Source organism: Ruminococcus sp. (assembly GCF_016283395.1).
Genome location: NZ_JAEEMU010000038.1, coordinates 1 through 57,671, shown reverse-complemented (window position 1 = coordinate 57,671; position 57,671 = coordinate 1). Strand labels below are relative to the sequence as shown.

At 37.9% G+C, this 57,671-nt stretch carries 53 protein-coding genes, 1 tRNA gene and 2 pseudogenes (1 of these 56 running past the window's edge); 25 read left to right on the top strand and 31 right to left on the bottom strand.

Going from position 1 to position 57,671, the window contains the following annotated elements; translation table 11 throughout:
• The 9 genes and pseudogenes from QZZ41_RS06855 to QZZ41_RS06815 form a co-directional block, all read right to left on the bottom strand.
• Positions 1-1,091 carry the 5' portion of a S41 family peptidase gene (locus tag QZZ41_RS06855; protein ID WP_295069769.1) on the bottom strand. 79 nt of this gene lie to the left of the window's left edge, so 1,091 of the gene's 1,170 nt are visible here — the first part of the coding sequence; it begins with the start codon at positions 1,089-1,091; its stop codon lies beyond the left edge, outside the window.
• Positions 1,092-1,160: 69 nt separating this feature from the next.
• Complete coding sequence (locus tag QZZ41_RS06850; RefSeq protein WP_295069768.1) at positions 1,161-2,552, bottom strand: murein hydrolase activator EnvC; 1,392 nt, start codon at positions 2,550-2,552, stop codon at positions 1,161-1,163.
• Positions 2,553-2,635: 83 nt separating this feature from the next.
• Positions 2,636-3,547, bottom strand: a complete 912-nt coding sequence (gene ftsX, locus QZZ41_RS06845; protein WP_295069767.1) for a permease-like cell division protein FtsX — start codon at positions 3,545-3,547, stop codon at positions 2,636-2,638.
• A gap of 338 nt (positions 3,548-3,885) precedes the next feature.
• Positions 3,886-4,566: pseudogene (gene ftsE, locus QZZ41_RS06840) on the bottom strand (cell division ATP-binding protein FtsE); the annotation flags it as partial.
• Positions 4,567-4,634: 68 nt separating this feature from the next.
• Positions 4,635-5,720 carry a helix-turn-helix domain-containing protein gene (locus QZZ41_RS06835; RefSeq protein WP_074714743.1) on the bottom strand — a complete coding sequence of 362 codons (1,086 nt, stop codon included), beginning with the start codon at positions 5,718-5,720 and terminating at the stop codon, positions 4,635-4,637.
• Between the two features lie 250 nt (positions 5,721-5,970).
• On the bottom strand, positions 5,971-7,740 hold the full coding sequence (gene argS, locus QZZ41_RS06830) for an arginine--tRNA ligase (RefSeq protein ID WP_295069764.1): 1,770 nt from the start codon (positions 7,738-7,740) through the stop codon (positions 5,971-5,973).
• Between the two features lie 24 nt (positions 7,741-7,764).
• Positions 7,765-8,187: a DUF1934 domain-containing protein gene (locus QZZ41_RS06825; RefSeq protein ID WP_028516983.1), complete on the bottom strand. Its 423-nt coding sequence runs from the start codon at positions 8,185-8,187 to the stop codon at positions 7,765-7,767.
• A 37-nt stretch (positions 8,188-8,224) separates the two neighbouring features.
• On the bottom strand, positions 8,225-9,298 hold the full coding sequence (locus QZZ41_RS06820; protein WP_295069761.1) for a D-alanine--D-alanine ligase family protein: 1,074 nt from the start codon (positions 9,296-9,298) through the stop codon (positions 8,225-8,227).
• A 321-nt stretch (positions 9,299-9,619) separates the two neighbouring features.
• Positions 9,620-10,639 (bottom strand): glycoside hydrolase family 130 protein, encoded by a 1,020-nt coding sequence (locus QZZ41_RS06815; protein ID WP_295069760.1) that lies wholly within the window; start codon positions 10,637-10,639, stop codon positions 9,620-9,622.
• 206 nt (positions 10,640-10,845) lie between these two features.
• On the opposite strand from QZZ41_RS06815, the gene QZZ41_RS06810 reads away from it, so the two are divergent.
• The 8 genes from QZZ41_RS06810 to QZZ41_RS06775 all read left to right on the top strand — a co-directional run bounded on the left by QZZ41_RS06810 (position 10,846) and on the right by QZZ41_RS06775 (position 16,685).
• Positions 10,846-11,580, top strand: a complete 735-nt coding sequence (locus tag QZZ41_RS06810; RefSeq protein ID WP_295069758.1) for an MBL fold metallo-hydrolase — start codon at positions 10,846-10,848, stop codon at positions 11,578-11,580.
• Between the two features lie 21 nt (positions 11,581-11,601).
• Positions 11,602-12,906: a galactokinase family protein gene (locus tag QZZ41_RS06805; protein ID WP_295069756.1), complete on the top strand. Its 1,305-nt coding sequence runs from the start codon at positions 11,602-11,604 to the stop codon at positions 12,904-12,906.
• On the top strand, positions 12,872-13,357 hold the full coding sequence (locus QZZ41_RS06800; protein ID WP_295069754.1) for a GNAT family N-acetyltransferase: 486 nt from the start codon (positions 12,872-12,874) through the stop codon (positions 13,355-13,357). The genes QZZ41_RS06805 and QZZ41_RS06800 overlap by 35 nt, the downstream gene beginning before the upstream one ends.
• Positions 13,358-13,564: 207 nt before the next feature.
• Complete coding sequence (locus QZZ41_RS06795; protein WP_295069752.1) at positions 13,565-14,293, top strand: dockerin type I repeat-containing protein; 729 nt, start codon at positions 13,565-13,567, stop codon at positions 14,291-14,293.
• A 306-nt stretch (positions 14,294-14,599) separates the two neighbouring features.
• A complete protein-coding gene (locus QZZ41_RS06790; protein WP_295069750.1) occupies positions 14,600-15,412 on the top strand; it encodes a hypothetical protein in 813 nt (270 codons plus the stop codon).
• A gap of 127 nt (positions 15,413-15,539) precedes the next feature.
• Entirely contained in the window at positions 15,540-15,974 is a 435-nt protein-coding gene (locus tag QZZ41_RS06785; protein ID WP_295069748.1) for a GNAT family N-acetyltransferase, read from the top strand.
• Between the two features lie 11 nt (positions 15,975-15,985).
• Positions 15,986-16,483 (top strand): GNAT family protein, encoded by a 498-nt coding sequence (locus QZZ41_RS06780; RefSeq protein WP_295069747.1) that lies wholly within the window; start codon positions 15,986-15,988, stop codon positions 16,481-16,483.
• A gap of 125 nt (positions 16,484-16,608) precedes the next feature.
• Positions 16,609-16,685 (top strand) — tRNA-Met (locus tag QZZ41_RS06775).
• Between the two features lie 899 nt (positions 16,686-17,584).
• Here QZZ41_RS06775 and QZZ41_RS06770 read toward each other — a convergent pair.
• The 11 genes from QZZ41_RS06770 to QZZ41_RS06720 all read right to left on the bottom strand — a co-directional run bounded on the left by QZZ41_RS06770 (position 17,585) and on the right by QZZ41_RS06720 (position 33,671).
• Positions 17,585-18,211, bottom strand: a complete 627-nt coding sequence (locus tag QZZ41_RS06770; protein ID WP_295069745.1) for a hypothetical protein — start codon at positions 18,209-18,211, stop codon at positions 17,585-17,587.
• A gap of 62 nt (positions 18,212-18,273) precedes the next feature.
• A complete protein-coding gene (locus QZZ41_RS06765) occupies positions 18,274-18,495 on the bottom strand; it encodes a hypothetical protein (RefSeq protein ID WP_295069743.1) in 222 nt (73 codons plus the stop codon).
• Between the two features lie 81 nt (positions 18,496-18,576).
• The gene (locus QZZ41_RS06760; protein WP_295069741.1) at positions 18,577-18,768 is read right to left on the bottom strand and encodes a hypothetical protein; all 192 of its coding nucleotides are present in this window, start codon (positions 18,766-18,768) and stop codon (positions 18,577-18,579) included.
• Between the two features lie 58 nt (positions 18,769-18,826).
• Positions 18,827-19,429 carry a hypothetical protein gene (locus QZZ41_RS06755; RefSeq protein WP_295069739.1) on the bottom strand — a complete coding sequence of 201 codons (603 nt, stop codon included), beginning with the start codon at positions 19,427-19,429 and terminating at the stop codon, positions 18,827-18,829.
• Between the two features lie 34 nt (positions 19,430-19,463).
• Positions 19,464-20,546: a hypothetical protein gene (locus QZZ41_RS06750; RefSeq protein ID WP_295069737.1), complete on the bottom strand. Its 1,083-nt coding sequence runs from the start codon at positions 20,544-20,546 to the stop codon at positions 19,464-19,466.
• A gap of 253 nt (positions 20,547-20,799) precedes the next feature.
• Entirely contained in the window at positions 20,800-21,633 is an 834-nt protein-coding gene (locus QZZ41_RS06745) for a hypothetical protein (protein ID WP_295069735.1), read from the bottom strand.
• A 5-nt stretch (positions 21,634-21,638) separates the two neighbouring features.
• Positions 21,639-23,567 carry a hypothetical protein gene (locus QZZ41_RS06740; protein WP_295069733.1) on the bottom strand — a complete coding sequence of 643 codons (1,929 nt, stop codon included), beginning with the start codon at positions 23,565-23,567 and terminating at the stop codon, positions 21,639-21,641.
• A 472-nt stretch (positions 23,568-24,039) separates the two neighbouring features.
• Positions 24,040-24,414 (bottom strand): hypothetical protein, encoded by a 375-nt coding sequence (locus QZZ41_RS06735; protein WP_295069731.1) that lies wholly within the window; start codon positions 24,412-24,414, stop codon positions 24,040-24,042.
• A 35-nt stretch (positions 24,415-24,449) separates the two neighbouring features.
• Positions 24,450-27,230, bottom strand: a complete 2,781-nt coding sequence (locus QZZ41_RS06730; RefSeq protein ID WP_295069729.1) for a DNA methyltransferase — start codon at positions 27,228-27,230, stop codon at positions 24,450-24,452.
• A 2-nt stretch (positions 27,231-27,232) separates the two neighbouring features.
• Positions 27,233-30,253 carry a DEAD/DEAH box helicase family protein gene (locus QZZ41_RS06725; RefSeq protein ID WP_295069728.1) on the bottom strand — a complete coding sequence of 1,007 codons (3,021 nt, stop codon included), beginning with the start codon at positions 30,251-30,253 and terminating at the stop codon, positions 27,233-27,235.
• A 121-nt stretch (positions 30,254-30,374) separates the two neighbouring features.
• Complete coding sequence (locus QZZ41_RS06720; RefSeq protein WP_295069726.1) at positions 30,375-33,671, bottom strand: leucine-rich repeat protein; 3,297 nt, start codon at positions 33,669-33,671, stop codon at positions 30,375-30,377.
• Between the two features lie 369 nt (positions 33,672-34,040).
• On the opposite strand from QZZ41_RS06720, the gene QZZ41_RS06715 reads away from it, so the two are divergent.
• A complete protein-coding gene (locus tag QZZ41_RS06715; RefSeq protein ID WP_295069724.1) occupies positions 34,041-35,090 on the top strand; it encodes a DNA/RNA non-specific endonuclease in 1,050 nt (349 codons plus the stop codon).
• Between the two features lie 59 nt (positions 35,091-35,149).
• Here QZZ41_RS06715 and QZZ41_RS06710 read toward each other — a convergent pair whose 3' ends face one another.
• From QZZ41_RS06710 to QZZ41_RS06695, 4 genes are all read right to left on the bottom strand, one after another.
• Positions 35,150-36,532 carry a leucine-rich repeat protein gene (locus tag QZZ41_RS06710; protein ID WP_295069722.1) on the bottom strand — a complete coding sequence of 461 codons (1,383 nt, stop codon included), beginning with the start codon at positions 36,530-36,532 and terminating at the stop codon, positions 35,150-35,152.
• Positions 36,533-36,647: 115 nt separating this feature from the next.
• Positions 36,648-37,517: an NERD domain-containing protein gene (locus tag QZZ41_RS06705; RefSeq protein WP_295069721.1), complete on the bottom strand. Its 870-nt coding sequence runs from the start codon at positions 37,515-37,517 to the stop codon at positions 36,648-36,650.
• A gap of 75 nt (positions 37,518-37,592) precedes the next feature.
• On the bottom strand, positions 37,593-38,357 hold the full coding sequence (locus tag QZZ41_RS06700) for a hypothetical protein (RefSeq protein WP_295069719.1): 765 nt from the start codon (positions 38,355-38,357) through the stop codon (positions 37,593-37,595).
• A gap of 29 nt (positions 38,358-38,386) precedes the next feature.
• A complete protein-coding gene (locus tag QZZ41_RS06695; RefSeq protein ID WP_295069717.1) occupies positions 38,387-38,962 on the bottom strand; it encodes a recombinase family protein in 576 nt (191 codons plus the stop codon).
• A gap of 143 nt (positions 38,963-39,105) precedes the next feature.
• On the opposite strand from QZZ41_RS06695, the gene QZZ41_RS06690 reads away from it, so the two are divergent.
• Positions 39,106-39,747 (top strand): hypothetical protein, encoded by a 642-nt coding sequence (locus tag QZZ41_RS06690; protein WP_295069715.1) that lies wholly within the window; start codon positions 39,106-39,108, stop codon positions 39,745-39,747.
• Between the two features lie 181 nt (positions 39,748-39,928).
• Here QZZ41_RS06690 and QZZ41_RS06685 read toward each other — a convergent pair whose 3' ends face one another.
• The 6 genes from QZZ41_RS06685 to QZZ41_RS06660 form a co-directional block, all read right to left on the bottom strand.
• Positions 39,929-40,216, bottom strand: coding sequence for a hypothetical protein (locus QZZ41_RS06685; RefSeq protein ID WP_367267453.1), 288 nt, complete (start codon positions 40,214-40,216; stop codon positions 39,929-39,931).
• 178 nt (positions 40,217-40,394) lie between these two features.
• Positions 40,395-40,637, bottom strand: coding sequence for a PF20097 family protein (locus tag QZZ41_RS06680; RefSeq protein WP_295069711.1), 243 nt, complete (start codon positions 40,635-40,637; stop codon positions 40,395-40,397).
• A 140-nt stretch (positions 40,638-40,777) separates the two neighbouring features.
• Entirely contained in the window at positions 40,778-41,026 is a 249-nt protein-coding gene (locus tag QZZ41_RS06675) for a hypothetical protein (protein ID WP_164174077.1), read from the bottom strand.
• Between the two features lie 24 nt (positions 41,027-41,050).
• On the bottom strand, positions 41,051-41,410 hold the full coding sequence (locus QZZ41_RS06670) for a hypothetical protein (RefSeq protein ID WP_295069709.1): 360 nt from the start codon (positions 41,408-41,410) through the stop codon (positions 41,051-41,053).
• 10 nt (positions 41,411-41,420) lie between these two features.
• Entirely contained in the window at positions 41,421-41,651 is a 231-nt protein-coding gene (locus tag QZZ41_RS06665; RefSeq protein ID WP_295069707.1) for a hypothetical protein, read from the bottom strand.
• Positions 41,652-41,655: 4 nt separating this feature from the next.
• Positions 41,656-41,850, bottom strand: coding sequence for an antitoxin (locus QZZ41_RS06660; RefSeq protein ID WP_164174074.1), 195 nt, complete (start codon positions 41,848-41,850; stop codon positions 41,656-41,658).
• A 301-nt stretch (positions 41,851-42,151) separates the two neighbouring features.
• On the opposite strand from QZZ41_RS06660, the gene QZZ41_RS06655 reads away from it, so the two are divergent.
• The 15 genes and pseudogenes from QZZ41_RS06655 to QZZ41_RS06585 all read left to right on the top strand — a co-directional run bounded on the left by QZZ41_RS06655 (position 42,152) and on the right by QZZ41_RS06585 (position 56,837).
• Positions 42,152-42,502 carry a hypothetical protein gene (locus QZZ41_RS06655; RefSeq protein ID WP_295069704.1) on the top strand — a complete coding sequence of 117 codons (351 nt, stop codon included), beginning with the start codon at positions 42,152-42,154 and terminating at the stop codon, positions 42,500-42,502.
• Between the two features lie 177 nt (positions 42,503-42,679).
• Positions 42,680-43,783: a WYL domain-containing protein gene (locus QZZ41_RS06650; RefSeq protein ID WP_295069702.1), complete on the top strand. Its 1,104-nt coding sequence runs from the start codon at positions 42,680-42,682 to the stop codon at positions 43,781-43,783.
• A gap of 165 nt (positions 43,784-43,948) precedes the next feature.
• Positions 43,949-44,551, top strand: a complete 603-nt coding sequence (locus QZZ41_RS06645) for a hypothetical protein (RefSeq protein ID WP_295069701.1) — start codon at positions 43,949-43,951, stop codon at positions 44,549-44,551.
• Positions 44,552-44,632: 81 nt separating this feature from the next.
• Positions 44,633-45,586 carry a hypothetical protein gene (locus QZZ41_RS06640; RefSeq protein ID WP_295069699.1) on the top strand — a complete coding sequence of 318 codons (954 nt, stop codon included), beginning with the start codon at positions 44,633-44,635 and terminating at the stop codon, positions 45,584-45,586.
• Between the two features lie 89 nt (positions 45,587-45,675).
• On the top strand, positions 45,676-46,623 hold the full coding sequence (locus QZZ41_RS06635; protein ID WP_295069697.1) for a hypothetical protein: 948 nt from the start codon (positions 45,676-45,678) through the stop codon (positions 46,621-46,623).
• A 78-nt stretch (positions 46,624-46,701) separates the two neighbouring features.
• The gene (locus QZZ41_RS06630) at positions 46,702-46,914 is read left to right on the top strand and encodes a hypothetical protein (protein ID WP_295069695.1); all 213 of its coding nucleotides are present in this window, start codon (positions 46,702-46,704) and stop codon (positions 46,912-46,914) included.
• A 110-nt stretch (positions 46,915-47,024) separates the two neighbouring features.
• Positions 47,025-47,534, top strand: a complete 510-nt coding sequence (locus QZZ41_RS06625) for a hypothetical protein (RefSeq protein ID WP_295069693.1) — start codon at positions 47,025-47,027, stop codon at positions 47,532-47,534.
• Positions 47,535-47,769: 235 nt separating this feature from the next.
• Entirely contained in the window at positions 47,770-49,080 is a 1,311-nt protein-coding gene (locus QZZ41_RS06620; RefSeq protein WP_295069692.1) for a hypothetical protein, read from the top strand.
• Positions 49,081-49,113: 33 nt separating this feature from the next.
• Complete coding sequence (locus QZZ41_RS06615) at positions 49,114-50,130, top strand: ADP-ribosylglycohydrolase family protein (RefSeq protein ID WP_295069690.1); 1,017 nt, start codon at positions 49,114-49,116, stop codon at positions 50,128-50,130.
• A 340-nt stretch (positions 50,131-50,470) separates the two neighbouring features.
• Positions 50,471-51,502, top strand: a complete 1,032-nt coding sequence (locus tag QZZ41_RS06610; RefSeq protein ID WP_295069688.1) for a DnaA/Hda family protein — start codon at positions 50,471-50,473, stop codon at positions 51,500-51,502.
• A gap of 12 nt (positions 51,503-51,514) precedes the next feature.
• Complete coding sequence (locus QZZ41_RS06605) at positions 51,515-52,210, top strand: hypothetical protein (protein WP_295069686.1); 696 nt, start codon at positions 51,515-51,517, stop codon at positions 52,208-52,210.
• Positions 52,211-52,597: 387 nt separating this feature from the next.
• Complete coding sequence (locus QZZ41_RS06600; RefSeq protein WP_295069685.1) at positions 52,598-53,002, top strand: hypothetical protein; 405 nt, start codon at positions 52,598-52,600, stop codon at positions 53,000-53,002.
• A 457-nt stretch (positions 53,003-53,459) separates the two neighbouring features.
• Positions 53,460-54,917, top strand: a complete 1,458-nt coding sequence (locus QZZ41_RS06595) for an MAC/perforin domain-containing protein (RefSeq protein WP_295069683.1) — start codon at positions 53,460-53,462, stop codon at positions 54,915-54,917.
• Between the two features lie 28 nt (positions 54,918-54,945).
• Positions 54,946-55,206, top strand: a pseudogene (locus QZZ41_RS06590) (IS1380 family transposase); the annotation flags it as partial.
• A 41-nt stretch (positions 55,207-55,247) separates the two neighbouring features.
• Positions 55,248-56,837 carry an MAC/perforin domain-containing protein gene (locus tag QZZ41_RS06585; protein ID WP_295069681.1) on the top strand — a complete coding sequence of 530 codons (1,590 nt, stop codon included), beginning with the start codon at positions 55,248-55,250 and terminating at the stop codon, positions 56,835-56,837.
• Between the two features lie 54 nt (positions 56,838-56,891).
• Here QZZ41_RS06585 and QZZ41_RS06580 read toward each other — a convergent pair whose 3' ends face one another.
• Positions 56,892-57,614, bottom strand: a complete 723-nt coding sequence (locus QZZ41_RS06580; RefSeq protein ID WP_295069679.1) for a TraX family protein — start codon at positions 57,612-57,614, stop codon at positions 56,892-56,894.
• Between the last annotated feature and the right edge of the window lie 57 nt (positions 57,615-57,671).

The window sequence follows — 57,671 nt, the reverse complement described above, 5'->3', positions numbered from 1 at the left end:
GTATAATCGGGTGTAAGACCGATGCCGTCATAGCACTCGGATACAGTAGTTTTATATTTTGCAACTGTAAGGACTACCGCGCCCTTTTTGTCGAATTCGGTAGTCTGCTGCATAACGCCCTTGCCGTATGTCCTCTCGCCGACCAGTACAGCACCGCCGAAATCACGGAGCGAAGCTGCAAAAAGTTCAGCCGCACTTGCAGTATTATTATTCACAAGGACTACCATAGGGATATCAAGCTCGTTAGCATCTGAGTAAACGAGAGTCTCACTGTGACCGTCCTTGTACTCGGCTGTAGCTATAACGCCCTCGGGAAGAAGGGGATCAACGCAGTCCGAAAGTGAGTCTACGATACCGCCGCCGTTATCACGGACATCAAAGACTATAGCCTTTGCACCGTTTGAAGTAAGGCGTTCGAGAGTATCAATGAACTGCTGAGGAGTATTCTTCTTGAAGCTTTTTATTTTGATATAGCCTACGGTCTCGTTTAGCATTTCGCCTGATACGGTTATCATTTCGATAGAGCGTCTTGTGAAGGTATAATCCTTATCAATACCGTCTCTGCGGATAGTGAGCTTTATCTCTGAACCCTCAGTACCGCGCATGGACTCAACAGACTCCTCAAAGCCTGCCGAACGAACGTCAACACCGTCAATAAGAGTAATGATATCGCCCACTTGCAGACCAGCATCTACGACAGGGGAGTCCTGCATTATTTCTTCGATACGGATATAGCCGTTATCGTCCTCGCTCAGAGAAAGACCAAGACCAACGAGCTGACCTTCGTCCTCGTTCTGTTCGCTGAGGTATTCTTCTTCGGTAAGATATTTTGAATACTTATCGTCAAGACCTGATATATAGCCTTTGAGGATACCGTCGCTCAGTTCGTTTTCGTTGATATCTCCGAGATAGTTCTCGCGGACGTATGAATCCAGCACTTGCAGCGAATTGTATTTTTTACTTTTTTCGTTTACATCGACGACCTTTTTATTGAAGCTTTGGAGTGAGAAGAAGGAAGTCAGTATGAACGTTACCGCAGAAGCTATAGCGATAAGGCTCAGTGCGAGACCGAGACTGATTTTCTTATTCATATTATCATCGCTTTCTGACAAAAATTCGGGCAGTTGAGTAAACTGCCCTTGTTTTTGATATTAACTTTTTTACGGACTAACGTAGCCCATAGGATCCTGAGCAACACCGTTCACACGTACTTCAAAGTGGAGGTGAGCACCTGTTGACCAGCCTGTAGAGCCGATATATCCGATGACCTGTCCCTGTGATACGTACTGACCTACAGATACACAAGCAGAAGCAAGGTGACCGTAGAGAGTTGAGTAAGTACCGTCGTGGGATATTACAACATAGTTGCCGTAACCGCCGCCGCATCCGCAGCTGCTGTTTTTAGCATAGTCATGAGTACATGAATTGCATACTGATATAACAGTACCGTCCTTTGCAGCACAAGCAGCACCGCCGTGGATACCTGCGTCACCAACATCTATACCTCTGTGGGTAGTGCCCCATCTGTAGCCGTAGCCGCTTGAGATGTAGCAGAAGCCCGGTGCAGGCCATGAGAAGCCTGATGCGGAAGGAGCGGGGATATAAGCAGGTTCGCTGTATGTAGGAGTATAAGACTCGCCGTTCTGTGCAGCCTGCTGAGCTGCGGCAGCCTGAGCCTGTCGAGCAGCTTCCTGTTCAGCAGCTACTCTTGCCTCGTAAGCTCTCTGAGCTTCCTCAGCCTGTCTCTGTATCTCAGCCTCTATCATAGCATCGAATTCAGCGTTCATAGCGGCAAGGTCAGCCTTATCGCTTTCGAGAGTCTGCTGTTCGAGAGTGATACGGTCAATTTCAGCCTGAGACTGTCTTGTCTTTTCATAGTAGACTTCCATCTCGGCATCTTTTTCTTCCTTACGCTTTTTCTGATCGTCCTGTTTCATAACAAGAGTAAGCCTTTCAGACTCAAGGTCCTGCTTATCCTGTTCCATTTGGTTGATCTCGTTAAGGATATCGTTGATAAGCTCTTCATCGTATGAAGCGATACGGTTTACCATTTCAACACGCGAGAGCATGTCATAAAAGCTTGATGTACCTACTACAACAGTAGCCAGGTTATCGTTGCCTGTAACGTACATAGCGCACAGACGCTCCTTGAAAACTTCGACCTTCTTGTCGATAGCTTCCTGCTGGTTTACGATAGACTTATCAAGTGCATCAATGTTATTCTGAGTAGTTTCGATATCTGCCTCGATGCTTGCGAGTTCTTTTGTGAGGAGCTCGATATTATTCTTGATGATCTCTATCTGGTCTTTAAGAGTGTTCTGATACTGCTGTTCAGCGTTTTTGTTTCCTTCGAGTGAGTCGATCTGGGTCTGAAGATCTGCGATCTTTGCTTCGTTTGCTTTTCTTTCTTCCTGAAGTTCAGCGACTGTCTTGGCAGAAGCCTTTGTGTTGCTGCTGCCTGATATCATAGGATATGCAGCGATAATGCCGACTGATAATGCTGAACAAGTAACAAAAGAAAGTGTTTTTTTGACAATATTTAGCTTTTTCATAATCAAGCTGCGTATCGGACTGAGAATATGCTGTCCGAATGCACACTCCTTTCATAAAAAATTTTCATATTACTTCTTACAGATCAAACGTCAATATGCTTTCTTGTACTTATAACACTTCCGAGAGCACCGATAAGTGCGCCTGCAATAAGGTAAGCAAGTACGACTATTAGTCTGATTTTGTCGAACGGGATAATGCTGTTTACACCGACGGTGTTCATTATCATACCCTGTTCTGTTATCATATCATAGACTGAGTTATATACAGCCCATGTAATGAAGTACGCGCCTGCGCCTGCGAAGAAGCCTGTTACCATACCTTCAACGAAGAAAGGCATACGTATGAAAGCGTTCGTAGCACCAACGTATTTCATTATCTGTATCTCCTCACGGCGGGCAAAAACGCTTGCCTTTGTGGTATTGGAGATAATGATCATAGAGATTATCGAAAGAGCGATGATGATAGCACCTGCGATAAGTGATACCATTTTTCTGAGCTCTCTCAGGAATTCAGCCACCTGCGGTGAAGCAGACGCGCTCTGAACATTTGCAACAGCTGATATCTGAGCGGTAGTATCAGCGATAAGGTCTGTATTTTTTACAGTAACGCTGAAACCGTCAGGCATAAAGCTTGCATCAGTGCCGATATAATCATCGAATATTTTCTGAGCATTTGGGAGATTGGCTTTCTGTCTTGAAAGTCCGTCCTCCTTTGAGATAAATGTTACTTTATCAATATTGGGGATAGCCTTGATAGCTTCTTCGGCAGCTGTATTTTCTTCATCGGTAGTACCTACCTTCATGAATACAGCGACCTCATTCTGGCTTCCCAGACCTTTTATCATTGAATTGAGGTTCACATAGAAGAGACCTGCTATACCAACGAGAAGAAGGGAAATGAGGAGCACACAGAATGTAGCGAAAGCCATCATCTTGTTTTTCCAGATATTTTCTACGCCCTGATCGGCGAGATATCTGATACCGCTTAGTTTCATTCTGCACCTCCCTTAGTTTTTTCGGTCAGTGCAGCAAGCAGAGCCTCAGGTGAGTCGGGATCATCTTTCTTGATGCTCTTGCTGAGGTCAACGTCGATATTGTCCGCAAGCTTCTGCATATCTTCTTTTTTCTCGGCGGAAGAACCGTCGGGTACACCGCCTATAGCGGATATGATATCATCTGCGGTCATATTCTCGATAGGAAGGTCGATAGCCTCCTCGGTGTTGACCAGTTCTGCTTCATCAGCTTCCTGCGGTATATCGTTTATTCTTTCTGCCTCGCTTACGGCAGCAGCCATAGCATCGGCAGGCATCTCTGAGCCGATATCGGCGAGGAGCTCGTCGTTGGCACCCGAGATGACTTCATCGAATACGATCTCACCCTCAGTAATGTTGATGATACGTCCGCCGAAGTGACGGACAAGATCGTGCTCATGAGTTACCATGAGTATTGTAGTACCCTGATCGTTGATACCTTTAAGCAGTTCAACGATCTCGTATGAAAGCTCAGGGTCGATGTTACCTGTAGGCTCGTCTGCGATTATGAGCTGTGGGTCATTTACCAGAGCTCTTGCAATAGCCACACGCTGTTTTTCACCGCCCGAGAGTTCATCGGGGTAAGAGTTTGTTTTTGCATGGAGTCCTACAAGACTTATAACGTAAGGGACTCTTTTTCGTATGTATTTGATCGGAGCGTCGATAACTCTGAGAACGAAAGCGATGTTCTCATATACTGTCATTGACGGGATCAGTCGGAAATCCTGGAATACAAAGCCGAGAGTACGGCGAAATTCAGGAATTTTTCTTTTCTTCAGCTTGTTAAGGTTATAGCCGTTTACGGTAACTACACCGCTTGTAGCGTCTATCTCCTTCAGAAGCAGTTTTATCATAGTACTTTTGCCCGCACCTGATGAACCTACAACGAAAGCAAAGTCGCCGTCGTTGATTTTGAGGCTGACGTTATTGAGAGCGTCAACGCCGCTTGAGTAGGTCACGGATACGTTTTTAAGTTCTACCAATGGGTTACACCTACCTTAATCTTTGGGACGGGGGAACGTCCGTAGTTCAGACAACGGATATACCGTTATCAGAACTTGACAGGATTAGCAGACAGGTACTTCTTTACCATGAGGGCGATCTTGAATATGATAGCGTGATCGAACTCACGAAGATCGAGACCTGTGAGCTTCTTGATCTTTTCGAGTCTGTAAACGAGAGTATTTCTGTGAACGAATAATTTTCTTGAAGTTTCTGAAACGTTGAGGTTATTCTCAAAGAACTTCTGGATAGTAAAGAGAGTTTCGTGATCGAGTGACTCGATGCTTCCTACCTTGAATACTTCGTGGAGGAAAGTCTCACACAGAGTTGTAGGAAGATGATAGATAAGACGAGCGATACCGAGGTTGTCGTAGCTTACGATGACCTTGTCTGTATCGAATACTTTGCCGACTTCAAGAGCCATCTGAGCTTCCTTGAATGAACGAGCAAGATCCTTAACGCCTACAACAGCAGTACCGATACCAACGTTTACTCTTGTATAGAACTCACTGCTGAGAGTATCAGCGATAGAACGAGCAAGCTTTTCGAGATCCTTTGAATCAACAGCACTCTTGAGCTCCTTGACGAGAACGATATCAGTTTCAGTGATATTGAAAACAAAGTCCTTGTTCTTATCAGGGAAGAGGTTCTGGATAACATCATAAGCTGAGATATCGTTAGCTGAGATTATTCTGATAAGGAATACAGCACGGCTGATCTCTGCATTGAAGTGGAGCTCTCTTGCCTTGATAACGATATCGCCTGGGAGTACATTATCGAGGATAACGTTCTTGATGAAGTTGTTTCTGTCATACTTCTCATCGTAGTACTGCTTGATATTTGAAAGTGCGATAGCGAGAATGCTTGCATACTTAGCAGCAGCATCGTCAACACCTTCAACGAAAACCGCATAGTCAGGCTTTACTCTTGAGCCGAAAGGCTTGTATGTGAAGCCGTCGCGGATAAAGATATCGTGTGAATCGCTGAGGTCGAGTGAAACGAACTCGTTTGTAGTGCCTACACGGGACAGGTCACTGCAAGCGATGATTGTTGCGGTCTCATCAACTACACCGATAGTAGCGTCGATAGAGTCGCGCATCTGATGAACTAAACCCTGAAATAATCTGTTGGACATGATTTACATCCTTTCTCTTAATAAGATCTTTATTTTGAGCGGACCTTCAAGGAAAGTCGGGGAGGTATCAGTTCCTCAACATATTACAAATTGTAACACATTTTTGACCCGAATTTGTTAACAAAGTGTTAACATTCGTCTGAAGGCTCACAAACATGACTTACATATATGTTGGATTTTGTTAAACTTGCACAAGAGAATTAAATTCTTTGTAACCAAGCTGTAATTTTTACGGTTTAAAATGTAATTTTTACATTTTCTCAGGTCTGTCGATGTTGAGTATCTCCAGAGCATTTCTGAGTGTCTGACGAACAGCAACGCTGAGAAGTATACGTGCGTCTCTGAGCTGTTCATTTTCCGCATTCTTTACGCTGCAGGCATCGTAGAAGCGGTGGAAGAGAGTAGCAAGATCAATTGCATACTTTGTGATCTTTGCGGGATCGTAGCTCTTTGCTGCAAGGTCGATCTCCTTAGGAAGTGAAGCAAGATGACGGATAAGCTCTATCTCTCTTGGGTCTGTAAGGAGGTCAAGGTCTGCGGACTCGGGCACGTTTATGCCTTCCTCGGCGAGAGCCCTGAGCATACTGCAAATTCTTGCATGAGCGTACTGAACGTAGTATACAGGATTCTGTGAAGTTTTTTCGATAGCAAGACCAAGGTCAAACTCAAACTGTGAATTGGCTTCACGGAGATTGAAGAAGAAACGGGCTGCATCTATCGGTATCTCATCGAGGAGAGTTACCAGTGTGATAGCCTTGCCGCTTCTCTTTGAAAGCTTTACGGTCTCACCGTTGCGTACAAGTCTTACCATCTGCATGAGAACTACATCGAGCTTTGTCTCGTCAACGCCGAGAGCATTGAGAGCAGCTTTAAGTCTCGGAACGTAGCCGTGGTGGTCAGCACCGAGAACATTTATAGCCTTGTCGAAGTTACGTGTTACCAGCTTGTCATAGTGGTAAGCGATATCTGGAACGATATATGTGTAAAGACCGTTGCTTCTCTTTAATACGAAGTCCTTGTCAAGACCGTATTCCGTAGCCTTGAACCAGATTGCACCGTCCTGCTCGTAAGCCTTTCCTGCTTCCATGAGCTTGTCAACAACAAGTTTTGTCTCGTTCTTTGCGTGGATAGTGCTTTCTCTGAACCAGTTATCGTAAACGATGCGGTACTTTTTGAGGTCACGCTCCAGACCTGCTATATTAATAGGAAGAGCGTAGTCAACGAGAGCCTTGCGGCGTTCCTGTTCCGAAACAGTCTCCATAGCCTTTCCGTTGATATCGTAGAAGTTCTTTGCGTGTTCGATGATATCAGTACCGAGATAAACGTCCTCAGGCATCTCGAACTCTCCGCCTTCACCGCTTCCTTCGTAAATTACAGAGCAGAGCTTATCGGTATCGTCCTTGTACTGAGCGATGAGCTGCTGACCCTTATCAGAGCAGAGCTGTAAATATCTGAGTTCAAGTGACTTTCCGAACTTTTCGATCTGGTTGCCTGCGTCATTTACGTAGAACTCGCGCTCTGCGTGATAGCCTGCCCACTGGAGAACACTTGCGAGACAGTCTCCGATAGCACCGCCTCTTGCGTTACCGATATGCATAGGACCCGTGGGGTTTGCGGAAACGAACTCAACGAGAACTTTCTTTCCCTTGCCAAGCTCGGTCTTACCGTAGTTTTCGCCCTCTTCGAGAACGTTGCGTACAACGTCCGAAAACCAGCTTCTTCCGAGGAAGAAATTGAGAAATCCGGGACCTGCAACTTCGGCTTTCTCGAAGATAGTGCCTTCGAGATCAAGGTTTTCGCATATCATCTCAGCGATCTTTCTCGGCGGCATTCTCAGAGCCTTTGCACAGACCATAGCGGTATTTGCAGCAAAATCGCCATGTGACTTGTCGGCTGGTATCTCGATATTGAATGACGGAAGCGGAACTGCGGGAACTGCTTCCTCGGCAACGAGTCGTCCGAGAGCATCCATGATTATCTCACGGAGTCGGAGCGATGCAGAGTTAATAAGGTCTGACATTATATCTATCCTTTCTTGTCAGGTTCAGTTCTGAGCCTGCATTGTCATGATTATCTCGTTATCTGAAAGATACGAGGAATTTAAGTCGAGGGTATACTTTAAATAAAGCCTTCCGTTTTCGGCGAGAGTGTTTTCGATAGCGTGAGTGTAAACACCGATCTGAAGGTTTCCGTAGGGAGTACCGTACTGACAGAAGTGCTTGCGTCCGATCTCAAGTGAAAGGACTGAATTTGCAGAGCCTTCGCGGGTTATGGATGCGTTTTTGCAGTCATCTACTTTAATAGTAGTGACCGAACCTTCAAAGCCTGTTGCTGAGGTATCTTCATAGGAAATGATGTCCCAGCCGTTTTCTCTTTTGAAATTGGCTTTTGTGAGAAGCTCTGTCTCGTTTTTTTCATCTTCCTGCCACTGGATACTCGTAAGGGAAATCAATACATTATTTTTCAAAACAATCTCCTTATAGCATCATAATTATTTTATGATATCAATATGTCCTGTCTGCGTTATCGACAGCCTGTTCGATAAGGACGTCGATAAGCTCGTCGTGTGAAAATCCCAGATCTTCCATAAGCTTCGGGAAAACGCTGTTTTTTCTGAGCCCCGGCATAGTGCCTATTTTATTGAGGAGCAGCTCGCCGTCCTCTGTGAGGAAGAGGTCGACTCTTGCCATTCCCTTACAGCCGAGTGCTTTAAATGCCTTTATTGCTGTATCCTGCGCCATTTTTTCGGTATCTCTTGAGAGGTCGGCAGGAACAGTAAGGTCATCACCTGTACTAACATTAAAATTCGTAGGATCATAGGGCTTGTCTGAATTCTTTATTTCGCCGATAGCCGAACAGACAGGTGAATCATAGCCATATACGGCAGCTTCAAGCTTACGCGCCTTTACGTATTTTTCCACAACGACTTTATTGTCACTTGAAAAAGCGAGCTTTACTGCACTTATGAGCTGTTCTGCGTTTTCAGCGAAGCTTGTGCCTGCATTGCTGCCGCTGTTGGCAGGCTTGACTACCATAGGAAATCCAAGCTTGTCAGCGATCTCTGCGCATCTTTCGTCAAGATGATTTATCTCGCGCTGAGTGATGAGCTGCCATTTTGCAGTCATTATATCGTAATCGTCCATTACCATGTGAGTATGCGATTTATCCATACATGAAGCGGAAGCAAGTACACCGCTTCCAACATAGGGGATACCCGAAAGGTCGAGAAGTCCCTGTATAGTGCCGTCACCGCCGCGTTTTCCCATAAGTACGGGAAATACAACGTCTATCTTTTTTACTGAGGTCTCACCGTTTTCGATAGTGATTATGCCTCTGTGGATCGGATCAGGGGATATAAGTGCGGAAGTGCAGTCTGTATTCTGTTCCCATGTTCCGTCAGCTATCTCATCGGGAGAGCCCGGGAAATAAAGCCACCTGCCCTTACGTGTTATGCCTATGCAAATTACTTCATATTTATCTCTGGGAATGTTCTGTATAACTTCCGCAGCGGACGCAAGAGAAAGGTCGTGTTCGCGCGAAGTGCCGCCAAAAATCACAGCAGCCTTGATCTTTGCCATATGTTTCTCCTTTTAAATAGTAGTCTCTATTTTTTATTGTCATTTTCAAGTATCACTATATTTTATCACATTTCACAAAAAACTGCAAGTATTTTTTGCGAAAATGCGGAATAGGACAGTGAATTTCGCAAGGATAACGCATAGCGGACAATTTTCAACTATTGAAATTGTGCATAATGACAACAAAAAATTCGGCTTTTCATCAATTTGACGGAATACCCCTTGTTAAAAATGACGAAGCATAAAGAAAAAAGGACTGCTGTAAGCAGTCCTTTTTCATGAAAGTGAGTGATTTAAGATGTTGTCATAAAACAAATACCATTACCTGATACCAAGTGTATCATCTTCGGGCTGAAGCTTGTCATACTTCAGGATATAATCGTATATATCCTGTACAGTAGTGAAAGCGACTCCCACATAGCTGTCTGCGCAGCCGTAATATATTGCGATGCGTCCTGTATCTGCATCAGTAAGTGCTGCACACGGAAAGCACACATTCGGCACAAATCCGCGTTCTTCGTACCACTCCTCGGGGGTGAGGATATAATTCGAGCAGCGGTGAAGTACTTTCGAGGGTTCGTTTATGTCGAGTATCGCCGCGCCAATGCTGTAAACATAGCCATTGCAGGTGTTAACGACGCCGTGGTAGAAAATGAGCCAGCCCTTGTCGGTTTCGATAGGTGCAGCTCCGCCGCCTATTTTAAGGCTTTCCCACCAGTTTTCACAGCGTCCCATGACATGACGGTGACGCCCCCAGTAGACCATATCCTTACTCTCCGTTAGGAAGATGTCGCCGAAGGCTGTATGACCGTTGTCACAGGGGCGAGAAAGCATTACGAAATTACTGTTTATCCTGCGAGGGAAAAGGACCGCGTTACGGTTGTAGGGGAGAAAAGGGTTTTCTAAGCGGGTGAAGGTCTTGAAATCGGTAGTTTTCGCAATGCCTATCGTAGGACCGAATGCATCCTGACACCACATTATATAATATGTGTCCTCAACTTTTACAAGACGCGGGTCATATGCGTATATCGGCATGAAAGGCTCGCCTTTTTCATTGGTGAAGGGGATCTTTTCTTCATCGAAATCCCAATGAATGGCATCGTTGCTCCTTCCAAGGTAAATATGAGGGATACCGTTTCGCTGCTCACCGCGGAAAACGCCAATATATCCGTCGCCGTATGGGGTTACGGCACTGTTGAAGATCCTTGCCACATTCGGGAGAGGGTTTCTGTCAATAATGGGGTTTTCGCTGTATCTCCATACGGGAGAGGTGCATTTTTCGGGCTTATCCTGCCATGGGATCGAGGGCAGGCTATTTCCGATAATTTTAATATCCGCCATAATATACTCCTTTAATTAAGAGTGACTTAATCGTCTGATTAAATTATACCATGCTTTTACATAAATGTCAAGAGGTGAATTAAAAATTAAGTGAGAATAAAGAGGATTTTCTGTTTTATGCGCGATATGTTGCAGCCGAATTTACATAATGTTATAGACTATGGGCGGCATATGAGGTATAATTATAGAAAACGGAGGGAAACGCTATGAAATACACAACTGAACATACTATTAAATATGACGGAATACATTACTTTTGCGCGGAAATAATGGGCTCTCCCGTGACCTGCTATGTGCTGAAAGGCAGTAACGGCGATATGCTCATAGATACGGGGATACCATTTATATACAAGGCTCTTGCGAAATACCTTTCAGACTTCGATATCCGCTATATACTGCTGACTCATGCTCATGTTGACCATGACAGCAATGCGGAGAAGCTGCGGAAAAGTCTCGGTGCTGAGATACTCCTCGGAGAGCGTGACAGGGAACTTATAGGGCATTACGGCAGGCAGCCTGTCAAGGCAACGCTCAGGCGGTACAGACTTCGCAATATTCAGCAAAATCTATGCGGACGAATGAAGCTTTTCAGCACAAAGCCCTATGTGCCCGATATACTCCTAAACAGCCATAATACAGGCATATTGAGAGAGCTTGGCTTTGATGCCGATGTCATCATGCTTCCGGGACATACTCTCGGCTCTGTGGGAGTGCTGGCGGAGGGAGTATTGTACTGCGGAGATGCTTTCACGGCATTGTGGGGAAAGCCTGATATAACTCCTCATGCAGCTTCGCTTAATGCTATGGCACGGTCACTGGAAAGGATAATTGAGATATCTCCGAAATGGCTTGCCTGCGGTCACGGACTGCCTGTGAAAATGAGAACTGCAAGACCTGTGATGAAGAAATATCTGTTTTCAAGGCGAGATTTACTTAAATGATAACTTAAAGGAGATGACGATATGAAAATATATGAGTTTATAAACGGACTTTCAGACGGCCGATTTGACGAGCAGCTTAAAAAGCTTTACGGTAATTCCGAAAGGGCTGTTCTCAGAAACAGGGCGCGTTATCTGAGTGCGGCTGAGAATTTTTCAAAACTTTATCCCGAATGTGAGGATATTCGCGTATTTTCAGCTTCGGGCAGAACGGAAGTGGGCGGAAATCACACCGATCATCAGCACGGCTGTGTACTGGCGGCAGCTGTGAGCCTTGATATTATCGGTATCGTAAGGTTTCACGATGAGGGTGTTATACGTATAAAGTCCGAGGGATATGCGGCTGATGAGATAGGGCTTGAGTCCTTTGAGGTAAATGATGCGGAAAAGGGAACTTCCGCTGCGCTTGTCCGTGGTATAGCTGCGCAATTTTCGGAAATGGGTGTGAAAACAGGCGGCTTTGATGCTTATTTCACGTCAGATGTGCTCAGCGGAAGCGGTATGTCGTCCTCTGCGGCCTTTGAGGTAATGATAGCTACTATTATCAATAACGGCTATAATGATGGAAAGGCGAGTGCTGTGGAGATCGCTAAGATAGGAAAGTACGCGGAAAATGTCTATTTCGGCAAGGCAAGCGGACTTATGGATCAAATGGTTTGCGCGGCAGGCGGCTTTGTGGCAATTGATTTTGCTGACCCTGACGAGCCTGTGGTCACTTCTCTTGATTTTGACTTTGAAAAGGCAGGGTACTCGGTCTGCATCACCGATACAAAGGGAAGTCACGCTGATCTTACGGAGGATTACAGTGCGATATCAGCTGAAATGAGACACGTTGCCGAAGCACTGGGCTGTGAGTACCTCCGCGATGCGGACGAGGACGAGTTCTATGCGAAGCTTCCCGAGCTGCGCAAGAGCTGCACGGACAGGGAACTGCTGAGAGCTGCTCATTTCTTTGCGGAGAATACAAGAACTGTTGACGAGGCGAAGGCTCTTGTTGACCGTGATACGGAATGGTTCTTTGAGCTGGTTAATGAGTCGGGGGCTTCCTCCGCGGAGCTGCTGCAAAACCTGTATTCATGCAGTTCGCCGCAGGCTCAGCAGATACCGCTGGCGATAATGCTCAGTAAACGTTTTCTTAACGGAGCAGGTGCTGTGAGAGTTCACGGCGGCGGCTTTGCAGGTACTATACAGGCTTTTGTGCCTAACTATCTCACGGACGACTACGCTAAGGAAATGGAGAGGATTTTTGGCGAGGGCAGCTGCTATGTGCTGTCGATAAGACCTGTGGGCGGTTATGAGTTTAAGACTGACTGTGCGTCATGCAGGTGATGAAATGTACGAAGTAAAGGAATTCTCAGCGGATATGCAGCGTGACGTAAATGACTTTTTCGCTAACGTTTTTCCTGAGGCAGGAAAAACTTACGAGCCTGAGGGCAGACACGCTGCATTTGCTGATGTTGAACATAATTTCATCGGGTTCTGGTGCTTGCTTGATGATGACAAGCTTATCGGTACGGTTGCTGTGAAGAAACTCAGCGATACCGAGTGTGAACTGAAAGGGCTTTACCTTTATGAAAAATACCACGGTCAGAAGCAGGGATACCGCCTTGCAAAAATTGCGGTGGATTTTGCGGAATCCAGTGGATTTCATGAAATAAAGCTGGATACGATGTCAATTTATGACAAGGCTATTCGCCTTTATGAGAAGCTCGGATTTGTACGTTCTGAGCGATATAACGACAATGAAAGAGCTGATATATTTATGAAACTGGTGTTTTGAACACTTTTAAGACACAAAATATTCATCTTTTGTGCAGGAAAACATATACAAAACAATAGAAGGGTATATTTTTGGAAGTGTATACAAATTGCTGTTAACTGTACGCAACAAATGAGCAGTAACAAAAAATGGGGAGTATAATAATTACATGAAGACACGAGGTCTTCAGATAATTACTATATTTTATTCAGAAAGGACTTACTAACTATGAAGAAGTCAATCAAGAAGATTGCTGCAGCTCTCTCAGCAGCAGTAATGTGCGCACTCCCAATGGCTAATGCTCTCTCAGCAAACGCTGCAGGCGCAGGTCAGAAGAAGACATTCAGAACTTACATCACAATTAAGGCTGGTAACAAGGACCTTTATGAATTCGAGTATGACAGAAGATTTAACGGCTCATACAAGAACTCAATGACATTCGAAGGTTATAAGAACTTCGTTGGCTCTGCAAGCGAATTTGACCACACTGAACCACAGACAGGAAGAAGCTGCCTGTTCATCGATTCAGAAGCACTTTCTCATTTTAACGGCGTTGCAGCAATGGAAGTATATGATTGCAGCGATTTATCAGTTAAGGCATCTGATTTCAAGCCGGGTTCAATGTATACAAAGATAATCTGGGCATTCAGCAATTATCACAAGGGTCACTGGGAATACTGGGATGACTTTGAGAACAATGTAACAGAAGAAGTCGTACTCGTTGGCGATGCAAACAACGATGGCAAGATCGCTTTGACAGATGCTATCACAATTGCTATGTGGGTTAGAGGCAACAAGGATATTAAGGAGGGCAATGCAGTAGGAAATATCAACTTAAAGGCTGCTGACGTTGACGGCAATGGTGTTGTAAATGATGCAGATGCTACACTCATTCAGCAGTATGATGTTCAGCTTTTTGACAGCTTTGCTAAAAAGCAGGTTGGTCTTATCAAGTAATTGAATACTTAAAATAGAATATTGCTCAAACGGCGCAGACCTCTTTCGGGAGGTCTGCTTTTTATTTCATATTGCCATAGTTATAAAATTAACATAATGTACCAAGTGTATAATATCGCAGCTATATAAAATATATATAACAGATATAAAGAAGAAAAGCTGCTCTAAATTTAGAGGATTGTGACAAATTTATGTTAACTTCGCGCAACAAATTAACTGCTTTTTGTGAGCGGTATTATAATATGCATATGAGGACGATATTCCTCAAAAAATTACTATTTTATATTCAGAAAGGACGAACCAAAAATGAAAAAAACACTCAAGAAAATGGCAGCAGCAGTCTCAGCTGCAGTTATGTGCGCACTTCCAATGGCAAACGCATTTTCTGCAAGCGCAGCAGAGGAAATCAGAACTTTCAGAGTAGGTTATTTTGTAGATGATAATTCATATGTTAAGACTACAAGCATTACAAGAACTACAAAGAAGGGTCTTACTTTCGTTGCAAGAGATAAGATGACACTGACAGGCGATTTTGACGGCAAGCCAAACGGCTCAGGCGGACAGACATACAATTCAGAAAATGTTAACTGGAAGAAGAACACAACATATTATACAAATCAGGTTCTTCTTTACGATGAGACATACAAGACTACATATGGTGATGTTTTTGAGCACTATCTTGTAAGCGACACAGCTCTCAAGCTTGAGGGTAAAACTTATACAGGTGAAAGTGCAAACGAAAGAGTTAAGTACTTAGCAGTAGTTGTAGGCGATGTTACAGGTGCTTTCAATACAACACAGGCAAAGACTTTCAATTATGACGGCATAAAAAAGAATGACGCTGACAAGGTAAGAGATATGATAAAGAAGACCAATGGCGTAATTTGGATCAGTGATTTTGTTGAGGCAAAATCAAATTACATAAACTTTAATGTTCCTGGCTCACAGAATGTTAAAACTCTCAGAGCATATATGGCTGCTGATGTAAATAATAACGGCAGAGTAACAAAGGAAGATGCTGATCTTATAGAAGCTTATGCTAATGGAAAGATCAGTGACTTGTCCGTATATAACAAGATGGACGATTCTAATGTACGTTTCGCCCTCCAGAAGTTATAATTCTAAATCTCATTGCTCATACGTTGCAGACCTCTTTCGGGAGGTCTGCTTTTTTATTATACTTTTGTGCGGCAGTTATTGCTATTTTTTACACTGTATGATATACTGTAACAAGGAGGTGTTTGCTATGATAAGAGAAATAACAGAGAATGACTTTGACGGGCTTATGAAGCTTTATATGGAGCTCCATGATAATCCGTTCCCCGAAAAGAATGGCAGGGTATTGTCGGTCTGGCACAGGATATTCGATGACGACGATCACCATATCATCGTTGCAGACGAGGATGGTGTTATTGCAGCTTCTTGTGTTTGTGTAATTATCCCTAACCTTACACACGATCAGCGTCCGTATGCTTTTATCGAAAATGTAGTCACTTCCGAGAAATACAGAAGAAAAGGTCTGGCTACAGCCTGCCTTGACTATGCCCGTGAAATTGCTTTGCAACACAATTGTTATAAGATGATGCTTATGACGGGTTCAAAACAGCAGGGGACTCTTGACTTCTATAAGAAAGCAGGCTATAACAGTTCCGATAAAACCGCCTTTATTCAGTGGCTGTGAGGAGTAATACGATGAAGATAAGAGATTTTATCAACTCTGATGCCGAACATATCATAAGCTGGTTTACAGATGAAAGGGAGTTCCGACTTTGGTGTGCTGACAGATATGACCATTTCCCGATAATAGCCGATGATATCATTGAGCGGTACTCCGAGGATAGCAAGGGCGGACGTTTCTTTCCGTTTACTGCGGAAGACGAAAACGGTTCTGTCATCGGACATTTTATCCTTAGATATCCAAGTGATGATAAGTCGGTGCTTCGGCTTGGCTTTGTTATACTTGATAAGTCCGCGCGCGGTAAGGGCTTTGGCTGCGAAATGGTAGGACTTGCAAAAAAATATGCTTCCGAAGTCCTTAATGCTCGGAAGCTTACATTAGGTGTTTTTGAAAATAATACTGCTGCCTATAAATGCTACCTTTCAGCTGGCTTTATCCCGTCAGGGGATTACGATACGTTTACTGTTTTCGGCGAAAACTGGAAATCTATAGAAATGGAGATCATGTTTTAGGATAGTGCTTCATTATCAAGAAATAAGCATTTATTGTTAAAACAAAAAAATATATATTATACTGTTGACATCAGCCTCCGATCGTGATATAATAATATAGTCGCAGATGACACTAAACAATATATCGCGGTGTGGAGCAGCTAGGTAGCTCGTCGGGCTCATAACCCGAAGGTCGTTGGTTCAAATCCAGCCGCCGCAACCAGAATTGTGGAGTGCTATGCAATTGTTTTGGGAAATGGCAGTTTAAACCCGTGACTTTTGCATAGCACTCTACATCATATTAAGCAATAAATTGGATTTGCATTGCTTGATGTGATGTTTTCGTAAATAATAACTGCTTAAAGCACATAACTTATGCTCAGAGCACTTATTATTTATCGTAAGCAGAATAAGCTGCACATAAGAGCACAGCTTATTTACTGCGAACATTTATTAAGAATGATTTGATAGCTGTTGTTTGTATTCGAGGAGCGTTCACGTTGTTACACATCACGCATTCGCTTTACTCATACTTTATGGCTCATGATACCTTTGAAGTTGATATTTGTATCAACGGGGAAGGAGTACTGCCTTGTCTTACAAACAAAAGAGTTGATTTAGTTCTACTAAACAGGCTCATGTCATCGCACATTTCTCCGACTCTCCCTCATTGCTGACTGATCTCAGCTTTGAAAGAAAATAAGAGTAAAGCATGGTAAATTCGCTTCAAATCTCAATATTCACTTGTCAAGTTCCTCTTGGTCGAGGTAACATAAAAACAAACCTTTCAGCAGATGAGTCGAAACATACACTGAAAGGCTTGACAATGCTATATTAAACGTGCTATAATTAAATGCACAAAATAGCCATCTTGCTAAGTCAGTTAGATGTTCGTATCATCTTTCTGATTATGGGGAGTGTCAGAACGCCAATTCTGATACTCCCTGCGAGGTGCTTTTTTATTACCAGTTTTTATTATAACACAACAAATTGTGAATGTCAAGCACTTTATATGCTATTATATAAAAAAATAATATCCCGATTTTCAGAGGAAAGTCGGGATATTTCTTATTTCATTATGAATAAATTCCCAAAAGTTGCGGTCTTGATTGAAAAGAAAAATCAATTATTGTTTGCCGTTGATACTACATTAAGTACAAAAGTATCTTCTCTGTCCTCCAGATCGGGGAATTGTTCATGAAGCTCATCGGAATATTTGTATGTGCCATAGAACGTGATTTCCTTTGTATCCTCATTATACGAGTAATTTGGAGTATCAGTATCTTTATTGATATATTGGCTTCCAAATCCTCCAAGCTCACGAATAAGGAACAAATCTTTTCGATAAACATCAACATAAGAAAACATATTCTTATTCTCGCCTATCTGCTCATAAAAGAGAAGTTTATTACCGTCAGACAGTGTTATGGTATATCGCTTGGTGTTTCTGTGTTCGGTAAATGTTTCTTTCATGCTGTTCCAGCATAATATTGAACTCAAAGCAATCCAAAGGACTCCGACAAATATAACAATATATCTTGATTGAGAATAGTAGGTACTTTGGCAGCCAAAAAAGAGAAGAACAAAAAATATAATTCCAGAGATACCAACAAACGCTAATTCCCTAATCAGTAGACCAAACACATAGAAATGTGTGTATTTAGTAAATAGCAAAATACTTACAATAACCGAAAAGATAAGCCATATCATACTTATAACAAACATTACCGTTTTCTTCTTGCTTTTCATTATATACACCTCCAAAATCAACACTGTCATTAATACTGACTAAATAAACGTTGATATTTGTATCAACGAGAAAGCGTTGTGGCTTCATGAGAAGTGCTTTTATTGGCATTGTGGATCGCTAAACCAAGTTCAAACATCGCTTCCCACTCTAATGGAAGTTTTTCGCCGCCTGAGAATACAATGTCGTACAGACCTTCTGCATTAGGCTTTGTTGACAGATATACTATTTGAGCTGGATTGATGTAATATCCTACACCATTTGAACTAATGCTGATGAATTCCATAAAAACACTCCTTTACACTTTTATTGTTGGTTGATACTTGTATCAACGTAATCAATTACGTACACTTTATTTCTTGTCATATCAACGAATACTCTTTTTTGCTTCCTCTTTTGAAGAAAAAAGTCTGCTTTCTCTGAGCTTAATAGCTCCATTGCTGTCAGTGAAGCGGATCATGTATAGTCCACCGCTATATCTTATAACTACACACTCTCTTATGAAGTGTCCGTTTTCGACTATATATACAACATCGCCTGAATTATATTTACTTTTCATAATATCACCCATTCGTTGATATTTGTATCAACGAGTAAACAAAACGCTGTTTTCGCCTTTATTTGAGAGTCATTGTAATTTCAACTGCGATTAGATAAACTGACGACTCGTATGTTTGATTTTTAAAACTTCCAGCTTTAGGCTCCCAATCATGAAAGCCAAGATAATTAGTAGATCCTCTTTTCTTCCACGACTTAGGTTTATTCCTTATTTGGGCACTTGTGATAATAGGTATGAAATACCGATCATTCCAATCAGTGTATTGATCCATTAGATAATACTGAAAAGAATGAATAATATACGGACCATTAACAATAATGTTATCATTACATAGTAATTTTTTTAGTTCTTCCATTAAAAAGGCTTCGTTATCGGTTATTTCAACGATCTGCTTGTAAGTGAAGTCTTCTTTATTTATAAGCAGTTTTTTTCCTTGTGCTAACCCTAAGTTTGGAAAAGGCTCAAAAAAATGCACAACTTTCTCTCCTTCACTATTTACGACATATTCCTCTCTTTTATAAAGCTGCTTAATTTTATCGCGTATGTTTGTTGCGGTTTTTTTTACATCTTCTATTTGCTTAAAAAGTAATTCGCCCGATTGTTTATGCTTACTTTTTTCTTTACTTTCAAGTATTTTTTTACATTCGTCTATAAAGCTCATATAATCACTCCTTACGGTCATTTATAAAGCATTTCTATTCATCGTTGCTATTATTTAATAAGTCTTTATGTTCTCTCATCCATATTATCGTCTTATCAAAAGTCAATCGACCATATTCACTTCTTAAGTTCTCGGACGAATTTTTATTTTCATTTATTTCTTCTTCTATCTCGGATAAATCATTTAAAAACTCATCCTCGAACTCCTTCTGCTTTTTTCTACTGAACATGAAGATACTCCAAAAATTGCTTTTTGAATTATAAATAATCGTATACAGTATAACACATAAAATTATTAATAAGCCAATACTTCCAATAATGATATATGGACTTAATTTGTCAGAAGTATAATTTGGAGATTTTATTGTAAAAATAATGTTTACAATTGATATGATTAATATTGCTATTCCACCAAATAGAGCGGCATTAACACTTTTTGTTATTTTGTTAGACCACTCTTTCTGTGCTGCTTTTAACTCTTTTTTAGTTTGAGAATGCTCTATTTGCAAATCCCAAATATCAGTTATCCTACAAAACAAGTTATAAAATCTATGCACATCGCTAAATTCTGTATTTGGAAGCCTACGTCGCCCGTTTTTAGTATCATTATAAAGGCTCCACATTTTTGCTCTGAACGACGGGCATTCAAGTTCATATTCTTCCGCTTTGTCTAAAAGATTAAAAGCTGAGATTAACTTGCTTTTATCAATTGTTCCGTTGTCTGATGACCAAAAATTATCATCTTTTTCAAGAGCTGATATTTGATTTATAACCGCTTCTTTTCTGGCTAAATACGCTTGCACTTCATTTTCAGCTTGTATTCGTTGCTGCTCTTTTTCAAGGGCAGTGTTATACATAACTCTCAAAGCTTGTACTTCTTTGTCAAATGGATATTCTAATTCAAGTCGATTAAGCATTTCTAATGCATATCCTAAATTGCTGTTTTGAATATGTGTATACGCGGCTTTTAAATACCTGTCTTTGTTATTGTTTTCTATAGATAAATGACTTTCCAAGTCAAAATCGCCATTACAAAAAGGACAATGATAAACATATTTCCCTTTGTCAGATTTATTTACCTGAACATTACCACAATAAGGGCATTTGATTTCTTCCATAATAATATCTCCTTTGAAAAGAAAAAAGCCTATAATTCGTTCTTTTTTATTTATGGTATCACATTTTTTTGTGAAAGTCAATGAACAGAAAGTAAAAAGCGTTGATACTTGTATCAATGAGCAGCATTCAAAAGAAAAGCTCCCTTATGTAGGGAGCTTTCATAATAATAAACTTGTTTCTTCTTCATGAATTCTTCCATTGACATTACTTCTTCTTTCATTATAATTGATTTTTAAAAACTTCGTTTTTCATTTAATAGAATACGTTCCTAAAGAAGTCCTCGCTTTTGAGCATTTCAGGAATATTATACATCAAAACATCCATTATGTCTTTGGCGTAACCTTTGTACTCGGCAAAGTCTTCATTGGATATACTGCCATTGTTACGCTTCAAAAGCGTGGATATTCGACTATTAATGAGATCAAGTTTTGTAATTACATGATTGAATTTGAACGTGTGATTTTGATCTGAAAACAAAATGGAAATATGGTGTATTAATTCATGAGTAATATCTTGATTGTCTGTTCTACCGCCAAGTTCGATTATATCATTGTTTTGATAATATTTGGTATCTGATAATCTGTCTCCTAAAATATGCGTGTAGTATATCAATGCACAAAAACTATCTCTTTTGGTAGTATTACCTTTGAAATCAAATATTTTATCTGCTGTATTTATCAGGATTTTTTTTCGAATAGTCCATCGTTCACGATCAGTTGTATTGTAGACTCCTGTTGTTTCTCCGTCCCATCCTCTGTGTGTGGCTCGTCGGTGATATGCTCCAGAAGTATAATCTATTTGACTTATTGAAGAAGGAAGATTTTTGACTTTATATTGTTGTAGATATGATAGATCTTTCTCTCCATTTCCATTATACTGATCAATTGTTAAGTAAGAAGCACATTCAAGAGCTTCTATTTCGTCTTTTATACTTACGTCATTATCAACTTCCTTAAAAGAATAGAAAAGAACTTTCAGCATATATTTATCATGTTCTTCTCGATTAAACGCATATGCTGGAGAGGAAATAGCGAAACACATAACAGCAGTAAGAAATAACACAAGAATTCGTTTTACATATTTCATAACTATCAAACCACCTGTTCAAATTCGACAGTATCCCAAACTACTTTCCTATGCTTATATTTACTTACTTTAAAATTAATGACAACAGGAACACTATCAGAATACTCCCCATTGAATATCTCTACTTTGACCTGGCTATCCTTATGCCATTTACAATCCCCAGCTTTCTTGCTGGTATAAACTACCTTGAATGAAGAAAAGTCTTTTTTAGGACGTTCAACTTCATCAATTTTCCAATCTTCGTATACAACGGATTTATCTCCACTTGTAACTGTAACTTTTATTTTTGCACCTTGTGATACACACGAAACAGGCAGAGTAAGCTCATCTTTATCATATTCTGAGGAGAAAAACATATTAGTAGGATTGAAAGTGAAAATGTTCCGTATAGGCTTAGTCAAGAATATCGAATTATCACCATCAGACAAAATTCCTTCAATGTGATCTTTTTCTGCTTGTGATATTTTAAGCTTATCAGCAACAGCAAAAAGTAGTTCACAGTTTATGGCGAGAGGTTCGTATGTTTCCGGTAATTCCGTTTCTCTTTTATCTTCTAAGGCGTCGTTATATGCTTCGATTTTTTTCTTTTCTTTTTTAGAAGCTGTTTTAGGAATGGAAACCTTCTTGACAGAAGCAATATATGTGCTGTTTATCTCTTTCTGCTTTGCAGTGAGGTAATTGACATTATTTAACGATATATCATATGCAGATTGAAGGTATTCTTTTTTCTGCGTTTTGGTATAAAGGTCAACATACATTTCCGCCGCAAAATACCTTAAATCCCATTCATCGCTTTCAGTATTATCTGTAATCATTTCCAGATATTTTTCAGCCGTTTTAACATATTTATCCTCTGTTTGAACTTGTGAAGCAGCTGCTACAGCAAGGGGAAGCGTCTTAGCAAGGCTATAATCTTTTCTGAAAATATCAGAATGTAAATTTTCATATTCTGTAATGCAGTCTAAACACTTTTGATACTGCTGATTATTATAGTAGCATTCGGATAATAAAAGCCAATAGCTTCCAAATGCATGATATGTATTCTCGTTTGCTTCGAGAAACTGTATTTGCTGATTAACATTGGTATTGTTCTTACAATCGACAAACTTTTCAATAGCACTTTCGTTCAGAGCAAGATCACCAGGAAGATCATCTTGACGAACAATGTCTATCATATATGTAAAAGCTCTTTTGCGACTGTCGTGAAGATTTTCAGCTGCTTCATCATCGAGTTCCCACCCGTCCTTTAGGTATTCTTGATTTACTTCGTTTTTATATGATGAATAACTGCTGAATGAGTCAACTGCCATATATATTCCTGACGCGATTAATTTGACAGGATCAATTGACTCTGTTGCACTTAATAGACCAATAGGATTTGGAATAGCTGCTCTCAAAGCTTTAGCCTTATTCTGCTCATAAATATACTTTAATCGATCACGTTTTATAGCAATCATTCGATATTTTTCGATAATATCCAACAGACTAACGAGGTGACTTTCTGTTAGCTCATTAACATTTGCTGGATTAGTGTTATTAATCAGAGCAGCATATGCTTCTTCCAAATACATTTTGCTATTTTGAGAAGAATTAATTTCCTGAGAAATCATAGCAAGGTAATTAAGCCAAGCGATAGAATTTTCTTGAACACTTGTTAAATCTTCTGATACGGTTGTTGTTGTAATTGAAGTTGTGGTAATAGCAGAAGTTGTTTTATAATTTGTTTGTGTACTTGTTCTTTTGATGTTGGTTGTTGTAGTTGTTGAAGATACAACAGATGAAGTTAATGCTGTTGTATTTAAAGTTGGAGCTATAGTTGGAAGTGTTACCACATCAGTTACTTGATTATCATTTGTTTTTGCTTCATCTGTACAAGCAGAGAATGTAGAAGCAATACAGGAAATAGCTAATATAAAAGCCAGAGTTTTTTTCATTAATATCCCTCCTGATTGTCAGCAACACGGTATAATGTATATTATTTTTCACATATTGTATAATAATTTGTTTCTTACTATAAGTATATCACAAATGATTGTGGATGTCAATTATATGGTTATTTTGAAACGTCTATAAAAAAAGAGCTTGCATGACAAGCTCTCTTTTTATAATTATTGTTCTACAACATATCTATCCATGTTGATATTTGTATCAACGTAGTTAATTGCATACACTTTATTTCTCACTATATCAACGAATACTCTTTTTTGCTTCCTCTTTTGAAGAAAAAAGTCTGCTTTCTCTGAGCTTAATAGCTCCGTTGCCGTCGGAGAAACGAATAGTATACATACCTCCAACGTAATTAATTACGACACACTCTCTTATAAAATGACCATTTTCGACTATATATACGGTCTGACCATGTTTATACTTTATATCCATATCACACAAATTCTGCCCTCATCGTTGTCAAAGGTTCATTTTGACAAGAGCTTTCAGTTTTTGAATTATACTTCTATCTACATCAAGCTCTTTTGCAACTTCAATCTCATTGCCCGTAATGTAGCACTCTGGATCTTGAATAAATAGCTCAATAATATGTGAAAATCTATTATAAGTCATACAGTCAGTTAAGGTATTCTTCGCTTCACAAAACTTCACCTTCTCGTTATCGAGAAATACAATTGTTTTCTCAAACAAGTTGAATTCGTCTAAAGCAGCCTGTACCCTTCTGTTCGATACATTGAGCTCATTTCTTATTGTATCAATCGAAACCTCGTTACCGTCCTTAAGCAAATCAAATATGATATGCGCTTTTTCAAAATATCTCTTAGTCTCATTCATTTTTATCAGCTCCATATTTATCGTTAATAAATGTATTAACGCTCCTTTTCCGTCAGCTTCTGATACATCTTCATCAGCTCTGCCACGCACTCGCTTTCGGTGATCTTCTTATCGAAGCCATAAGCAGCCATGACAGCCAGATCGTTAGCCTGATGAGCCTTTCGCAGCTCAGGCGGCATAGTTGTTTCATCGTAGAGATCGGCAAGAGAGCAATCTGGATACTGTGCTCTTGCGTCAAGTATCATCTGAGCTGTCTGCTCTATCCTTGCCTTTTGTTCGTCCGTAGGCGTACACCACGGGAAATTATTATATACAACATCGTTTGAATATCTAAAATCACTTTTTATTCTTCCGCACACTGCTTTTGTCCAAGCCATATGCACATTAGAAATCATTATCCCTAAATGATACAGAGTTGCATTGGGGAGCATATTATTTGCGTCACCACATATTACATCTGCACTCATAAAACCAAAAGGAATATATTTTCTGTTTTCAGATGAATGACGAGGAATAAGAATATAACTTGTTTCTGGCTGTCTCAATTCCATAAATCTCGTTGGATAATCGGCATATTTCCTTGTAGCTTCTTTTGTACTGGAAAGTCTAAATTCTCTAACTAAGGAAATACGTTTTTTTATTTCGGGAAGTTTTGATAATACAGAATAATTTCTATTATCTATCCAAATACAATATCTACATATGTTATGAAGGTATTCTTTTGCACCAAGAAACGTCCTGATACAAGCTTTGGATAATGGTTCTTTTATTATTAGCTCATTATATTCATCTTCTGACAAAAGAAGATGTCCTCCATCAACTGGACTGCTGCCCTTAAGCATTTCTGGCACTTCTGATAGTGGCTTTTTTCTGCTTTCAACAAATACATCTGGTGCTTCAATGAGATATGCATTTATATTCTTAACAATCTTTATTATTCCATTATCATAAATCCGCTTATCAGCCTTATTCTCTGCTATACTAAAGCCAACAATAACGCAATGCACATGAGCCTTTAAGCTTGCTTCACTGTCCCAACGGAACGTCCTGTGAGCAAAGTCGATGTGTATTCCGAAACGGTCATACAACGGCTTCCAGACTCCTGCAACCTGTTCGCCCTGTGTAATGCTGTTCGTTGAAACAAAGGCTGTTCTTATTGCAGTATTCTCCATGAGCTGTGCAGCCTTGAAATACCATGCTGCTACATAATCTATCTTACCGGCTGTCTTATACGGCTTGCCCTTTTCGTCAACGTAGATCGACAGCATATCTTCTTTCTGTGCTTTGCTTTGCAGAGAATAGCCGACAAATGGCGGATTTCCCATTATATATGAAAGCTTGTCTTTTGGCACAACACTCTCCCAATCAGTCCTCAGAGCGTTTCCCTCTGTTATATTTGCGTAGGATTTCAATGGGAGAAAAGGAATGTTATGCTCAACTATTTCCTCTGTCTCCTGCAACATCTGAGCTTCCGCTATCCAGAGAGCCGTTTTTGCTACCGTTACAGCAAAGTCGTTTATCTCAATGCCGTAAAACTGAGAAATATTCACCTTGATCGGATCAATGTCAAACATCATCTGACCGTCAAGAATGTATTTTAAGGCTTCATTTTCAAGTCGGCGCAGACTTATGTATGTTTCAGTCAGGAAGTTTCCGCTGCCACAGGCAGGATCGAGGAATGTCAGACTTGCAAGCTTGTCTCGGAATTCCTCAATCTTTGCTTTTTTTGTCTTATCGACCTTGTATGTTGCCTTGATATTTTCAAGCTCCTTCCGCAACTCATCGAGGAACAGCGGATCAATGACCTTGTGAATGTTCTCTATGGAAGTATAGTGCATACCGCCGCTGCGTCTTGTCTCAGGGTTCAGTGTGCTTTCAAATACGGCTCCGAATATAGTCGGAGATATACCTGACCAGTCAAAATCTTCACTTGCATTTCGGAGAAGAATATCAATTATCTCGTCAGTAAAGCGAGGTATCTCAATGTGTTCGTCCGCAAAAAGACCTCCGTTGACGTATGGGAACGCTGCAAGATCATCATCGAGGTACTTGTCTCTATCCTCTGGCTTTGTATCAAGTATCTGGAAAAGCTCTATCAGAGCCTTGCGGAAGTCCCGAGCTGAGAAACGCTTCATGTAGTCATGGAACATCTGATGTTTGCCGAATATATCAGCGTCCTCTGCATAAAGGCAGAATACAAGACGTACACAGAGCTTATTTAGGCTTTTCAGTGTTTCCTCACTGTCTGGATCAGCGTACTGTTTGAGGATAGCGTCATAGAGCTTTCCAACAAGCTCTCCTGCCTTCAAGGAAATTTCCATTTCCTTTTTTATATTCTCATTGGCAGTATCCACGATGAAAGCAAGTCTATAATACTCCTTTGCCAAGTCCTTGAGGAATATCTGCTCAGGTTCACCGTTTGGCTTCTCCATATCATATACAAGGAACTCTGCAAAGTTACAAGTTATTATCCAACGAGGACGCTTTGAATACGGCAGCTCCGCAGCGTAACGCTTTGCCTGTTGGAACGGAGATAGCACAGAGCCGTCCGACTGCTTTATTCCTTTGCGCAGGTCCTTGTCCAAGCTCTTTTGCTCTATCATTACATGAGTTGAGTTTATATAACCGTCTATGAAGCTTGTATGGTCAAGCATGACCTGATCTTCAAAGCTTATAAATCCTGCTATATCCTTTACTCCGTATACATTCACAAGCAAGTCCAACCAAAACTGCTGCGATTGTCCTTTTTCGTAGCCTTTGCCCTCCCAACGTGCGGCAAAGTCCTTTGCTGCTTTTTTCTGCTCCTTATCGGTCACGGTTATCCCTCCTGAGTTTTATTTATATCAATTATAACAGACTTATCACTTACAGCGTCATAAACTATTACACGATTTATATTTAAATCAGAACGCTTCGTTGAAAGATAATGATAGGCAAGTACTTGTCGTACACAGGTTTCGTCAATGTAATTTCTTACTTTTACATCTAATATCGTGTCAGTAGTGATATAATCGGCAAGACCAGCAATATGCCTAATAGATAAATTCGGATCTATATTATCTATCATTGGTCTATCAGAATATAATGTTCTTTTTACATAATTTGCTGTTTTTGTACCTAATTCAACAACAAGATTTATAAAGTAATTGTATTTTTCTTGAATAAGCTGCTGAACAGGTATACCTTTAATTATTTTAGATACTCTTGTTCCAAAGCTTCTTGCCATCATTTCCTTATATTTCAACATACAGGCTCGAATTATAATATTGTCGTTTATTAAATCTGAGCATAACTCTTTTTGGGCTTGCTCAATAAATTGAGCTAAGTAAGCCTTGCCATATACTAAATATTTGGAATAGTACTCTGTACAGTATCCTATAATTGAATTGCATTTCTTATCAAGCTTAAAATTGTTTTTTCCACTGAAATATTGTGATGAAGCTTGAGCTAACTCATGACTATACTTATTTGATAAAAAAATATTCAGTTTGTCAAAATTACCTATTTTCGCACTTACAGATGAGGACTCAATCCAGACTAAGTTATCCATAAACTTTATTTGTTTCATTAAATCCACACCAATAATTGCACTTTCTTTATCATTTTCAATTTTATCATATTCTGTATATGAATTATAATGTTCAAGTTGTTTTTGTGTAATGAAAAAACGGGGTTTTATGTAGTTGTTTTTTATCATGAATTCTTCTTCATTATCTAATTTTTCATATAAGCTTTCAAATGAATACTTTACGTTTGGAATTATGTTATTATTAAAGCTGCTTTCTGCATTTTTTAATATTTCTGAAATTTTAGAGACTATCCCATTAATACTAATAAATACATAGTCCTGATTATTTAATAACATATCTATATATGAAAAATATGTTGTGATGTCTTTTTCACTTATCTTAACAACTTCATTACTTGTGCGAGTAACAAAAAAAGGCTCAAACGGTGAATATAGTATCTTTTTATTATAAATGTTGTATTGTTCATCAAATAGAGCATAGATCAGTCTTTTAGTAAGAGTATTATCTTTGACTGAAAAAAAAGAAGGAACAAGCATTAATTTAATAAAACGTTCTATTGGTTTAGAAAGAAAATCATTTGGAATTTTTCTCTTCTTTAGTTCGATATAATAAAACTGAAACAGAAGGAGGTCATATTCGTCACAAAAGTCATTGAGACAATATGTTTTTAAATTGTCCCCAAGTTTGATACTAACTTTTTTATCTCCTAAAGTTGATAGAAGATGACAAAATTGCTTCATTCCAAATTTTTTTATATTAGTATTTACATAATCGTCCACATAGTTTTTTAAATATTCTTTTTTATATTTTGAATAATCAATTCTTTTTATAAGTTCGTCAAGGCAACGATTATCGAGCTTTAAACGTATTAATTCTGCACGGTAATTGCTCTTATAATTTTTAAAAATCTGACGAATATCGTTTGAAATAGTACATTTCACGTTAGTCTCTAAATAATTAGTTTCAGCTAATCTATAGTAAGGGGCACATTCACGAATATATATTTCACCTGTATCGTAATCGGTGCGTTTCTCTGCTGTTATAAGTTTGAGCTTAGGTATGTTATCAATATGTATTTTTTTGGTATATGTGTATACATAATTCTTTAAGCCATTAATAGAGACATCATAAAATCTGGTCAATGGAGTAACAATATTGAAACCTGTATCTTCATCAATCTTAATATCAAATTTTCCTGTTTCTCCCTCCAATTCAAGCACAAATAGTCCATTAGGCAATTGACCATTAACTACATCTATTGTCGTGTTAGGCTTTAATGCTTCACATGAGATGTGATTACAAAATGCCATTTGAAGTTCACCATTCTCGTCTGTGGAAACCTTCATTTTTTCTACATTATAATATACATAGCATTCTCTTGTCCCTTTCAGAAGTTCTTCGTTCTCAGGTGATAATATATCTATATCTTCTCTATATAATAAAGCATTACGTCTACATCTGCCAATAGCTTGAATTGTGGTTGCATTATTGCTTGGCTGATTATCCATATAAAGAACGTGTGCTCTGCGAATATCAATACCCTCTATAAGCTTGAACTTATTGATAATTACATCATATTCGTTATCATCTTCACATAGTTCTGACATAATAAAGTTTTCATTTGTTATGTCTATATGCTTTAGTTTGTTTTTATTACATAGCTCTATAATTCTGTCATATAACTTTTCATCTCCACCTACACATCGAAAAATTGCACATGGATTATACTTAGCAACGTTCTTATGAATAGCTTTTATTTCAAGTAATTTGTTAATAGCTTCTTCAGGTGTTCCATTTGTTTGATGGACAGTTCGTAACATCATAGTTTGGGTAAAATTGCATTGAATATCACTATATTGGTTTGTTGCAGAGAAGTTAATAACTTTGTAACACTTGTCTAATAGTAATTCGTCAAAGCGATTAGTCTTAATATGCCCTTCATCTCGTAGCCATATACATTTAGTCATCAATGGTATTTTATTAATAATACTCTCAGCGTCAAGCTTACTGTTTATCTTATAATCAGCACTTCCGTAAACGATAAAATTGTTTTTATAACAATCTTTTATAAGATTGTTTCTAACTTGAAGATGTAATTGACCTTTTGAGAGTGTTGTAATTATAAAGAAATAATCAGAAAACTTATTAATCAGTTTACTCATCATCTTTGTTTTTCCCGTACCAGTCGCAGAGGTGAAATTGATTGCTTTAAGATTTTTATAATCTGGACTATTGATTATCCTAATTAGTTCATCAATATATTCGTCTTGTAGCATATTTATTTCCTTAAAGGCATCTTTTTTATTCATTTATATCCCCCCATTTATTATACTACATTGAAAAGAAATCTGGTTTAATAATATCACATTTTATTGTGTGTGTCAACGAAACATAAATGAAATACCCCTATATAATATAGGGGTATCACGATTAATGTTTTATGTTCTTCTTCATAAATTCTTCCATCGGGAGAACTTCGTCTTTTGTTGTTGAAACATAAGCATAATATGAAAGAATATTTGAAGCGTCTACTGCGTTTATCTTTCCATCATGATCTACGTCAGCAGCTACCTTTTGATTATTATCAAATCCGCCATCTTTATTGGTCGAAATCATCGCATAATAGGCAAGAACTGTTGAAGCATCAACGGCATCTATTGTTCCATTATTATTTACATCGCCAAGTCTATATTCAACAGGCTGAGAAATAGTAGTTGTTATAGTTGTTGTAGTCGTAATAGATGTAGTCGTTGTAGTAACTGAACTTGTCGTGACTGGCTGAACATTAATTTTTAACTGAACTACATTTGACTCAACATCAATCACACTAATAATTGCTTCTCCAGTTCCTATAGCAGTAATTGTACCATTATTAGATACAACGGCAACTTCCTTATTATTTGAACTAAATATTAAATCACTTGTATCAATTGGGATTACATATTGATCCCCATTAGTTAGAGTTAATGTTGTATTTTTCAAAACATCAAGCTTATTGGTAGTAGTTGTAGGCTTCTGCGTTGTGGTCGTTGAGGTAGTAGTTGTTGTTGTAGGCTTCTGCGTTGTAGTCGTTGATGTTGTAGTAGTTGTTGTAGGCTTCTGCGTTGTAGTCGTTGATGTTGTAGTAGTTGTTGTAGGCTTCTGCGTTGTAGTCATTGATGTTGTCGTTGTCGTTGTAGGCTTCTGCGTTGTAGTCATTGATGTTGTCGTTGTCGTTGTAGGCTTCTGCGTTGTAGTCATTGATGTTGTCGTTGTCGTTGTAGGCTTCTGTGTTGTAGTTGTTGATGTTGTAGTGGTAGTTGTAGACTTTTGCGTTGTAGTCGTTGATGTTGTAGTGGTCGGTATAACTGGTAAAACATTAACTGTCATTTGTACAGCCTCAGAATTGTTGTTATAAACAGTTATTAAAGCACTTCCTTCGCCAACAGCGGTTATCAGTCCTTTCTTTGATACTATTGCAACATCGTTATTGTTTGACTTATAAAAAAGATCTTTTTGATTTGCAAGTATATTGTATTGATCTCCATTTCTAAGGTCAATTTGAGTTTCATCAAGCATTAGATCTAAAGGCATAAAATTATTTTTATATTTCTTTGTGTATTGTTGTGCAGTTGAACTAATATAACCATAAATACAGCCATCAAATCCTATATTGTCCTTCAATTCACAGTTTTCATTTTCTATTTTTAGTTCTTGCATATTTTCATTGCCAAGAAAAGCCCATTGTTCGATTTTCTTTACACTTTCAGGTAATGACATTGATTTTAATTCTGCACTTTGCGAAAAAGCTCCTTGATGAATTTCTTCAAGTCCTTGTGGAATTGTTATTTCTTCTAATTTACAGAAATTGAAAGAACCAATTTCAATTATTCTTACATTATCTGGAATAATGTATGTCTTATCTTTTTTTCCGTCAGGATATGCATACAATACACTTTTATCTTTACTAAATAGTACACCATCTTGACTTGAGTAATACTCATTATTAGGAGAAACATTAATTTCACATAAGTTCTCAGATTGATAGAAAGCAGAACCATATACTGATTTTCCTGTTCCTATATCTCCAATATTGGAAACATTTTTGGGAATGTATATTGATTTAAGGTTTGGACAACCAGCAAAAGCACCTTCGCCTATATCTGTTAAAGTTTCAGGAAGTTCAATTGAATTGATTTTACTTCCTTGAAAAGCACCTCTTTCGATTTTCATAATCCCCTCTGGAAGATTAATTGTTTCAATCGGACACATAGCAAATGCACTGGAACCGATTTCTGTAACCGAAGCTGGTATTTCAACCGTTTTTAGATTTTCACATGAAGAAAACATTCCTCCACTTATTCTTTTCAAATTTGAAGGTAAGCTTACTTCTTCAAGACTTGAACAGCAATTTAATATTGATCCTCCATAAGTTTGAACCGAGGCAGGAAATGCTATTTTCTTTAGTTTTTTGCAACTCTGAAAAGCACAAAACTCTATTTTAGTTACGCTGTCAGGAATAGTAACTTCTTCTATTTCCTCACAGAAAGTAAAAGCCATTTCACCAATAGAGGTTATGCCATCTTCAATAATAACTTTTTTTATGCCTCCTCTGTAATCTTCCCATGGAATATTGGTAAAGTTAGTTTCCATGTCTCCACTTCCACTTATGGTTAAAGTTCCTGATTTATCATATTCCCATTTTGCACTTTTTCCACACTCTCCGCCCGCAATGACTTCGTCTTTCCAATGAGCATATAGAATTGTATCTCCGAGTGTTTTATATGATGTTTCATTAGTTACTTTTTCGCCACCATCTATAGATGTATACCATCCAGTAAATGTATAATTCTCCTTGTTAGGGACTGGTAACATTCCATATTGTTCATTATAAATCACTTTTTTACTGCTTTTTTCACATTCACCACCAGTTGAATTAAATGATACAGTATATTCATTTCCTTTCCAGTGGGCAGAAAGAGTGTGATCATGATTTATTGTTACAGAAGAATTTGAATTAATCCATTCTCCATTTGATGAATACCATCCATCAAATGAATAACCATTTAATGTCGCACTGGGTAAATCACCATACGTTTCTCCATATTTAACGTCTTTTTGAGATGAAGTGGATTTTCCATCACCAGCATTAAAGTTTACCTTAATTACACTTGGCGAAGGCGATACTGAAGGACTTGAACAATACCAAACTTTATCAATCGCATAGATACTTATTATTGCTTGAGAAACAGGAATACGCCCATTTGGAGCACCGTTTGCTGGATCAGCACAGTAAAAAGTGCCATTAGTATAATCAGTAAGTAGTATTGCATGAGGATAGTCATAATTATATACGACTATTCCTTCGGGGTGTTGATTTAGCATTGATATTAATGTGTCGGTATCACCTCTATTAACATATTTATATGTAACATTAATGCCTTTATAGCTGAAACTATTATATAATCCTTCTGAAAACCAGGCGGTTGGCATTAAAGAGCTTTCTGTAATCGAATACCAATCCCAATCACCACGCAAATAAGCAACACGGCGCATTAGCATTGCAGAAGCTACTAAAGTACAAGTTACACTTCCGGGTGGTTGTTTAAGGAAAACATCCGCTTGATTAATTTGTTCAATAGTAGTTGCGTATGAAATGTTGTTTTCTGTTAAATTATGAGAAAAAGGTAGAAAAGATAATGCTAAAGTAAATGCAGTAAAACAACTTATAATTTTTTTTGTCTTCATATGGTACCTCCAATAGTCTATTAATAAAAGTACATTTGTATTATATACTATCGAAAAGAAATGAACAACAGCAGGATTTTTAAATTAACATTCTGGAAATATTTTTTTACGTTTTGAATATTACATATTACTCCTGTTTGTATAAATTCACAAATAATTGTGAGTTTTAATAAAATGGTCGTTGTCTGTGTATTGCCTAAATGGAGCTATAACGCGATTGTGTTATTATTACGAAAAGGATATGGACTTTTGCAAATTACAAGTGGTATATTTTGTTGACAATCGGACTTCATAATGCTATACTTTGTTTGATATGTATTCAAACAATCAGAGGTAGGAGGAAAAATGAGGAATAAACTTGGAAGATTAATGATTCTTTTTTCAATAGGATTATGTCTTTTTTCAGGCTGCATTGAAAACAAAACTACGCATAGTTCATCTATCGAAGTCACAAGCATTTCTGTAACTACAGAAAGCTATATTTCTTCTATTACTACTTCCACTGTTTCAGTAACAACATTATCAGCAACTACTTCCACTTTACTTGTCACAACTCTTGCTGAAGAAATAACTACTGTTACCGAGCCACAAATACAACCTACTGCGTTTTCTATTGAAGCTGTTCCTGAGTATAGTGGAATGCCTTATGCCGAAATAAATGATAACAAACCTTTTTTTACAGACTATCCTACAAATTCATTTGAATACTACAGTCCACTGGACGATCTTGGACGTTGTGGTACTGCTTTTGCGAACGTAAGCATTGAGATTATGCCAACTGAACCGAGAGGCGAGATCGGAGCTATTAAGCCATCGGGATGGCAAACAGCTAATTACAGCGGTATTATAGATGATATTTACTTATATAATAGATGTCATCTTATTGGCTATCAACTTGCAGGGGAGAACGCAAATGTACTGAACCTTATCACAGGAACACGATATATGAACATTGAAGGTATGCAGCCTTTCGAGAATAAAGTGGCTAACTATGTGAAGTCTTACAATGCTCATGTCCTTTATCGAGTTACACCTGTTTTTGAAGGCAATAATCTTGTTGCGTCAGGTGTTCTTATGGAAGCGTATTCATTGGACGATAACGGTGCTGGCATTCAATTCTGCGTATACTGCTATAATGTTCAGCCTAATATCGGAATAAACTATGCAGACGGAAGCAGTTGGAGCTTAATACAAGAAACAGAGCCTTTACTCACAGAACAAGCTGACAGCGTTCCTGAAAGAAATATACCTATTGAAGATTACCCAACATATATCCTTAATACGAATACTAAGAAATTTCACTATCCTTCTTGTTCAAGCGTAGATAGCATGAAAGATAAGAATAAACTTGAATACACTGGAACAAGAGATGATGTGATAGCAATGGGATATGAGCCATGCAAACGCTGTAATCCATAAAAACAGCATTATTGAAAAAGAAAAGCTCCCTTATGTAGGGAGCTTTCGTAATAATAAACTTATTTCTTCTTCATAAATTCTTCCATTGACATTACTTCTTCCTTTGTTGTCGAAACATAAGCATAATATGAAAGAATATTTGAAGCATCTACGGCATTTATCTTTCCGTCGTGATCTACGTCAGCAGCTGCCTTTTGATTATTATCAAATCCACCATCTTTATTGGTTGAAATCATCGCATAATAGGCGAGAACCGTTGAAGCGTCTACAGCGTCTATATTTCCATTATTATTAATATCACCGAGGGAATATTCCGTAACAGGAGGCTCTGGCGTTGTATTGGACGTTGTAGTAGTGTTGGGAACGGTAGTTGAAGTAGTAGTTTCAGAAGATGTGGTAGTGGAAGTTGTTGTTGTGCTTGTAGTTGTTGTAGTCGACGAAGTTGTGCTTGTTGAAGTTAATGTAGAAGTTGTCGGAACGCCTGTTGTTGTAGATTGGCTTATATCTTTATCATACTTACCAAGAGACTCAAATTTATACCTATATTTATCTGCGTATGCTTGTGCAGTTGAACCTTCATATCCATGAATAACGCCATCGAACACATATATACTTTTGGCTGAACCATCAGGATCATCAACCATTTTATTGCAAATAGTGTTTCCATTTCCGTTTATTTTACATTCAGGGTTTAAGATATAAATTTCTTCAAGATCATAACACAAAGCAAAGCAGTTATTTCCTATAGAAGATACATTCTCTGGAATAGTTACAGATTTTAATTTATGGCAAAACTCAAATGCTCCTTGATTTAGCAATGATAAAGAAGAAGGAAGATCTATAGACTCAAGGTTTTCAAATCCACTAAATGCTGATTTTCCTATTTCTTCGAGTGTGTCAGGCAGAACAACATTATTCATAGTTTTATTATTGGCAAACGCATGAGTACCGATAATTTTTACTCCGTCGGGAATATTATAAGTTTCCTCAGTTTTTCCTAAAGGATATGCAATAATTCGCTTTTTATCCTTACTGAAAAGAATACCATTAATACTTGTAAAAGTATCATTTGCACCGTCTATATAGATATTTTTCAAATCCCTATTATAATTAAAATCAGAGTTAATCTCAGAAAGATTATCCGGCAAGGTTATGGAAGTAAACTTTTGCTTTGAGCTAAACACTAATTTTGCTATACCTGTTACCTGAACTTCGTTAATAGTTGAAGGAATGATTATATCTCCGTCTACACCAGCTTTTATAGCTGCAAGGTCTGCGTGATCTGAGTAAACATTGAATGTAAAATCGCCAACAGTTTCCTTTTCATATTCTTCCGCAGCTTTAACGGAAATAGAAGAAAATGGTACATTGCTCGTTAATGTAACTGAACCACAAATAATAGTTGTTGATATTAATCCTGCTAATAATTTAGTAAACTTCATGATTATATGCTCCTTTCAGAGTTAATTATTTTGCTTAATTATATCACACAAATGCAGCTACGTCAATATTAATACAATAGTTGATATTTGTATCAACAGACTTTTCTGAAATAACTCATAGATTTTGAATATATCTACACTTTGGAAAATTGCTACAACCATAGAACTGATTACCTGCCTTATCACCTCTTTTCGCGGTACGCAGTACAAGAGGACTTCCACATTTGGGGCAATGTGGAACTGTATTAACCTGTGGTGAAGATGTAGGTTGAACAACAGGAGGAATATTCTGCTGAGGGATAGGGGGAGCAGCATTCACAGGTTGAGTATTTGTATGTCTTTTATGGTACTTCATATTGATATTATCAATGTGAGCTTGTTTTTGAGCTTCTGAAACGTCAGTTAGCCTAAAAAGGATATTGTACGTTGCCTCAATATCACTATCAGAAATAATATTTGGGAGATTATCCCATACGCTTCTAATTCTCCAGTATAAGCTCTCTCTTTTACATATTATGGCTTCGACACTATCAGCTGGTACTCTTTTTAACTCACACCTATCTGAGAATACAATAATAGAGTACATAGGAATACTAATTGAAGAAAAATTAGCCATATAAGCACTTAACCACTTAATATGAGTACGATTTTGCTTCAATGGACTGTAAAATCTGTTCTTTTGACCGTTTGGCAAAGATGATGTCCAATACTGAGACTTCTCATCTCCGAAAATCCAACCTGAATAGTTTTTACTTTCAATAACAAAAATGCCTTTTTGAGTTATATAAACAAGATCAATCTCAGATGTTTCACCATTATCTTTGGGAATATAGATGTTTTTGAGCGTTTTTCCTTTGCGTCCAAATAAATTTACCATGTTGAGCTTGCGTTCTGTAAGCTTCTCTCCATACTTTCCCAACCTTTCGTCTGTCCAGTATAAATCGCTTATTGCGTCCGCGAGCAAGTCAATCAGACCTTTTGCCATAGTATCAACTCCTTTATTTTTTTATCTGATATACCATTAAGAAACAAGTATCAGTGTAAGACTATATCATAGCTATTATTCCATTAATTTAAATAAGCGAACTAATAAGGAAGCAATGCCAATTCCTAAAACAATTGACACAAGATAAGTGTTATCCCAAATATAAATGAGCTTATCAAAGATGAAAAATAAGGCTATTATAGTATTGATAGATAATGTAATACGATAGGTTCTTTTTTTATCTTCTTTCTTTTCTATGAAGTATTCACCTTTTATATTTTCATATATTTCCTTCTTAGCTCCTTTCACGGAATACACACTTTTTAAAGGAATAATATTACCAATTAATGCACATAAGGGAGCTATCATATATTCCAGAAAATCATCTGTATCTTCATCTCCATTTATTAAATCGCCAAAATTTAAAAGTCCAAATATGACAAGAGTAATAAAAGCAACTATAAGTGTTAATAAATAGATGAGATTTTTAATATTGGCATCCAGCGTTTTTTCTTTTGATTTGAAAAGAAATGAGTCCATTATCCACATTACAACATATATAGAAACAACATTTAAAAGCAATAACAATATCTTCAATATAATACAATCAGCACTCTTGTAAAAACAATAGAATAAAGCTGGTAAAAAATAAACTATAAAAATACAGATACACGAAAAGTGAAAAATCCACTTACTGATTTCATTATTATTTATTGTTGTTTCTTCATAATTAGTTTTCTCTTTTTTTACTTTCGAACGTAAAGGAGCAAATACAGCGGCAAAAAGCATAATAAAAATAATGGAGAAAATAATAGTCAAGCCAATAATTTTTAGTGACATATTTAACCTTCTTTCAAATAGTATAGCAATTATATATTGAAATCCTTAACTAACTTATAAAATCTATTCTTTTTCATATCGAGCTTTTTCATTGTAGCAACTGCGGTCTGTTCGCCATTGCGCCATTTCTTACACTCAGCTCTGAACTTTTCTTCATTGAAAGGAATAGGCTTGCGTCCTTTGTACTTGCCTTGCTGCTTCGCTAAAGCAATACCTTCACGCTGCCGTTGCAGGATCGTTTCACGTTCAAGCTCTGCCAGAGCTGCGAACACAGTGAGCATGAACCGTCCCTGCGGAGTATCAGTGTCCACATTCTCTTTTAGGCTGATAAGTCCAACGCCTTTATCGGTCAGCTCCTGAACGATCTGTAACATATCCCTTGTACTTCTTGCAAGTCGGGAAAAGTCAGAAACAACAACAACATCGCCCTCACGGACGTAACTGAGCATAGCTTGCAGCTGTGGTCGGTCCGTATTCTTGCCGCTGAGCTTGTCGATGAATATTTTTTTTATTTTTTCAGTGTAGCCTTCAAAGGAGTGGAGCTGACGAGCTTCATTCTGCTCCATTGATGACACACGAGCATAACCTATGTATGTTTTATCCATGTTGCTTTCCTTTCCGTTGATATTTGTATCAACTCAAATTTTTATATTGACAACTCCTTTATTATGTGATATTATAAAAAGGTTTGAAGGTATCAAACGGAGGCTTGGGATATACTTATTATAATTATAAAGGAGTTTTTTGTATGCGAGAATTTAAGTATGTCTCAAGGAAAGAAGCTGCTCCACATAAGGGGAATATAATCTCACTTATTAAAGCAGTTCAGAAGGAAGTTAAACCTTACTTCACGTTTCGCTTTGACTTTATTGGAAGTTCAAGCCGTAATATGATTACCTGTGAGGTAAAAGGGAATATTGGGTTTGACTTTGATCTGAACATCGAGCCGAATGTTCCAGAAGGGAAGTACAGTCCAGAATTTATAAGAAAAGTCATTTTTAAAGCTTTTCAAAAACACATGAGACAATTCGGCTATTCAAAGATTGAAAATTCAAAAAGCGTAATTACACTTAAAGCAGTAGATAAATCGAAAAGTAAAATTGAACATAGCTGTGATATAGCGATAGTACGTCATTGTAATGACGGACGTCAGAAGTATATCAGGTACAACAAAGGGAATAATCCTTATTTTAGTTGGGAGTTCCGAGATAAATCGTATTATATTGGTGACAAATTACAATGGATTGAAAAAAACAACTATAAACCATTACTCCGTGAGCGTTACTTGTTCTATAAAGGTAACAACAATAATCCTGATAAGCATTCAAGGACGCTCTTTGCCGAAACCGTAAATAATATTTACAACGAATATCGGTATTTGAACAGATAAATTATAAAAGTGTCCTTTTAGAGTGGCAAATTATTAGCGGACGTCCGCTAAATAATGAAACGTCTTTAAGAGGACACTTTTTGTCTATCCCGATAGAGTTTACTCTATAAGGATAATTCTATTATATCACATTATAAAAGGCGGTTCAATATTGTGAACCGCCTTTTTTATTAGTTGCTGATTAGATGCAAAAACGCCCAAGTAAAAGGTGCATGAGATTAAACCTTTTATTGGACGTTTGTAATGTATCATTTTGTTCGTTTTTAATCATATCAGTTACATAGGCAATTAACTGCTCAGGAGTTGGCTTTTCTCCATTAGGGCAAATCTGACGCCATCTGTCATATATTTCCTTGTCAGTGCTGTTATAGCATTCGTCAATTAACTCCTGTATCACATCTCTTACCTCAGATAAGGGAACGCCGAATTCGTATGCAGCTCTTTTTAGTCCTTTTTTGATTGTGTTCATAGTAGATACCTCCATAATTAAGATGATAGTATCATTATAACACACGATCTGATAAAAGGCGTCAGAATAAAAAGAGAGAAAAAGTCGAATTAAGTCGAATTATATCGATTCGGTTGATATTTGTATCAACTTTCTTGAAAAAGAAAAAACTGAGTTAATTGCTAATGTAAATCAGAAATTACCGCTGGTTGAAATCAGAATTTTCATCCGAATAATCTATAATTACTTTCTTGCATTCTCTACAGAGGAAAGCTGTAACAGCAGATCCCTTCAGAAAGGATAGTTCTGAAAGAATCACAGAACTTTCATGAAACTGTGCCCGACCCAAGAGCGGCCTTTTGTCGCCTTTCTTCCATGAGATCTCCTGTGGGCTTTGAATAAATCCCAATTCCATTTCTTTTTTACAATATGGGCATTTCATATTGATCCTCCTCTTCAAATTCCGATTTAGTTTTTATTATTATTGTAAATTTACAAATCCAAAAATTTCTTGATAACGTTTATAATTCCTCAAGTCACTAATCTAAGAGCAACTCATCACTGCACAGAATGTACTGGGAACTATAAAAGATCCCAATTTGGATTCATTTCTTCAGGTGTTTTCCAATCAATATTGTATTTTTCCTTTAATATTCGTTGTATCTCCCTATCAACAACCAAAGACCTACCAAGCCTGATATCTGGTTCTACTAAAGATTCAGCTTCAGTTCTTACTTGATCTATAATAGTATGGAAATATTCGGTATCTTCGATAGGATCGCGCTTTAACGGTTCGGTTTTGGGGAGTAATTCTCTTTTTCGTCTTTTCATAGTCTCACTCATCTAAGTATTTATTTATGGATAATCCTTTGGTATGCCAATTTCTAAATCCATATGTGCTGATACACTTACAATTATATAATATTTTGGAAGTCCTGTTTCTACAGACATATCCGAAATCTCTTTCATTATCTGCGTACATTTCTCGGGATAACAGTGAAAAAGCAAGCCTGCTGTATCAAATCGATAAGATATATTATCACTGTCTAATAATGGCAGCAATTCCTCTTGACGACCTTCGTCTATAATTTTCCTTGCATATTTTCGCATCTTATCGAAATACTTATTGTACTGCCTTATAGGCTTATCATTGATAAGTATCTCATCTCTTTTCTGTAATGCTTCGATAACATAATCTAAATCGTCTTTTTTCATTTTTCTCCTGCTATTCAACATCTAAGAATTTCTCGATAACGGTCATAATTTCCTCAAGTCGCTTTCCGCCGATGCCCTTTATCTTACTCAATTCAGTTTCCAAAGCTGGAAGATCTATTGTCTTGCCCTGTTCACCAAGCAGTTCATCGCCATACTGGAGAATGAACTTAGTCAGTGTTTCACGATCCATTTTCTTTATCTTCTTATAGGTATCTCTATCAATTATCTCTTTCTGTGCCATATTGTTACTCCTGTTCCTTTGAGCTGTTCTTCATATCTGTTTCAATCAGACTCATTATGAGCTCCGTCAAACTCATGCCTTTAGACTGAGCGTATTCCTTGTATTCGTCCTTTTTTCCTTTAGGTAAGTTTATGGTAAGCTTATCACGGCTTCCTTTCATATACCTTATGGTTCTATTCTTGGCATTTTCGTTATACATAAATAGCTCCGATCCCGTTGCTACTTGTAGCAACGCAGCATATTTGGTACTCATAATTGTATCATATAGGGACGTTCCAGTCAAGCCAAAGCAAAAAACTGTAAATCTGCACAAAATAACAATTCGTATAGCCGTCTATATGTGTGCAGCTATCCGAAAGCACATAAGAAATGTGATCATTTCACAGAAAAATATTGACGTATAGCCGTCTATATGCTATAATCTAAGCACAGAATTGAAAAAAATCCCGAAAACCAGTCAGCTGACCTATCGGCTCAAAAACGGGGAGAAAGGAACTGTTATGAAGGAAACATATAAATCACTTGTTAAGCTTTACAAGTACAAGGAAAACGAATATGCTATTGTTCAGGGAATTCATGACGGTATCATCAGAGCAATCAATTATAATTGCCTTGATGAAAACGGAAGGACTACTCAACCGTTGAACGGAATCGAGATGTTCTGCTTCAAGGATGCCAATACAGTTGAGGATATTATCAAGCGGATAAACCTAAAAATCGACTTCGATGAGTACATTAAGCAGCATGACATTGATACCTCTGATATGAAAACTCTTGCAAAAGCATATAAGAAGTTCTATGAGAAGAACGCAAAAACTGCTGCTGTGCAGGAAGAAGGACGGACGCTATAAAAATGGGACGGTTAACTACCGTCCCTTTATCATTTATAGTATCAGCTGTTAGCTTAATTGCATAAAAAATGTAAACAATTTTCTTGATTATTGAAAAATATGCTTATTCATGATATAATAATATGTATATAAGCACATTCTGTGTTTAATAGTAACTATACGATGGGGTGAATAATCATGCCTGAAAAAACAAAAAAAGGAAAAAGGAAATACATTAAATATTCTCAACTTATCGTCCTTTATATTCTGCTTAAATATTCCGATGAAAACAATTTGCTTACAAAAAAGAAAGTCATGCAACATATAAATAATGAATTTGGCTTACATGACATAACAATAGACAATAAGACACTGGACAGAAGTCTTGATGCAATAAGCGAATTCTATGAAATAAAGAATGATCTGTTAGGGCAATATAAATGTGGTACAGATAACAATAAAAAAAGGAAGACAAATATCCGCATTGAGCATATTTTCCACGATTATGAGTTAAGGTATCTAATCGATATGGTGAGTTCGTGTGACTATATTGTAAAAGAAGAACGAAGAGATCTTATAAAGAAACTAATGACACTTACTTCTGAAAATTTTCATTCTAAATTCAAACCATATGTTTTAAACGATACTAAGAAGAGCAAAGTTATGGTAAATGAATTTATGAGGAACATGAAAGTCATACATAAGGCTATCATTGAAAAAAGACAAATTAGTTTTTGCCGCTTGACACGCACACTCAAAGGTTCACTTCTGAATGAGAAAGACAAAGATGGCAATGAGATAATATATACCGTAAATCCTTACAGAACAGTTTTTAATGACGGCTTTTATTATCTTGTATGCAGTAAATCATATGATGATAACCGAATTCCTGATAGGATAAGCAATTACAGGATAGACAGGATGAGCGAGATAGAGATAATATATGATTCAGTTTACTTTCCTGAAACAAGCATTGCTAACGCACCTAAGAACATCGATACAAAGAAATATATCAGTACTCACAGAATGATGTGGGGAGGTAAAACAGAAACTTTTATTTTCAGATGCCCAGAATGGGCAATAACTGAGATAGTTGATTTTTTTGGTGATAATTACAGTATAAAACCACATGACCAAAAAGAATCATTTATTGAGGTTTCAGTCGAAAGCACCTTCGATAATATGCTAATATGGGCAAGACGTTTCTTTGATTTTGTTGAAGTCATTTCTCCGAAATCACTTAGACAGAGATTGAAGGATGATATCACCAAAGCCTATGAAAAATACTGCAGGAATGAATAAAAACTCTATACAGGCAAAACTATAAAAGGCATTTTGCGCATAAAATCGCCTTTTACAGCTCCTGATTTCATCGTGCAAAAACATCCCCTTTTAGGGGTGTTCTGTGTGATATAATAACGTCAGAAAGAAAAACAATGACGTTATTTGAGATCAGGAGGTAAATGTATGTTTATTCCAGAGGAAAGATGGATAGAAATCAGCAGGAGCTTCATTGATGCATACTCTTTGTTTTACAAAGAAGGCAAGGAAACAACTTGGATCAAGCTCAATAACAGAGATATTGAGATTACATTTTTACCAAACGATAATAATGATCCCAATCTTATCAAAGTTATACTGTATTGTCCCGAAATTGAGAGATTTCTGGAGCCGTATTTTGACTTGTCAACTCATGCCACAGAGGAAATAATAAAAATGCTATACTGGCTTGCCAAAAAGCCGCAATTTCTGGATATAACTAAAATCACAACAAGTGATTCCGAAGAGGAGTATGAGCAGCTCAGAGAAACATTAGTTGGTGCATATCAAGATTGTTATTATGATCCTGCTTCAGAAGCGTGGGAGGAAGTTGGAACAGAAATCCGTATCATAGAACTTCACGACAGAGTGTTCAAAGTCATATTTGAACTCGATGACAATGGAATAATTGACGTTTATATCGACTGCGTTACTACAAAAAATTATTGTACCAGATGTGTTTACATAGAAGAACAAAACCCAGAAGACATAATCAGACTTATCCAAGATCTTGCGTGGGAGGAAACATAAACGCTACAGGACAAATTTGTTCTGTTCGGTGTGCTATACAAGAAAACAGCGTACACCATTCATTCCGACAGGAGGTAGCGTATGGATTATTATTCAAGACCAGCTTGGGTAGATGTAAGTCAGAAATTCTTCGAGGCGTATGTCAAGTTCCGCTTGGAAGGTACGGAGAAACATTTGATAGAGCATAACAATAGAAATATAGAGATTTCTTTTTTTGATCACGTTGATTTTGTGTCAGTAGAATTAAATTGTTCTGAGATTATAAGGAGTCTGAGTGGCTGTTATGACGGTTCTTCTCAGAATACAGAAGAACTAATAAGTATGATTCTCTGGCTCGCACTTGATGCTGAGGAACTGGAAGAATACAAGATACAAGCAACTAATTCCGAAGAGGCGTTCGTCAAATTAAAAGATATACTCGTAGAAAAATATCGTTATTGCTATGAGGACACCAGTGGTGAGTCTTGGAAGGCTAAAGGTGACGTAAGTTTTATCATCGAACTTTATGATCGTAGGATCAATGTATACTTTACTCATCATGGTATGTGGGAAGAGAACGGATGGATTGAGGTGTATCTGTATTGTCTTGATACAGGTATTAACTGCTCAATGGTCGTTGATCAGGAAGAAGCTGACACTGAGTATCTAATTAACTTGATACAGGATATGGCATTAGAACCGGAGATCATTGAGTTCAATGTTTCGGATTTCGAATGGGAACACAGCCTTATCAGAGATGCCTTAGTAGGTAGATTGGAGAATTATGGATTACATATTGTCAGGTATCCTTTTAATAATCTTCACTATATTTGGGAAGGCGACGTCATTGGTGATCGATACTTCAAGATACATAACAGGCTTATCAAAATACAGTTTGAGCACAATGACAGCAGCTTAATCATTATTTCCAAATGTTTCACAACAGGAAAATCTTACGAATTAGAGCTTCCTAAGGAAAGTAATCGTGTGGAGGTAGAAGATGTATGTGAGGAACTGATATACAGAATTCAGGAACTCGCATGGGAGAATGCATAAGCGAAATAGGACAAATTTGTCCTATTCAGTGTGTTATAATGTTATTACAGAAAAACACCGTTTATCTTTCTTTTAATAGGAGGCTGTGTATGGATTATATTTCTCTGGAAAAATGGGAAGAACTAAGTAAGTGGTTGGATATCAGCCAGAAATTCTATGAGGCATATACTCGTTTTCGTATCGAAGGTACATCTGTACACTGGTTCAGTATCAATAACAGAAAAATCGAAATTGGCTTTTCTTACGCTGATAGCGAATCAAATTGGATAAACGTTAAGATATATTGCCTTGATTCTAATATATGGTTTTGCGAAGAATTCTTTCTTGATGATGAGGCATGGCTTAACGAGAATAATATAACCAAGTTAATAATAGCCGAGATATACGGACTGGCGTGGAAGCCATTTCCTCAGAAAGTATTCAGGATAGAAACAGACAAATCCGTAAACACATATAAACAGATAGAAAACATACTCATCGAAAAATCACGTCAAAGTATAGATGCTTACTTGGAAAGAGCATGTTTACTTGGGTATGATTCATCAGAATGTATAATAGAGCTTTATGGTAGACAGATCTATGTATTGTCACAAGTCAATGATGCCGATGAGTCATATATAAATTATTGGTTCACATGTATTGATACTAACAGAGGTCTACAGGATACTGTCTTATATGGATTTTCTATAGATAGCGTAATACAAAAGATTTTGTATTTAGCATTGGAACCAGAATGCTTTAAGATAAATACCTCAGATTACTATTGGGAATACGAGCTTATCAAAAGAATCGTAGTCCCTGCGATAAATATATGTCCGTATTCGTGCGAATCCGGTAAGGAAATGGAAGAACGCAGCGTCGAACTTCACAGCAGACAGATCAGGATGCAGCTTAAGTATGGAAGAACCACCTTTATCGAGGTTTTTCTGGACTGCATCACAACTGGCAGAAGCAAATATTGCTTAGTTAGGGAGTATGATGAGGATCCGAAGGAGTTGATAAGAGATATTCAGGAACTCGCATGGGAAAACGCATAAGCGAAATAGGACAAATTTGTCCTATTTAGTGTGATATACTTTTACACAAGCCAAGCTATGATTCAAGGAGGTATGATCATGTATCAGTTCACCCGTGATTCAAAGTACTGCGCCACCTGCGCTCTCTGGTCGGGCGAAAGAAGGCTCTGCGACCAGTGGGGCAGCCGATTAGAGGTCAACAGCCCTATGGCTACGGGAAAATGTCTTAATCAGAATTCAGGATGCTGGAAACAGACCAAGCAGGCAAACGGTGGATGCTCTTCTTTCCAAAAATGGAGAGCTCTAAGATAAGTATTTCCCAAACATAGGCTAACAAGTAATATTCATATCGGACAGTTTTATTCTGTCTGATGTGTCAATGTAATCATAAGAAAAAAGGCAATCAATAAGGAGGAAAAAATATGCGTGTAACATCAGCACAGGCAGCAAAGCTGCTGCGCAAGCTCAACGAAGAACTGAGAGCATTACAGCTTAAAGAGTCAAATTCAAGCAGCTTTGTCGCTGCAATTCAGGAGGACATCGAATCTGTGCGTCCTGCGTATAATTTCAAGGAAATGCGTGACGAACAGAACGAACTCGAAAAGAAGATACGCAAGGTAAAGCACGCTATAAACGTGTTCAACACAGTTACTATCATTCCAGATTTCGATATCACTATCGACGAGATGCTTGTATATATGCCGCAACTCAACAGCAAGGTTGCCCTTCTCTCTAAAATGAGAGACGCAATGCCCAAAGTCAGAGTAAACACAGGTTATTCGAGCGGCGGAACTATCATCGACTATAAATATGCCAATTACGACATAGAAGAAGTCAGCAGAAACTATAACGAGTTATCGGATATTCTGTCAAAAGCTCAGACAGCTCTCGATCTGGTCAATAATACTGTGGAATTTGATATAGATATCTGATTTCACTTTCCGTTTACAGTTCTCACACGCCCCTTTTTTGAATATGACTGTGTTCATGTTCAAGGTTATCGTTTTTCGTTATTATCTATAATTTATATGTTTTTGTAAATGTTCAGTGTAAAGATATTAATGAAAAAACATCTTTTGTGTGAGACTGTAATAAAAACTTTATCTGCCAGCGGAAGTTCGGTTTCAGGCTGGCATTATAAAATATCTTTTTAAGGAGGATTTTGATATGAATATTCATGAATTGAATCGGATTATCTTTAATGAAGCTAAGCAGTATTTAGAGCAAAATGCTAACCCACTGAAATACAAACATTATTTTGAAGAACCACAAATGCACTCCTTAGAAGAAGCCTTTGAAGTTGCAGTAAGCTCAGTAAGAGATATTACAGTGACGGGTGGAGTTATTCATTATGATGATAACTATAACATAATCAAAAACTGCCTTTTCAATTTTGATTACAAACAAGTTCTAAAACAATATGGCAACGGAAAAGACGAACGATATAAAAAACTATTCAATTGCTTCATTGAAAAGATACAACCAGAAGGAACGAATTCATGGGAAAAATTTTCAAAGAATATATGCGGTGTTGCTGAATACTTAGCTCAATTCGATTCTATTGAGTCGATGCTTTCTTCATTCAATCAGCTTAAAAATGCTGATGATAGAATCAATCTTATAAAAGACATCGTTTCACGTAATATAACTCTTTGGAAATTCAAAATGGTTTGCAATTGGTTGAAAGATATAGGAGCAAATGGATTTGCCAAGCCTGATAGTGTTCTTACCTCCATTTTTTTCGAACTAAAACTGGCAGATAAAAATGATGAATCAGTATTTAAGGCAGTAAACTTAATGGCACAGGATAATAATGCTTCGGTATTCTTTGTGGATAGAGTTTTCTGGTTGATTGGGACAAATTCGCCTACAGTTGTTAGCGAGATTGAAAGAAAAAAAGGAAAAAATAAAGAGGATTTTATAAAAACAGTTTTAAGTAAGCTGAATAATAATATAAGAGAAATACAGGAGGAATCTAATATGGGAACATCAATTCTATCAGAGGCAACCACAAAAAAATTTGATCATCAGTGGATTGAACGTCAAATTAAAGAACTGTCGAATGGAAGGTACGAAGTTATTGGGAAATCTATAAATGAATTTTATAGTATTATTTCCAAAGAAGAATGGAAGAAAATTAACTTCCATTATGAGTTAAAATGGACATCAAGTTCACCTATATACCAAACCTCAAACATTAATATACGTATACACTTGGAAAGTCAGCACATCGATAAAGGATTAGATAAGAAGGCAAGAGATTATTTTTCTCGACAGGGTTATATCATCAAGGGAAATACATTTAAGGAAATAGAAGGTAAACCTTTAGAGATATCTATTACACCTGATTTTTCATCTGAGAAAACAGCTCAAAACACAATTAAAGCAATAATAAAAAAACTTGATTCTGATGCATATCAACAGTGCGCAAAAATAGCTGATGAGTGCATAGAAAAGATATTTGGTAAAGCGAAATAGAGCGACAACAGATTCGTATAAACAGGAGGTAAAATGCGAAACATCGATAAATTTCGTGGCTGTCTAATAGGCGGAGCTGCCGGTGATGCCTTGGGATATGCAGTTGAATTTCTGCATGAAGGTCAGATTTTCTCACTATATGGAAAAGACGGAATAACAGAATATACTCTTAGAAACGGTATCGCAAGAATATCCGATGATACGCAGATGACCTTGTTTACTGCAAACGGACTACTTATAGCAGCAGATAACAATTCCGACTACGAAAGCTGTATAAAAGAAATGTATCAATGCTGGTACAGAACGCAGACCGAACCATATCCTTTGCTTGATAAAACTAAGTCGTTTCTGATGGATATTCCAGAGCTATACAGCAGACGTTCTCCGGGCATGACCTGTTTGTCCGAAATTAAAGACGGAGCTAATGGAACAACCGAAAATCCAATAAACGACAGTAAAGGTTGTGGTGGAGTTATGCGAGTTGCTCCTATTGGGCTGTATTTCTGCAATACGCCAATTTCATATGAACAGTCTGATATGCTCGGTGCAGAAGCTGCGGCTCTTACACACGGTCATGACCTCGGCTTTATTCCTGCCGCTGCACTGGTACATATAGTCAGGACTGTTACAGAAAGTGATACATCACTAAAAAAGGCTGTAAAAGATTCAAACGCAGCTATGGAAAGACTGTTTCCAAAATCAGAACATATCACGGATTTTACCGCTATTATGCAGAAAGCCATTCAGCTTTCAGAATTAAATATTGACGATATTTCAGCAATCCATCAACTTGGAGAAGGCTGGGTAGCCGAGGAAACACTCGCAATTGCAGTGTATTGTTCCTTAAAACATGAGAATGACTTTGATATGGCGATAAGAACAGCTGTAAACCATGATGGCGACAGTGATTCTACAGGCGCAGTCTGCGGAAACATTCTCGGAGCATACCTTGGATACAATGGTATACCACAAAAATACAATGATTATCTCGAGCTTCATAACTTAATATGTGAGATTGCAGATAAACTTAGTTGTAATTATAAAACATAATTTTATATAAGAAAAAGACCTGACATTTCAAAATCAATGTCAGGTCTTTTGTTGTTAATTGTACAAAGAATAATGATTCAAAACAGTTTACGCATAGTGTTGCCTTTTTGCATACTCAGGCAACAGCACAATAAATATCCCCTTTTAGGGATATTAGGTGTGATATAATAACATCAGAAAGAAAAAAAGCATTTCCAATAAGGAGGACTTATATGAGAGTTTATCAAGGTTATGGTTCCGGTTCACCTATTTATACAATCAAAGGAAATCAGGTTTATCAGGGATATGGCTCAGGTTCACCTATATATACGCTAAAAAATAGTTGATTGGAGGGCAAATTATGCATGATATTAAAAAAGGCAGACAGTATACATTTGACGGCTTTGAGGTCACAAAAGCCAATAGTAAAGCTTATGAGGCAGCAAAACGATTTGCGGAGGACGCTTCTTCCAAGCCGTTAGCTTTATTTGGAGGAACTGCAACAGGCAAAACACACCTACTTTATGCGGTCAAGAATACAATTGAGCAGAATACTCCTGAGCAAACGGTAATCCTCACAACAACAGCGGAGATGATGTCTTTACTGGTGGATGCTCTTCTTAACTGCGATTCAGCGAAGCAGTTCCGCGAAAAGTATACTCAGGCTGATGTACTGCTGGTAGACGATATTCAGGAGCTTGCCGGCAAGGAAGCTATCCAGAATGAGCTGATACTGATATTCAATTCGTTCTATGAGTCAGGAAAGCGTTTCATGATGACTTCTTCTCAGAAGGAAGCAGGATATGGAATTCAGGATAGGCTGGTCATTCGTGAGTTCTGTGGAGATTTTGCAGTTATCACACGGGCGTATATCCATGCAAAATTTGAGCAAAATCAGGAACGTGATGAGAAACGAGCCTCATTGCTTAAAGAATCAGAACAGGTTTACTGGGGAATATCGCACGATAAGGAATTCAGCATAGAATCATTCAAATCATATTTCAAAAATGTCTGGTCGTATTTCAGCCAAAATATCAGACTTTTCGATATTGACCGTGAAGACGCCAAAATCATCTGCTATCTTAACCGCGTTGATACTGTATTGCACTGTAAATTGCTGTCTAATATCGAAGTATGGGAGCAAAACGCCTGCATTCTGTTTCTTAAAGGACTGATATATACGCTCACCTCCTATGATATCATAATGTATGAAGAAGGATTCTATGGTGATGGTGTCCTGTTCATACCGCTACCGCATCACGCAGGAACATCGGATTGCCTTGAGATTAAGATAGACGAGTTTGATAATTGGTTCAACAGGTACTGCGAAGGATATAAAAGCACACGCAGCGGAAAGAGACTATCAAAGATACATTGGCGTTTGGATAGATGATCGGAGGTATTGATGAGAGTATCTGTATATTCAAGGGAAGCAATTGAGTCCATTATTGCAGATGGCAAGTTCCCCAAAAATACCGCTGTTATCAGCTTTTACGATCCGGCGATAAAGCGTATTGACGAAGATTACTCACACGTTGATTATAGCGGCGTCTGTGATACTGTCTTTTATAGCGAACTTGACGATCTTGACCTTGATGTCCTTAGACGTAAGGGATACACATACGATACTTATTTTCCTGAAGCTCCAGATATTGCCGCATTTGTCTACAGCGCATACGATAAGGGGAGGGATATTATCTGTCAGTGCGAATACGGTCAAAGCAGAAGCGCAGCCACTGCCGCTGCAATACTGGAACATTTTTATCATTCAGGAATATCGATTTTCACGAATTATAATTATTATCCTAATCAAGTAGTTTACCATAAGATATTTGATGCGCTTGAACAGCATAAGAGATACCATGATAACAAATACTATTACGCTGTTGATGCAGAGACTCTAAGGACGCATATATCTAAAATGCAATTGCCAGAAACAATCCTTGAAGGCTATACACATGAGGATGGAAATTCAGCCGTTGACCTTAAATGTGAGCTTGAGAAAGCATTATCAGAGGGAAATATGCTGTACCATACTGCCGAGGAGATTATAAACGCTCTGCTGAAAAAAAGCAGCCTGTATACGCTTCATTTACAGTAACAAAGCCTGTATGTGTATTTGATAAATATTATTTCTGGGATGCATATGCTGTTTGCACCTATTTCAAGTATGGATGCGAAGAAATCCCTGTCGAAATATGGTTTAATAAGTATCGTTCCTCATCTGGAAAAATAGTTTGCAAAAGAACAATGCATACATACAATTACACATTCGGCGTCAAACCACTTCGTTCACTGTCATTTTTTGGCAAGTTATCATGGGACAGTAAAAGAAAAATGATAGATGCTGTTCCATTGATTATAACCAATATACAGAGCGAAAATATGTATTATCAGATGTGGTAGATAAGATGAGTCTTAAGGAGAGGTAATTATAAAAAAGCCGAGAATATTAGTTACTTCCGCCAGAAACGCCCTTCGCTATGTAATGAGGCATTTCTGTGAACCAGGCGTTACCGAATACGCTGAAAAGACCGATACTTATGCAGCTATCTCAATTCAGGACACATATGGTGGTGGCTTCGGCTTTGAACTTAAGAAAAACAAGTATTGCAAGGATGTTCTGACTCTATATTTTGACGATATCGAAGAACCTGAGCATGGGCTGAGACTTATCTCTTTTCCACAGGCGATAGCTATTGTCAAATTTATAAAGGCTCACTCAGAGGATGTTGATACTCTACTTATACACTGTTTTGCAGGAGTGTCACGTTCCCGTGCAGTTGGAGCGTTTGCCAGAGAGGTACTTGATATACCTCCAACCGATGAAACGGATTATAATGAGTACGTTTATGCAATACTGCATCGGGTATGGAAAGAATTGAATAAATAAACTTGTTTTGAAAGGAATGCTATTATGTTAGAATTAAGCGGAAAGTTTAACACAGCTAAGGTGTTTACTGATGTTATTGATAAGAATGCACTGCCTCAGATAACCGAAGTGTGTAATCAGCCTATATATAATACATAATCAAAATAGAGGCGGTGCATTTGTACTGCCTCTATTTTGGGACAATGATAAGAATCATCATGTGCAGCGGATAGTAAACATAGAAGAACCAACGAGAGATTTTCTTTTTCAATGGAGTTCTGCTGCGGTTATGCTTGCCATTATACAAATGTATCGTTATTTTCAAGATTACAAATTTGTAATTCTGAACACAAGAGCATTTTGCCATGATATAATAAGACCATACCACAGAGGTAAGGAAAAGTTCAGGCGCCGAACGGTATTCCTACAGACAGAATATATAAATCAAATAATTATTATTTTTTAAGGAGAGATTGTTATGGAAAAAATGTCATCAACAGAATTAAAGGGCCTTGCACATGCTACTGCAAGAACTGTAAGAACAGGTAATCGTCGAACAAGACCTACAGCACCAACACCTGCCGAAAAGACTAACACAGTAATCGGATATGGAATCAATGCATTGACTGCTAAATACCCAGGAATAAGAGACGTTACCCGTGTTCATCCAATACTCAATGCAAGTGGCAGAACAGAAAGCAACATTGACGAAGTGTCAATGCCGTCTACCGACTTTAAGTGCGCTGTAGAAGAATCACTCACAGATTTGTCTGAGAGATTTTCTCTTAAAACATCTGCAGACGCTTCGTTCTGTGGATTTAAGGCAGGATTTACAGCTGAGTATTCAAATTCTAAAAATAGCACTGAGGAAAGAGCTTACACAAAGATCTATGCACTGACTACTATATATCGCGAGCGTTCAAAGCTAAGTAATTATATCCAGAATCTGGATACTGAGTTTTCTGCAGATCTTAACTCGTCATTGTCGCCGATTACGTTATTTGAAAGATACGGAACTCATCTTATCGTTGGCGCATACTATGGCGGACGTGCTGATGTCAGTCTGTCAACTCTTAAGAATACAGATGAGGAAACATCAGAAATTAAAACTAAGGCTGAAGCAGGCTTCAAGGATATTGCTAAAGTAAGCACCAGTACAGAATGGAGTAATTTCGTGAAAAATATGTCATCCCGTTCGAATTTTCATGCTTCTTCTATTGGTGGAACAGCTTTTGACACCACATCGATGGACAGTTTCCCTTCAGCTTATAAAAACTGGCTTTCTTCGTTTAATAAGTCTAATAGTGTATTTTGTGGTATTCCAGAAAATGGAGCATTTGTTCCTGTATGGGAATTAACTACAAATACAGCACGAAGAAGCGAACTGATGAAGTATTATGATTCAAGGATTGCTGAAATTGACGGAGTACTTGCTTCAAATGATTCATATATAAATGATATTGTGATCGTTTATGACAGTAAGCCGAATAGAGCTAAAGAAAAGTGCCCTAGAGGTTATTATCTGATTGATGCTGACCTAAATAAAGGCTGTGGTTCTGATACGGATTATATTTATCTTTGCTATAAATTAGGCGGTAAGGCAAATGCTGTTACAAATATTCTGTGTGAATACGATGATAAGGAGCTGAAACCAATGACTTGTAATGTTTTGGCGCCTGACGGCATTAGGGCATCGTATAGCCGCCATGCAGAGGATCTTAATCATAATGGAGGAGGTAAATATATTTATCTGCTTACCACTAAAGATAAAGAATATGCTCCTATTCGCCGCCTTGACGTTGATTGCAGTTCTACTTCAAAAGCAAAGGGGCGTGATTGGAGTACCGTAACATGGAAGAATAGCAGGGAGATTGCAGACGTAAACAAAGGCTGCGGTGGTAAAACAGATGATATCTTTATTCGCTACAAGAAATAATATATACTGAATAAAAATGAAACATAGCAAATTTGAAACCAACGTACTAATTCTGAAACTCACGATGATCTCTTACAACATTCTTCGCATCATTGGAACAGCAGCGATGAAAGGCAATGATATGCCCATCCGTCACAGCACGATTAAGCGCAGAAGAATCCGGACTGTGATCGACAATCTAATTCTGATCGCAGGTCATCTGACTGATCACGCACGTAAATTACGACTTGCGCTCGGTCACTCTAACGGCTGGATTTGTACTTTCCTCAGAATCGCTGAAGCGTTTTGAGTTTTGCGGAATCAGGTATTATTAAAAAGGAGCGATCTATCATGGCAAAAACAACTGAAGAAATCAACAACCTCGAAAACAACACAAATCAACCTTTGCAGTTTACTTTCAATGAAGGTAAAGGCAGGAATGTACTTGGATATGGTTTGAATACATTAGCTACGGATACCGATATGATATGTTCATTGCATCCTATGCTTAAAGAAGAGTACAGATCTCAGGATCATATCAGCATCAAAATTGAAAACAAAACAGAATACAGAGCCGAAACAGAAGAATCCGTTGAAAATCTGTATGAAAAGTTTCAGATGACAGATTCGTTGAATGCTAAATACAGTATATTTAGTGCTGGTATCAGCTTTGGTTTTACCAAGGAAGACAGCACTGAGTCTGATCGAGTATTTACTAAAATAGTAGCTATAAGGAAGATTGCCAAAGTATGGCTTGACGAAAACGAATACATAAATAAGCTCGATGAAGATTTTTCAAAAGAGCTCAATGACAGTAATGTTTCTCCTGAAGTATTATTCAGAAAGTACGGCACCCATCTTATAACAGGTGGCATATATGGTGGACGTGCGGATGCTTCGCTTTCTTATCATAAGGATAGTGCCTCACATTCTCAGAATATCAATACTAAACTGAAATTCGGTATAGGCAATATCGTTAATAATGAAACTACTGCAGAATGGAATGAAGCAGCTGAGATTATTGCTTCTAATGCTTTCTTTACTGCCACAGCTTTAGGCGGAAACGGTTTAGCTTGTGCTTCTATGAAAAGTTTTCCAACCGCATATCAAAAATGGTCTGACAGTGTTGATAAGAATACAGCTGTTTTTTGCGGTATATACAGCAATGAGAATTTAATTCCTGTATGGAAGTTTGCTGAAAACAGCAATCGTCAAAAACAACTTCAGAACTATTATGAAGATGAGTATGCAAAAATCGAAGCCAATATTACAAGTGCTTCATATATCGTAGATATTAAGTTTGTCACAGGAAGGAACTGTGAGGATGCTAAGCGCAAACGTCCTAATGGTTATAATCTACTTGAGACCGACCTTAATCACGGTTATAAAATAAGTCAAGGTACTCCAGCTGATATCATATATTTATGTTATAAAATGGGACCAAAGAGTAGAGCCATCACAAATATCCTGTGTACAAGATATTGTTACCCGAAAGAAGAACTTTTCACATCTGAGGAATTAAATAAAGTCATTAGCAGTAAAAACAATCTTAGACAGCAAATGAAAGTGCTGGCTGATATTATAGCGTCTAAGGAATGGACAGATACAAGAGTTCCAGTTGAGCTTACAGACGAAAATGGAATAAAAGTATCTTATGAAACAATTAGACAGGATCTCAATAGTAGACCTTCAATTAATAAAAAAACATTTTCAGATGTCAGTTTTGAAAATGTTTTTGGTCTAGGTTTTGATGGTACATATGTATATATGAATATTACCAGGGATAAGCATTATAAGCCTATAAGAAAATTAGAAGCATATTTAGACAGGACTCCTACTGATGCTAATCATTATATAATAAAATGGGCCGACAGCGCACAAGGCGCCGACCTAAATGATAGTATGTTTGGTAATAGAATTTATATGGCGATGATACGTTAGCATATATTATTTGTATAATATAATCATGATAGAGGCGTTGCAATTGTACCGCCTCTATTTATTGGCGATGATAAGAATCATCATGTGCATCGGATAGTAAACATAGAAAAACCAACGATTGATTTTCTTTTTCAAAGGAGTGCTGCTTCGGTCACGCTCACCGCTATATAGATGTATCGGTATCAAAGCGAGCAGCGCACCATAATTGAAAGAGAAAGCTACAAAGCTGTCGTAGTATTTAAGGAATGTTACCGGCAGAATTATTATCGTTGCTGCAATAAATGCAACCAGCATCTTACACCTGTCATTATTGAAAAAGAAAAATATTATAGTCCAGACCGGAATTATATAGCCCCAGTCCACAAACTGTGCGAATGAAATTGTAATTGCAGTTAATATACCTTTGGCTGTAAAGTCCAGCTTATCATTCGTCAGGATCAGCAAGCAGATGAACGAAAGCACCAGCGCAAATAAGAAGTTCAGACTGCTTATAAACCGCAGTACACTGTCGGGGACACTTCCGTATACATATATATAATATACAGGCTGACTTATGGCAGCGAACAATAGTAATCTGAGTAAGTACCTCTTTTTATCATGTGTATGCCTGAAACCTTCAGCAAGAAAGAAGCACATAATGGGAGCCGTTGTCTTACCGATAAGGTGCAGGATATAATGGGGAGCCGTACCGGCTGGAAGAAAAGTATATGCAATGTGGTCTAAGGTCATAGCAATTATAGCTATGACCTTTATTTGTGTTGCGGTCAATTTTTTCATAACTGAAATACTCCATTGGGAAGAATATCTGCGTTCCTGTGAATGTTTTCTTTGCTT

What these genes read in the sequence shown, in the direction of transcription:
- QZZ41_RS06650 (WP_295069702.1), top strand. Translation starts at nt 42,680, where the DNA reads ATGCCTGAAAAAACAAAAAAAGGAAAAAGGAAATACATTAAATATTCT.
- QZZ41_RS06735 (WP_295069731.1), bottom strand. Translation starts at nt 24,414, where the DNA reads ATGAATGAGACTAAGAGATATTTTGAAAAAGCGCATATCATATTTGAT.
- ftsX (WP_295069767.1), bottom strand. Translation starts at nt 3,547, where the DNA reads ATGAAACTAAGCGGTATCAGATATCTCGCCGATCAGGGCGTAGAAAAT.
- QZZ41_RS06645 (WP_295069701.1), top strand. Translation starts at nt 43,949, where the DNA reads ATGTTTATTCCAGAGGAAAGATGGATAGAAATCAGCAGGAGCTTCATT.
- QZZ41_RS06635 (WP_295069697.1), top strand. Translation starts at nt 45,676, where the DNA reads ATGGATTATATTTCTCTGGAAAAATGGGAAGAACTAAGTAAGTGGTTG.
- QZZ41_RS06705 (WP_295069721.1), bottom strand. Translation starts at nt 37,517, where the DNA reads ATGGCAAAAGGTCTGATTGACTTGCTCGCGGACGCAATAAGCGATTTA.
- QZZ41_RS06720 (WP_295069726.1), bottom strand. Translation starts at nt 33,671, where the DNA reads ATGAAGACAAAAAAAATTATAAGTTGTTTTACTGCATTTACTTTAGCA.
- QZZ41_RS06655 (WP_295069704.1), top strand. Translation starts at nt 42,152, where the DNA reads ATGAAGGAAACATATAAATCACTTGTTAAGCTTTACAAGTACAAGGAA.
- QZZ41_RS06715 (WP_295069724.1), top strand. Translation starts at nt 34,041, where the DNA reads ATGATTCTTTTTTCAATAGGATTATGTCTTTTTTCAGGCTGCATTGAA.
- QZZ41_RS06580 (WP_295069679.1), bottom strand. Translation starts at nt 57,614, where the DNA reads ATGAAAAAATTGACCGCAACACAAATAAAGGTCATAGCTATAATTGCT.
- QZZ41_RS06695 (WP_295069717.1), bottom strand. Translation starts at nt 38,962, where the DNA reads ATGGATAAAACATACATAGGTTATGCTCGTGTGTCATCAATGGAGCAG.
- QZZ41_RS06610 (WP_295069688.1), top strand. Translation starts at nt 50,471, where the DNA reads ATGCATGATATTAAAAAAGGCAGACAGTATACATTTGACGGCTTTGAG.
- QZZ41_RS06595 (WP_295069683.1), top strand. Translation starts at nt 53,460, where the DNA reads ATGGAAAAAATGTCATCAACAGAATTAAAGGGCCTTGCACATGCTACT.
- QZZ41_RS06585 (WP_295069681.1), top strand. Translation starts at nt 55,248, where the DNA reads ATGGCAAAAACAACTGAAGAAATCAACAACCTCGAAAACAACACAAAT.
- QZZ41_RS06835 (WP_074714743.1), bottom strand. Translation starts at nt 5,720, where the DNA reads ATGTCCAACAGATTATTTCAGGGTTTAGTTCATCAGATGCGCGACTCT.
- argS (WP_295069764.1), bottom strand. Translation starts at nt 7,740, where the DNA reads ATGTCAGACCTTATTAACTCTGCATCGCTCCGACTCCGTGAGATAATC.
- QZZ41_RS06725 (WP_295069728.1), bottom strand. Translation starts at nt 30,253, where the DNA reads ATGAATAAAAAAGATGCCTTTAAGGAAATAAATATGCTACAAGACGAA.
- QZZ41_RS06710 (WP_295069722.1), bottom strand. Translation starts at nt 36,532, where the DNA reads ATGAAGTTTACTAAATTATTAGCAGGATTAATATCAACAACTATTATT.
- QZZ41_RS06820 (WP_295069761.1), bottom strand. Translation starts at nt 9,298, where the DNA reads ATGGCAAAGATCAAGGCTGCTGTGATTTTTGGCGGCACTTCGCGCGAA.
- QZZ41_RS06780 (WP_295069747.1), top strand. Translation starts at nt 15,986, where the DNA reads ATGAAGATAAGAGATTTTATCAACTCTGATGCCGAACATATCATAAGC.
- QZZ41_RS06605 (WP_295069686.1), top strand. Translation starts at nt 51,515, where the DNA reads ATGAGAGTATCTGTATATTCAAGGGAAGCAATTGAGTCCATTATTGCA.
- QZZ41_RS06805 (WP_295069756.1), top strand. Translation starts at nt 11,602, where the DNA reads ATGAAAATATATGAGTTTATAAACGGACTTTCAGACGGCCGATTTGAC.
- QZZ41_RS06790 (WP_295069750.1), top strand. Translation starts at nt 14,600, where the DNA reads ATGAAAAAAACACTCAAGAAAATGGCAGCAGCAGTCTCAGCTGCAGTT.
- QZZ41_RS06850 (WP_295069768.1), bottom strand. Translation starts at nt 2,552, where the DNA reads ATGAAAAAGCTAAATATTGTCAAAAAAACACTTTCTTTTGTTACTTGT.
- QZZ41_RS06690 (WP_295069715.1), top strand. Translation starts at nt 39,106, where the DNA reads ATGCGAGAATTTAAGTATGTCTCAAGGAAAGAAGCTGCTCCACATAAG.
- QZZ41_RS06625 (WP_295069693.1), top strand. Translation starts at nt 47,025, where the DNA reads ATGCGTGTAACATCAGCACAGGCAGCAAAGCTGCTGCGCAAGCTCAAC.
- QZZ41_RS06810 (WP_295069758.1), top strand. Translation starts at nt 10,846, where the DNA reads ATGAAATACACAACTGAACATACTATTAAATATGACGGAATACATTAC.
- QZZ41_RS06640 (WP_295069699.1), top strand. Translation starts at nt 44,633, where the DNA reads ATGGATTATTATTCAAGACCAGCTTGGGTAGATGTAAGTCAGAAATTC.
- QZZ41_RS06700 (WP_295069719.1), bottom strand. Translation starts at nt 38,357, where the DNA reads ATGTCACTAAAAATTATTGGCTTGACTATTATTTTCTCCATTATTTTT.
- QZZ41_RS06800 (WP_295069754.1), top strand. Translation starts at nt 12,872, where the DNA reads ATGAGTTTAAGACTGACTGTGCGTCATGCAGGTGATGAAATGTACGAA.
- QZZ41_RS06745 (WP_295069735.1), bottom strand. Translation starts at nt 21,633, where the DNA reads ATGAAATATGTAAAACGAATTCTTGTGTTATTTCTTACTGCTGTTATG.
- QZZ41_RS06660 (WP_164174074.1), bottom strand. Translation starts at nt 41,850, where the DNA reads ATGTATAACGAAAATGCCAAGAATAGAACCATAAGGTATATGAAAGGA.
- QZZ41_RS06615 (WP_295069690.1), top strand. Translation starts at nt 49,114, where the DNA reads ATGCGAAACATCGATAAATTTCGTGGCTGTCTAATAGGCGGAGCTGCC.
- QZZ41_RS06755 (WP_295069739.1), bottom strand. Translation starts at nt 19,429, where the DNA reads ATGAGCTTTATAGACGAATGTAAAAAAATACTTGAAAGTAAAGAAAAA.
- QZZ41_RS06680 (WP_295069711.1), bottom strand. Translation starts at nt 40,637, where the DNA reads ATGAAATGCCCATATTGTAAAAAAGAAATGGAATTGGGATTTATTCAA.
- QZZ41_RS06770 (WP_295069745.1), bottom strand. Translation starts at nt 18,211, where the DNA reads ATGAAAAGCAAGAAGAAAACGGTAATGTTTGTTATAAGTATGATATGG.
- QZZ41_RS06740 (WP_295069733.1), bottom strand. Translation starts at nt 23,567, where the DNA reads ATGAAAAAAACTCTGGCTTTTATATTAGCTATTTCCTGTATTGCTTCT.
- QZZ41_RS06675 (WP_164174077.1), bottom strand. Translation starts at nt 41,026, where the DNA reads ATGAAAAGACGAAAAAGAGAATTACTCCCCAAAACCGAACCGTTAAAG.
- QZZ41_RS06795 (WP_295069752.1), top strand. Translation starts at nt 13,565, where the DNA reads ATGAAGAAGTCAATCAAGAAGATTGCTGCAGCTCTCTCAGCAGCAGTA.
- QZZ41_RS06620 (WP_295069692.1), top strand. Translation starts at nt 47,770, where the DNA reads ATGAATATTCATGAATTGAATCGGATTATCTTTAATGAAGCTAAGCAG.
- QZZ41_RS06815 (WP_295069760.1), bottom strand. Translation starts at nt 10,639, where the DNA reads ATGGCGGATATTAAAATTATCGGAAATAGCCTGCCCTCGATCCCATGG.
- QZZ41_RS06760 (WP_295069741.1), bottom strand. Translation starts at nt 18,768, where the DNA reads ATGAAAAGTAAATATAATTCAGGCGATGTTGTATATATAGTCGAAAAC.
- QZZ41_RS06630 (WP_295069695.1), top strand. Translation starts at nt 46,702, where the DNA reads ATGTATCAGTTCACCCGTGATTCAAAGTACTGCGCCACCTGCGCTCTC.
- QZZ41_RS06685 (WP_367267453.1), bottom strand. Translation starts at nt 40,216, where the DNA reads ATGAACACAATCAAAAAAGGACTAAAAAGAGCTGCATACGAATTCGGC.
- QZZ41_RS06785 (WP_295069748.1), top strand. Translation starts at nt 15,540, where the DNA reads ATGATAAGAGAAATAACAGAGAATGACTTTGACGGGCTTATGAAGCTT.
- QZZ41_RS06600 (WP_295069685.1), top strand. Translation starts at nt 52,598, where the DNA reads ATGAGGCATTTCTGTGAACCAGGCGTTACCGAATACGCTGAAAAGACC.
- QZZ41_RS06665 (WP_295069707.1), bottom strand. Translation starts at nt 41,651, where the DNA reads ATGGCACAGAAAGAGATAATTGATAGAGATACCTATAAGAAGATAAAG.
- QZZ41_RS06765 (WP_295069743.1), bottom strand. Translation starts at nt 18,495, where the DNA reads ATGGAATTCATCAGCATTAGTTCAAATGGTGTAGGATATTACATCAAT.
- QZZ41_RS06670 (WP_295069709.1), bottom strand. Translation starts at nt 41,410, where the DNA reads ATGAAAAAAGACGATTTAGATTATGTTATCGAAGCATTACAGAAAAGA.
- QZZ41_RS06750 (WP_295069737.1), bottom strand. Translation starts at nt 20,546, where the DNA reads ATGGAAGAAATCAAATGCCCTTATTGTGGTAATGTTCAGGTAAATAAA.